Genomic DNA, 55,161 nt, shown 5'->3' with positions numbered 1-55,161 from the left:
CTTCTGCTCTTTGAGCGCGTCCGCGAAGTCCCCTGCGGCGGCCTTGTCGCAACTCGTCTCGACGGCCGCCTTGACCCTGGTGAACGTGGTGCCCGCCGCGCTGACCTTCTTCTTCGGGAACGCCTCCGAGAGCGACAGCTTCTGCGGGTCGGTCTGCTCGGAGTTGAGGATGGACGTGCCGTCGGGGGCGTCGGAGGGCGCCGCGGCGGCGGGCGTCTCGGTGCTGGGCTCGCTTGACGCGGTGGGCCGGGTGGCGGCCGTGGTCGGCGTGGGGGAGGTGACCGCCTGGTAGGCGAAGAATCCGCCGGTCGCGACCCCGGCCAGGGCCAGCGCGCCCAGCGTGACGAGCAGGGCCCGCTTGCTCTTTCCGGGTGGGGCCGGCGGCGGAGGCGGGGTCTGGAACGGTGGCTGTTTGAATGCTCCAGGCGGGAACGCCGGGCTGCCGCCCTGGGGCCGGCTGAGCGGGGCGGCGGGCTTCTGTCCCCAGGTGTCCCTGGGGAACGGGAGATCGGGCAGCTTGGCCTCGGATGGTGGGTTGGGGGGCCAGACGGGCACGTCGCCGGGCTCGGGCGGGTGGGCCGACAGGTTGGCCGGATCGGACAGGGAGAGCGGCGGGGTGCCGTGTTCGGCGGGGTTCGGGGTGAAGGAGGACGGCACCGGTTCGGTGAGGTCCTCCTCCGGCGAGGCGATCGGAGCCGGCAGGAAGCCGTCGGGAGGGGTGTCCTGGTCGGCGATGGACGAGGGCTGGGCCCTGCCCTCCGCCTGCTGGGCGGCCTCCCGGCGGGCCGCGTCCGGGTCGAAGTAGTGGGCCGGGCGGGTGAGCCCCTCCGGTTGGGTGGCGTTGGGGTCGTAGCCCGGCTCGTCGTTGTCGGGCTCGGCCACCAGTTCGCCCGTGGCGGCGGGCCAGGGCGGCTTGGCGTTCGGGTCGCTGGGCGGCGCGGGCCACACCGGCATGCCCGCCGCGGCGGCGGTGAACGCCGGTGGCGGCTCCCACGACGGGCCGCCGGGCGCGGCCTGCTCGGCGGGCCAGGCGCCGGGCTCCGGGTCGTCCCAGGGGCGGATGGCCCGCACCTGTTCGGCTCGTATCTGCTCGCCCAGCGTGGGGCGCGACCGGCCGATGAGCGTCTGGTCGGGGTCCTCCGCCTCGGCGGCGGGGTGCGGCGGGCGCAGGCCGCCCGGGCGGGTGGGCTCGGACTCGTCGTCGTACCAGTCGTACGGCGCCGCGTCGTCGCCCGCCACCTCCCACGGCTGGACGCCGGGCGGCTCGTCGGAGTCGGGCGGCCCCCGGAAGTCGGAAACGGCGGGCCGCGTCTCGGGGTCGGGCGGCGCCCCCCCGAAGACGGGGACCGCGGGTCGCGTCCCGGGGTCGGGCGACTCGTACGGCGCTCCCCTGAAGACGGGAACGTCCGCCGCCCCGCCCGGCGGGGCGGGCGGCGCGTCGTCGTCAGGGCTGTGCGCCGTGTCGTCGGAGGAGCCGCGCAGTTCCTCGTCGGCGGGGGCGAACGCCGGTGGTACGTCTCGCCCGCTGGTCTGGCCGAAGCTCGGCGGTGGCGTCGCTGGTGCGGCCGATCCGTCGGCTTCCCTGCGATCGTGCTCAGACCCGGGTTCCTGGCCACGCATAGGGCGAGCCTAGCGAGAGTAGCGAGATCGTTATGTCGGTATGAGCGTTCCCAGTGGGATCCGGCATCCCGTTTGGGGGCTTATCGAATAAGAAGCCGTTTTCGCTAAAGAGGGCTTCCGGTGAGCGTGCGGTTGTCCAGAGCCTTGAAGACCGTCGCCTTGGTGATGTCGTTGATGGCGCCGAAGATCTGCTTGGAGCCCTTCTTGTCCGGCTTCGTGCCGTCCTTGTTCTGGAACCAGACCATGATCGCGTAGTGGCCGTGCGTCCAGATCCTGGCGCCGCCCGCGCCCGAGCCGAGCTGCTTGGTGACGCTGTCCTTGCCCGCCAGCGGCTTCACGTAGTTGGCCGTGCTGCCGGCCTTGGCCACCTTGGACGCCAGTTTGCTGCTCTTGAGGTTGGCCACGCCGACCGTGCCGATGATCTTGCCGGACTTGTCGCGGAAGCTGGCGCGTACGAGCTGGTTGCACTTGCCGTCCTTGAGCGCCTTCTTCAAGGCGTCGCCCAGGGCGCCGTCAGCGCACTTCTTGTCCTTGCTGGTGACCGTCATCTCGTAAGACCGGCCGGCGACCGTGATCTTCTTCGTCTTGCCGAAGATCTCCTTGACCGTGATCGGCTCGGGGTCCGTGGACCGTTCGGCCGCGAAGCCGTACTTGCCGGGCGGGGCAGACGGGAGCGGCGGCGCGGTCATGCGAGGGGTCGTGGTCTGGGCCGTGACGGGCTTGTCGGCGTTCCACATCATCGCGAGGCCGCCGCCGAGCAGGCCGAGCACCGTTATGCCGCCGATGGCGAACCACAGCGGGGCGCGCGAGCGCGGGCCCTCGTCGTACGGGCTCCAGCCGACCCTGCTCTGCTGTGCCCTGTCGCCGTCCTGCGGCGCGCTGTCGGCCTTGCTCTCCTGCTCGGCGTCGTCGGCGGCGCGTTGCTTGCGGGAACGGCGGGAGCGGCGCGGGGCGTCGTCGCCGTCGCCGGAAGAGTCCGGGCCGTCAGGGCCCCCGGGTCCACCAGGGCCTTCCGGTCCGCCCGGGCCGCCGAAGAAGCCGGGGCCGCCGGGTCCACCAGGGCCAGGGCCGCCAGGGCCAGGACCACCGGGACCAGGACCACCGGGACCGGGGCCGCCGGGACCGGGGCCGCCGGGACCGCGACCGCCGGGGCCGGGACCGCCAGGGCCAGGGCCGCCAGGAGCGCCGGGGCCGTTGGGGGCGCCGAAAAAGCCCGGTCCGCCAGGACCGCCAGGGCCGCCGGGTCCGCCGGGACCATCGGGACCGGCCGGACCGCCGGGACCGTTCGGAGCGCGGCGTCTGCCCGCAGGCTGGAAGACACTCCCCATGCCATAGGGGGCGCTGTTTTCACGTCCTTCGGGAAAAGCCATGCGGCGACATTACCGTGATGCGCGTCATCGGGTTCCGAAGTCCTGGGTCCACCATGGCCCGTCCGGGCCGGACGCGACGCCCACCCCGATGGCCTTCAGGCCGCAGTCGAGGATGTTCTTGCGGTGGTCGGGGCTGTCGAGCCAGCCGCGTACCGCCTCGTCGGGGGTGCTGTACCCGGCGCCGATGTTCTCGGCGGCGCCATAGCGGTATCCCGCGCGCTCCATCCGGTCCCATGGCGACGAGCCGTCTGGGGAGGTGTGCGCGAGCTGCCCGGTCTGGGCCATCTCCAGCGAGTGCGTACGCGCGGAGCTGGAGAGGCCGGAGTCCACCCTGAGCGCCCCGCAGCCGTGGCGGGACCGGGCGGAGTTGGTCAGCGAGACGACCTTGGCCGCCAGCCCGGGCATGATCTGCACGCCGCCGCTGCCGTCGCTGAGCATCGCGGGGTTGTCCTGGGAGTTGAACCCGGCGATCTGGCCGTCGGGCGATCTGGTGGCCTTGGGGGTGGCCCGGCCGCGGGGCACGGCCTTGGTCGTGATCTCCCTGGGGATCATCTCGACCTGCTGCTGCGCCTTCCTGGCCGTCGTCGGAGCGGGGTTTGCGGTGGCAGCGGCGGGCGGGGCGGTCTCGTTGAGATAGACATGGGGGGTCGGCTCGGCGTCGTCGGTGAGCCGGCCGAGCAGCACCCCCGTGAAGAGCACGGTCATGAGGCAGGCCAGCACCCCCAGGTGATTCCGGCGCCGAGCGCCCCGCTGGGTTGGCCGGGAGTGAGAGTTCTGCCGCATACCGCCGCTAACGATAGGGATGTCTGGTCCTGGGAAAGAAGAGGTCCCAGGGAAACGAAACCTAACCGTTCTGCGTTCGGGTAGACTCGCTCCGGGCTACTGGTCGTTTTGACCTGCGCGCCTTTGGGCGAGTAGCTTAGGTTCGTTGTGTGCATAGGTCCCGCGTGACCAATGCGCGGCGCGTCCGGCGTCATCTCCCGCAATGAGGAGACGGAAGGTCCGGGCCGTCGTGTGCCCGCACCGACCGACCAAATGTAGCTGTCGCATCCGACAGCGCCGAAGACGCGAGCATAAAGAAGGCTACGACCGTGCGCACGTACTCACCGAAGCCCGCCGACGTCCAGCGTCAGTGGTACGTCATCGACGCGACCGATGTCGTGCTGGGCCGGCTGGCCAGCCACGTCGCGACCCTGCTCCGCGGCAAGCACAAGCCGATCTTCGCTCCCCACGTCGACACCGGTGACTTCGTCATCATTATCAACGCGGACAAGATCGCGCTCAGTGGTAACAAGCTTGAGCAGAAGAAGGCGTACCGCCACTCGGGCTACCCGGGCGGTCTGCGTTCCGTCAGCTATGGCGAGCTCATGGAGAAGCGGCCGGACAAGGCCGTCGAGAAGGCCGTCAAGGGCATGCTTCCGAAGAACTCCCTCGGCCGGAAGATGGCGAAGAAGCTGAAGGTCTACGCGGGTTCCGACCACCCGCACCAGGCTCAGCAGCCGGTGCCGTTCCAGATCACCCAGATCGCCCAGTAGTAGTTCGAAAGAGTTAGAGGAGAACCGTGGCTGAGCCCACCGGTGTCGAGACGGCCGTCGAGCCCGAGCTGGAGGAAATCTCCAGCGAGGAATTCCCGTCCGAGTACACCACCGAGTCCGCCGCCAGCGCCGACGCGCCCGTGCGCAAGCCCGTCACCACGGGCAACTCGTACGGCACCGGCCGCCGCAAGGAGGCGATCGCCCGCGTGCGCATCGTCCCCGGCACCGGCAAGTGGACGATCAACGGTCGTTCGCTGGACGTCTACTTCCCGAACAAGGTCCACCAGCAGATCGTCAACGAGCCCTTCGTGGTGCTCGGCGCCGAGGAGGCGTTCGACGTCATCGCGCGCATCGACGGCGGCGGCGTGACCGGCCAGGCCGGCGCGCTGCGCATGGGCCTGTCCCGCGCCCTGGCGATCCTGGACGTCGAGATCAACCGGCCGCCGCTGAAGAAGGCCGGCTTCCTCACCCGTGACGCCCGCGCCACGGAGCGGAAGAAGTACGGCCTCAAGAAGGCCCGCAAGGCTCCGCAGTACAGCAAGCGCTAAATTGGCGCGCCTTTTCGGCACCGACGGGGTACGTGGGGTCGCGGGTCGCGACCTCACGGCGCAGCTCGCCATGGACCTTTCGGTCGCGGCGGCTCACGTCCTCGGCGATGCGGGCGCGTTCGCCGCTGCCGGCCGCAAGAGCAGGCCGGTGGCGGTCGTGGGCCGGGACCCTCGCGCCTCGGGAGAGTTTCTCGAGGCCGCGGTGGTCGCCGGCCTCGCGGCGTCCGGTGTGGACGTGCTGCGCCTCGGCGTACTTCCCACCCCGGCCGTCGCCCACCTCACCGCCGCGCTCGGCGCCGATCTCGGCGTCATGCTGTCGGCCTCGCACAATCCGGCGCCGGACAACGGCATCAAGTTCCTGGCCCGCGGCGGCTTCAAGCTGTCGGACGCGGTCGAGGACGAGATCGAACGGCGGCTGGGCGAGGACTGGAGCTTTCCCGTCGGCTCGGCCGTGGGCCGGGTGCGGGAAGCGTACGGTGAGGCCAACCGGTACGTCTCCCACCTGCTGACCACGATGAACGCCGCGCTCGACGGGCTGAACATCGTGGTCGACTGCGCTCACGGCGCCGCCCACATGGTGGCCCCGGAGGCGCTGGTGCGGGCGGGCGCCAGGGTCGAGGCCATCGGCGCCAGGCCCGACGGCCTCAACATCAACGCCGGCCACGGCTCCACCCACCTGGACAAGCTCGCGCAGATCGTCGTGTCGCGCGGGGCGGACCTGGGCGTGGCCTACGACGGCGACGCCGACCGCTGCCTGGCGATCGACCACACGGGCGCGATCGTCGACGGCGACCGCATCATGGCCATCCTCGCCGCCGCCATGCACGGCGAGGGCCTGCTGGCCAAGGACACCGTGGTGGCGACCGTGATGTCCAACCTGGGCTTCAAGCTGGCCATGCGCGACGCGGGCATCACCGTGGTGGAGACCGCGGTCGGCGACCGCTACGTGCTGGAGCGGATGAAGTCCGACGGCTACAACCTGGGCGGGGAGCAGTCGGGCCACGTCATCATGCTCGACCACGCCACCACCGGCGACGGCCTGCTCACCTCGCTCCACCTGCTGGGCGTGGTGGCCAAGTCGGGCCTGTCGCTGAAGGAGCTGGCCGCGGTGATGACGCCGCTGCCGCAGATCCTGATCAACGTCAAGGACGTGGACAAGGGCAAGGCCGCCGCTCCCGAGCTGCTGGCCGCCGTCGCCGAGGCGGAGGGCGAGCTGGGGGAGACGGGCCGGGTCCTGATCAGGCCGAGCGGCACCGAGCCGATGATCCGGGTCATGGTCGAGGCCGCGTCGGAGGAGCACGCCACCCAGGTGGCCGGCCGCCTCGCCGACGTGGTGCGCACGGCCTGCGTCTGAGCGACGCTTCGAACGGCCCGCGGGGGTGACCCCCGCGGGCCGTTCGTTCATTCGTCCCCGGTGAGCGAGAAGACCCGCAGCCGCTGCCCCGCCCAGAAGACGCCGACCACCGTGACGACGATCAGCGCGGGCAGGGCGAAGCTCAGCGCGACGTCCGCCTGGACGAAGGCCGAGTCGGAGATCTGCTTGGCAATCGTCTGGCCCCACTGCTGGATCGAGAACTTGCGGGCGCCCTGGATGAAGTTGCCCACCACGCTCTCCCAGACGAGGGCGTAGATGATGCCGATCGTGACCGCGTGCCGGGTGACGACGCCCAGCAGGAGGAAGACGGCGGCGTACGCGATGCCGGCCACCAGGGCTCCCAGCGCGAATCCCGGGGCGATGCCGTCCTCGTTGCCGGCCAGGATCCAGGCCGCCACGTAGGTGGGCACGGCGCCGAACAGGGCCATCAGCGAAGCCGCCACCAGGAACTTCGTCCGGACGATGACCGGGCGGGAGATCGGCTTGGACATCAGGTGGATGATCGTGCCGTCGTCGATCTCCGGGGCGATGACGCCCGTGCCGGCGATCAGGCCCAGCAGGGGGAGCATGGTGCTGATGGCGAACTTCTGCATCAGCTGCACGGCCGCGCTCTGGTCGTCCCCGCCGAGCACGCGGAAGAGCACGGCCAGCCCGATCAGGGCGAGCGGCAGCAACAGGAGCAGGATGATACGCCGCCTGCCGAGCAGGGCCCGGTACGTGATGCCCGCCACGACTGTGTTCATCAGGTGCTCCTGGTGATGAGGTAGGAGAAGACGCTCTCCAGGTCCTCGTCCGCCGGGGAGACCTGGTGCAGGTGTACGCCTTCCGCCTGGGCCACCCGGGGGAGGAGCCAGGCGAAGCGGCGGAACTCGGCGGCCTGGACCTCCAGGCCGTCGGGACGGAGAGTGATGCCGCCCGTCGAGTGGTCGCGGATGAGGGCGGCGGCGAGCTTCCTGTCGTCGCTCGAACGGATCACGAACAGGTGGGGCCGGTCGGTCATCAGGCGCCGGATCTCGCGGAAGTTGCCCGACGCCGCGTGCCGGCCCGCCACCAGCACCTCGATGTGCTGGGCGACCCGTTCGACCTCCTCCAGGATGTGGGAGCTGAACAGGATCGTCTTGCCCGCCGTGCCCATGGCGCGGATCAGGTCCATGAGGTGGAGGCGCTGGCGGGGGTCCATGCCGTTGAACGGCTCGTCGAGCAGGAGCACGGGCGGGTCGTGGACGAGCGCCGCGGCCACCTTGACGCGCTGGCGCATGCCCTTGGAGTACGTCTCCACGCGCCGGTCCTTGGGCTCCTCCATCTCGACCGTGGCCAGGGCCTTGCGGGCCGCCTCGACCGGGTCGCCCATCCCGTGGAGGCGGGCGGCCGAGAGGACGAACTGCCAGCCGGTGAGGAAGCCATACACGCCCTCCCGTTCCGGGACCAGGCCGATATTTCGGTAAATGTGGTGGTTCTTCCAGACCTGCTGGCCGTCCAGCGTGACCGACCCGTTGGACGGCGACAGGAAGCCCGCCATCATGTGCAGAAGTGTGGACTTGCCCGCCCCGTTGGGGCCGAGCAGGCCCGTGACGCCGGGGCCGATCGTCATGGTGACGTCGTTGACCGCCACCACGTTGCCGTACCAGCGGGAAACCTGAGACAGCTCGATCTTCACCGTGCGGCCGCCTTCCTGTAGCGCAGCGCGAGGGCGCCCACGGCGAGCGCCACCAGCACCACGAGGGCCGCGGCCGAGGCGGGCCCGCTCGGGTAGTCCCCTTCGGGGATGTGCGGCGGGGTGCCGAACAACCAGGCCTGTACGGAGTCCACCAGCCAGAACGGGTTGGCCAGCCAGGCCCAGGAGGCCGCGGCCTCGTTGCCCGAGGCGTACAGGGACCCGTAGATCAACGGGACCGACGCCGACGACAGCAGGTAGACGGCGATCACGGAGGCCACCCCGAGCCCGCGCCGCGGCGTGAACGAGGCCAGCGCCAGCCCGAACGACGACATCAGCACGGCCAGCAGCAGCGCCATGAGGACGGAGCCGAGGTATTCGCCGGTGGCCGGCGGCCCGGGCATGTCCACCACCAGCTCGCCGGCGTAGATCAACGTCAGGGGCACCGCCACCAGCAGGAAGAGCGCCGCGGTCATCGCCGTGACCTTGGCGCCCACGTACTCGGCGATCGAGACGGGACGCGACAGGTAGAGCGGCAGCACGCGGTAGCGCAGGTCGGGCGCGACCACGGTGGGCGCCTGCGCGGCCAGGAAGACCGCGACGACGGCCTGCATGATGACGGCGAAGCCGCTGTAGGGGAGGATGCGCTGCTGGGCCAGGGCCATCGTCGCGACGGCCACGACGGCCGGCAGGAGCATGATGACGAAGAGGGAGAACGGCATGATCTTGCTGCGGGCCGTGCGCCCGAGGCCGAAGATGCCGCGCAGGCTGTGGACGGTCAGCGCCCGGGTCGCGTAGGCGCGGCCGAGCCGGGGCCCGTCGTAGTGGCGGTAGCCGATGTCGTAGATCTCAGACACCCGCCACCTCCTCCCTGAAGACGTCCTCGATGCGGTGACGTCCCTGTTCGAGGCGGATGAGGCAGAGGTCCAGGTCGACGGCGGCGTCCCGGATCGCGTCGAACGTCTCGGGCCCGAGAACCTTGACCACCAGCAGGCGGCCCTGCTGCGAGACCGTCTGGCCGGCCTCGGTCAGCCGGGCGGCCAGCGGCTCCAGCCCCTCCTCGACCTCGACCGTGACGGTCTGCGTGGCCTGGGTGAACTCGCCGATCGCGGACGAGCGCAGCAGCCGCCCGGAGTCGATGACGATCACGTGGTCGCAGATGCGCTCCAGCTCGCCCAGCAGGTGGGAGGTGACCAGCACGCTGATGCCGAACTCGGTGCCGATGCGCCTGATCAGCGTCAGCATCTCGTCGCGGCCGCGCGGGTCGAGGCCGTTGGTGGGCTCGTCCAGGAAGACCAGCTTGGGGTCGTGCACCAGGGCCTGGGCCAGCTTGACGCGCTGCTTCATGCCCGTGGAGTAGCCCCCGACGGCACGGTAGCGCTCTTCGGCCAGGCCCACGTGGCGCAGCACGTCGGCGGCGCGCTCGCGGGCGGCGGTGCGCGGCAGGCCGGACATCTGTGCGAGGTGGACGACCAGTTCGGTGGCGGAGACGTCGGGCGGGAGGCATTCGTGCTCGGGCATGTAACCGACGAGCCGGCGGATCTCGGCGCCCTGCGCGGTCACGTCCAGATCGAGCACCTTGGCCGCGCCGCCGGTGGGCGGCAGCAGGCCGAGCAGGATCTTGAGCAGCGTCGACTTGCCCGCGCCGTTCGCCCCCACCAGACCGGTGACGCCGGGCCCCACGGTGACCGTGAGCTGGTCGACCGCGGTGACGGTGGGGAAGCGTTTGGTCAGCCCCTCGGTGGCGAGGATGTGCATGTGCCCGACCGTACCCGGCGGGCGAGGGCCGCCGCCTCGTTCAGACGGATGAACGCCGTCCTACTTGAGGCCAGAATTTCCGCTGGACCAGCAACGTGCCCGTGCCCGCGATGATCATGCCGAGGATGTTGACGGCGAGTTGCGAGACCGAGCCGTAGACCTCGTTCCAGTCGCCCAGCGCCAGCGCGACGGCCACGTAGCCGGCCGCGGGCACGGTGGTGACCGAGATGAAGACGCCGACCAGGGCCGACGACTTGCCCGCCGTGACCGACAGCACCCCGGCCGCGCCCGCGAGCAGCGCCACGATGAACGACCACCGGTCCGGCTTGACGATGAACTGGACCTCCGCGTTCCGGAGGAGGTGTTCGATGCCGATCCAGCCCAGCCAGTTCGAGACGAGCGCGCAGGCGAAGGTGATCGCGATCGCCACCGTGAACCCGACGACCAGCGTCTTCAGCGCCGCGATGACCAGGTGCCAGCCGCCGCGCAGCAGGCCGAAGCAGATACCCGCGACCGGGCCGAACTCCGGCCCGAGCACCATCGCGCCGACGATCAGGATGGGGGAGTTCTGCAGGATGCCGATGCCCGCGAGCTGCGTGGCGATGGCCAGGAAGGCCAGGTACGCCCACGTCATGCGGGAGTCGGCGTGCACCCGGTGCGCGAGCTCCTCCCACACCACGGCGTCGTCGGGATCGCCGGGCGCCTCCTCGACCGCGTCGGTCGCGACCTTGGACAGCGACAGATCGACCTGCTCGATGGCGATGGAGCCCTCGGTCTCCAGCCATTTGAGCCGGTTCAGCACCTCGTTGGCCGACTCGCGCGCCGCGTCGCAGAGGATCACGTCGCCCGCCGGCTCGCGGGCCGCGCCCGGCAGGACGACGATGTTGGTGACGCCTGGGCAGTCCTCCAACACCGTCGTCGCCTCGTCGGTCCGCGCGGCCGGGCTGATCAGTCGCAGATGTAGCACAGGGGCCATTGTCGTCTATCGGACGTTGATGGCGTTTTGACACATCTGCGTGAGGCTGACGTGCATGATCCGATACCGATGTCACGACCATGGTGAGGAGTGCTGGTTCGCCGCGGTGGACGACCAGGAGTGCGGGGGCAGGTTGGCCCTCTACCTGTTCGAGGAGGTGCTCAGGTCTGGCGGAGCCGTACCCGCCGTACCGAGTGGTCGGCGCCCTTCTTGAGCACGAGGTCGGCCCGGCCCCTTGTGGGGGCGATGTTCTCGACCAGGTTGCGCTCGTTGATGTCGCGCCAGACGTTGACCGCGAAGGCCGTGGCCTCCTCGTACGAGAGCTCCGCGATGTACCGGAAGTACGACTTCGGATCCTCGAAGGCGGTGCGGCGGAGTTTGTGGAAGCGGTCGACGTACCAGGTGCGGATGTCCTCGACCTTGGCGTCCACGTAGATGGAGAAGTCGAAGTAGTCGTTGACCGCGAGGGACGTGGGCGGGGCCGGCTGGAGGACGTTGAGCCCTTCGATGATCAAGATATCCGGACTTTTCACGACTTGGCTTTCCTTGGGCACGATGTCGTACTCCAGGTGGCTGTAGATCGGCGCGCGCACCTCCGCCGCCCCGGCCTTCACCTCCGCCACGAACCTGACCAGCGCCCTGCGGTCATAGCTCTCCGGGAAGCCCTTGCGGTGCATGATCCCCTTGGCCTCCAGCACCGCGTTCGGGTAGAGGAAGCTGTCGGTGGTGATCAGCTCCACGTGCGGGTGCTCGGGCCAGCGGGCCAGCAGGGTGTGCAGGAGCCGCGCCGTCGTCGACTTGCCGACCGCGACGCTGCCCGCGATGCCCAGTATGTACGGCACGCGCTGCTCGGGGTGACCGAGGAACGCGCTCAGCACGCTGCTGCGCTCTTTGGATCCGGTGAAGTGCAGGTTCAGCAGCCGGGTCAGGGGGAGATAGATGTCCGTGACTTCAGTGAGGTCGATGGGGTCGTCGAGGCCGCGAAGCTCTTCCAGCTCGTCTGCGGTGAGAGTCAAGGGCGTGTTCTTGCGGAGCTCGCTCCACTGCTCCCTGCTCAGTTCCACGTAGCCGTTGTTCACCTTGGCAGCGTAGCGATGAGCGGTGAACCGGATCATGGCCGGGTGTGCGCAGCGAGATCCACAGCCTGTGGATAAACACGTGGGATTACCGAGACTCAGTTCGGGGAAGGAAGATCCGTCTTGCCGAATCACGCGTATGAACATGTGTCGGCGGCTACTGTGCAGGGCTGGGAGGTCTGATGGACCGTCGTCGCTTCATCACGAACGTGATCGCCGTCGCCGGCCCCTTCGCCGGAGTCGCGTGCGCGGGAGTGCAAGGGGGCGTCAAGCCGGTGCAGGGGGGGTACGGGCGGCTGAAGCCTGTGCCGGACCTGCGTGACGGGAAGGTGCGGCTGCACCTGCCCGAAGGGTTCAAATATCGCTCGTTCAGCGCCGCCGGCGAGAAGTTCAGCGACGGGTCGGCCGTGCCGGGCAGGCACGACGGCATGGCGGCGTTCTCCGGCCCCAAGGACAGCGCGATCCTGATCCGCAACCACGAGGTCAACGGCCCCGTCGGCGCGTTCGGCGACAAGGCAAGGGCGTACGACCCGATGGCCGGGGGCGGCACCTCCACGCTGCGCGTCACGCGCTACGGAGAGGTGATCCAGGCCGCCCCCTCGCTCAACGGCACCATGATGAACTGCTCGGGCGGCCCCATGGCGTGGCGGGCCTGGGTGAGCTGCGAGGAGACGGTCAACGGGCCCGACGTGGCCGACGACTTCTCCGGCGGCGACAACGCCAAGCTCACCCGCAAGCACGGCTACATCTTCGAGGTGCCGGTCAACCGCGCCGCCACCGCAAGGCCGATCAAGTCGGCCGGCCGGTTCCCGCACGAGTCGGTGGCGTTCGACCCCTCCACGGGCGCGCTCTACATGACCGAGGACAACTTCTCCTACCCCTCCGGCTTCTACCGCTACCTGCCGCCGAAGCACCCCGTCCAGGCCGGGCGGCTGCTCGACGGCGGGCGGCTGCAGATGCTGGCCGTCAAGGGCGCCAAGCGCAAGGACCTGTCCGTGGGGCAGCAGCCCGCGGCCACCTTCCAGACCGTCTGGGTGGACATCGAGGACCCCGACCCGACCTTCACCGGCAGGCCCGCCTACGACCAGGCTGTCCAGGCCGTGGGCAGCCAAGGGCGGGAGCAGGGCGCGGCGATCTTCTCCCGGCTGGAGGGGGCTGTCTTCCACCAGGGGGTCGTGTACTTCGTCTCCACCCAGGGCGGGGCCACGGCGGCCGGCGACACGCCGCCCTCCGGGTTCGGCAAGGGGCGGGGGCAGGTGTGGGCGTACGAGACGTGGAGCGGGCGGCTCCGGCTCGCCTACGAGTCGCCGCGCTCGGCGGTGCTCGACCTGCCCGACAACGTGACGGCCAGCAGGCGCGGCACGCTCGTGCTGTGCGAGGACGGCGACGGCGACAACTACCTGCGCGGGCTCACCAAGGCGGGCCAGATCTTCGACTTCTGCCGCCTGGAGCCGATCCCCGACGACCCGGGGGCGGAGTTCGCGGGCTCGACGTTCGGACCTGGCGGCCACACCCTCTACGTCAACGTCCAGGCGAAACAGGGCAGGTCATTCGCGATCTGGGGTCCGTGGGAGCGCGGGCTGTTCTGAGTACGCTGGGGTCATGATCCTTGGCATCGGCGTTGACGTCGTGGACATCGACCGCTTCGAGGCGGCGCTGGAGCGCACGCCGCAGCTCAAGGAGCGGCTGTTCACCGAGGCCGAGATAGAGCTGCCGGTGCGGTCGCTGGCCGCCAGGTTCGCCGCCAAGGAGGCCGTGGCCAAGGCGCTCGGGGCGCCCAGGGGGATGGCCCACCTGGAGGCCGAGGTGCGCCGCGACGAGCACGGCAAGCCCGAGCTGCGGATCACCGGCAAGGCCGCGGAGGTCGCCTACGAGCTCGGGGTCAAGCGCTGGCACGTCTCGCTCAGCCACGACGCGGGCGTGGCCGTGGCCTACGTGATCGCGGAGGGATAGCTTCGGATCGTGAAGACTGCCTACACCGCCGACCAGATCCGGGGCGCCGAGCACGAGCTGATGGCGCGGCTGCCCGAGGGCACGCTCATGCAGCGGGCCGCCACCGGGCTCGCCGCCGTCTGCGCCGACCTCCTGGGCAGGGTCTACGGCAAACGCGTCGTGCTCCTCGTCGGCAGCGGCGACAACGGCGGTGACGCGCTCTACGCGGGCGAGCGGCTGGCCAGGCGCGGGGCGTGGGTGGGCGCGGTCCTTGCCGGGTCCAAGACGCACGAGGCCGGGCTCGCCGCGCTCAGGCAGGCCGGCGGGCGGGTCGTCGAGCGGGACGCCCTGGAGCGCGCGGACCTGATCATCGACGGGCTCGTCGGGATCGGGGCCTCAGGGGCGCTGCGGGAGCCGTACCGGACACTCGTCGAGGAGGCGAACGCGGCCCGCGGGCCGATCGTCGCGGTGGACGTGCCGAGCGGTGTGGACGCGAGCAGCGGCCGGGTGGAGGGCCTCGCGGTGCGGGCCCGGGTGACCGTGACCATGGGGGCATACAAGACGGGCCTGCTCGTCGATCCCGGCGCCGAGCACGCGGGCACGGTCGAGCTGGTGGACATCGGGCTCGGGGCTTACCTGCCCGATCCCGACGTCGCGGCGCTGACCGGCGGTGACGTGGACGTCCTGCTGCCGCGGCCCGGCAACGAGTCCGACAAGTACCGCAGGGGCGTGCTGGGCGTCGCCGCGGGGAGCGACCTGTTCACCGGCGCGGCGGTGCTGGCCGTGGGCGGCGCGTTGCGGGCGGGGGCCGGCATGGTGCGGTACGCGGGCCCCGGCGCGCCGGTCGCCCAGGTGCGCGCGCACTGGCCGGAGGCCGTGGTCACCGAGCTGGACCGGCCCTCCGTCGAAGACGTGGGCCGGGTGCAGGCGTGGGTGCTCGGGCCGGGGCTGGGCACCGGGGAGTGGGCGCACGAGGTGGCCGCCCAGGTGCTGGCCTCCGACGTGCCCGTGCTGATCGACGCCGACGCACTGACGCTGGTGGCCCGGGACCACGGGCTGCTGCGGCGGTCGGCGCCCGTCCTGATCACGCCGCACGCCGGAGAGCTGGCCCGGCTCATCCGCGCCGACCGGGACGCCATCGAGGCCGCCCGGCTGGAGCACGTCCGCCGGGCCGCGGCCGAGCTGGGCGTGACCGTGCTGCTCAAGGGCTCCACCACGGTGGTGGCCGAGGAGTCGCGGCCGGTCCGGGCGAACGTCACGGGCACGTCCTGGCTGGCCACCGGGGGGACCGGCGACGTGCTGGCGGGGGTGGCCGGGGCGCTGCTCGCCCAGGGGCTGAGCTGCTACGACGCGGCGTCCTGCGGGGCGTTCCTGCACGGGCTCGCCGGGTGGCGGGCCGCCGAGGGCGCGCCGCTGACCGCGGCCGACGTGGCCGCTGCGGTGCCGGCGGCCATCCGCGCGGTGACCGGCGGGGGCCGCTCGTCGTAGGGGTGGCCGGTCGTCGGGGCGGGGGCGGAAATCGCGCTCGACCACCCGCGTGAGCTGCCACACTAGAAGGATGTACTCCTCGATGGCCACACCGGCCCAGGCGCGGGTCGATCTGGCCGCGATCAGGCACAACGTGGCCCTGCTCAAGGAGCGGGCCGGCGGCGCGGAGCTGATGGGCGCCGTCAAGGCCGACGCGTACGGGCACGGGCTGGTGCCGGCGTCCGAGGCCGTCATCGAGGGAGGCGCGAGCCGGCTGGGCACCGCGTTCGTCCGGGAGGCGCTCGAGCTGCGCGCGGGCGGGGTGACCGCGCCGATCCTGTCGTGGCTCATCACCCCCGGCGAACCGCTGGACGAGGCCCTCGACAAGGACATCGAGCTGTCGGCCTCCGACGCGGGGCTGCTCGGCGAGATCGAGGCCGCAGCCCGCCGCACGGGGCGCACGGCCAGGCTCCACCTGGAGGCCGACACCGGCATGAGCAGGGGCGGCTCTCCGCCGGCCGCCTGGCAGGGGCTCCTCGACGGGGCGCTGAAGCTCCAGGCCGAGGGCGTCGTCGAGATCGTCGGCCTCTGGTCCCACTTCGCCTGCGCCGACATCCCCGGCCACCCGTCGATCGAGCAGCAGCAGGAGGCGTTCAGCACGGCGCTGAAGCTGGCCGAGCGGGCCGGGGCGGCGGGCTCCCACGTGATCCGGCACCTCGCCAACTCCGCGGCCACCGTGACGCTTCCAGAGGCCCGCTACGACCTGGTCAGGCCCGGCATCGCGATGTACGGCCTGAGCCCCATCCCCGAGCTGGGCGACTTCGGGCTCAGGCCGGCGATGACGCTCGTGGCGCAGGCCGGGCTGGTCAAGCGGGTTCCGGAGGGCTCGGGCGTGTCATACGCTCACCTGTACGTCACCGACCGCGAGACCACCCTCGGCCTCGTGCCGCTCGGATACGCCGACGGGATCCTCAGGCACGCCACGGGGCGGGTCGAGGTGCTGGCCGGCGGGCGGCGCAGGTTGATCGCGGGCCGGGTGTGCATGGACCAGTTCATGATCGACATGGGCGACGACCCCCTGTCGGCGGGCGACGAGGTCGTGCTGTTCGGGCCCGGTGACGGGGGCGAGCCGACCGCTCAGGAGTGGGCGGATAATCTCGGCACGATCACGCATGAGATCGTGACCAGGATCGGGTCGCGCGTGCCGCGGGTCTACGAGCACAGGCGCTCGGAGTGACGACGGGCACTTCGCGGCGGGCATGAGCGGAGAAGGATCGGGGAGATGACGACGACAACACGGCGCAGGGTAGGCATCGCCGGCGCGCTCGTCGGTGCGGCTTCCGCCGGCGTCGCGGCGGCGGCGCTGGCCAAGCGGTACGCGGTCGGCAGGATCAGGCTGCGCCCCGACACCGAGGCCAGCGAGCCGTTCGGCGAGCTGCGGGGCAGGGAGCGCACGCTCGTCACCTCCGACGGGAAAGCGCTGCACCTTGAGATCGACGGACCTGAGGACGCCGAGCTGACCGTCGTCTTCTGCCACGGCTACTGCCTCAACCTGGAGTCCTGGCACTACCAGCGCAAGGACCTGCGCGAAAACTACCGCATGGTGCTGTGGGACCAGCGCTCGCACGGGCGCTCGCAGCGCGCGGGCGCCGACGGCAGCACGATCGACCGGCTGGGCGCCGACCTGGCCGAGGTGATCGAGAAGTTCGTGCCGGGCCCGTGCGTGCTGGTGGGCCACTCCATGGGTGGCATGACGATCATGGCGCTGGCCGACAGCCACCCCGAGCTGTTCGCGGACAAGATCCGCGGCGTCGCGCTCATCGCGACCTCGGCGGGCAAGCTGGCCGAGCTCACGCTGGGCATGCCGGCGATGGTGTCCAAGGCGGTGCACAAGATCGCCCCGTCCACGATCTCGATCCTGGGCAAGGGCGGCGCCCTGGTCGACCGCACCCGCCACGCGGGCAGCGACATCGCGTTCCTGATGACCCGCTACATGGGCTTCGGCGACTCGAAGAACGTCAGCCCGACCGTGGTCGACTTCGCCGAGTCGATGATCAGGGCCACGCCGACCGAGGTGTTCGCCGACTTCTACCCGGCGCTGATGAACCACGACAAGCTCTCCGCGCTCGACGTCCTCGACCAGGTGCCCACCGCGATCATGGTGGGCGAGCGCGACTGGCTCACCCCGCCCGATCACAGCAAGGCCATCGCCGCGGCGCTGCCCAAGGCGCAGCTCACCGAGGTGCCCGACACGTCCCACCTCATCCAGCTGGAGCGGCCGGGCGCCGTCAACGACGCGCTGCGCGACCTGATCAAGAGGGTGGAGATGCAGTGAGGCTGGCGACCGCCGAGGACATGCGCGCGTACGGCGCTCGCCTGGCCGGGCAGCTGCGCGCCGGAGACCTGCTCGTCCTGTCGGGCGCGCTCGGCGCCGGCAAGACCACGCTCGTGCAGGGCATCGCCGAAGGGCTCAAAGTGCGCGGCCCGATCACCTCGCCCACGTTCGTGATCGCCCGGGTGCATCCTTCGCTGCGCCAGGGGCCGCCGCTCGTGCACGCGGACGCCTACCGGCTCGGCGGCGACCTGGAGGTCGACGACCTCGACCTGGACGCCTCGCTGGAAGAGTCCGTCACCGTCGTGGAGTGGGGCGAAGGGCTGGTCGAGGGGCTGGCCGAAGACCGGCTGGAGATCCACATCGACCGCGAGGCGGGCGAGGAGGCCCGCATTGTCACCCTGCGCGGCGTGGGTCCGCGATGGGCCGACACGCCGTCTGAGCCGCTGGAAGACTAAAACGCCCGTCAATTTTCGGCAATACTGGCACCCTTGACGTACCAGGCCAATGACATAAATCATGATCGTTGGTCAGGGATTGGCCCAGATTTTCTGGGTATCAGGAGGGGCGACATCCATATTTCTGATGGATGCTGGGTGGTACGACGGCGGAGTGGGGTGCGGCCGGTGCTCAGGGTCAGGCGAGTCGCGTATGCGGGAGCCATCGTGATGGTCGGTCTGACCGGCTGCACGGCCTCCGCCGATGCAAATCCAACAGGCACAGCCACGCCCAGCCCCACAGCCAGCGGCACCGCCGCCCCGGCCGCCACCGCCACGGGCAGCCCGCGGCCCTCGACCAACAGGCAGACCATCTCGGTCCAGCTCAACCCCGACCGCGTCACCGCGGGCGAGACCTCCAAGGTGTGGATCCTGGCCAACTGCCCCGTGCCGACCGGCGGCCCGGCGCACACCGGCACCGGGACCTCGCGCGCGTTCGTCAACGGCGTCGTGCTCAACCCGGTCGCCGGGGCCTCGGCGACCCCCACCGCGACCGCCACGTCCGCCAACGGCTCGCCCTGGGTGCGCGGCGAGGCGCAGGTCTCGGGAACGGTCCGGCGCGGCTCCTACCGGGTCGACGTCAAGTGCGACGGCACCAACGACCTGGGCCGGGCCACCCTCAGGGTCGCCGCGGCCGAGGCCGTGCCGTCCACCGTGCCGAGCAAGGCGCCCAAGGCGGGCGGCGGCGGCACGTACGGGATGGACGCGAGCGACGACTCCTCGATCCCGATCGGCCCCGCGGGCGTGCTGGTCGGCCTCGCCCTGGTCGCGGGCATCGGCTTCGCGGTCAAACGCCGCAAGGCGTAGCGATGGCCCGACCTGGACGGGTGGTGCTCGCCGGCGCCGCCACGGGCCTGCTGCTGGTCGCGTTCGGCAAGAGCATGCAGACCGGCACCACGCCCACCGCGTCGATCGTGCCCGAGAGCATCGACATCCCCTCGATCGACGTCGACGCACCGCTGATGAAGCTCGGTTTATCGAAGGACGGCGAGGTCGAGCTGCCCCCGTACGAGAAGCCGAAGGTGGCCGGCTGGTACTCCGGCAGCGCCGTGCCCGGCGAGAAGGGCGCCTCGGTGATCATCGGCCACGTCGACACCAAGACGGCCCCCGCCGTGTTCTACAAGCTCAGGCAATTACGCAAGGGCGAGACCGTCAAGGTCGAGCGCAGTGACGGCAAGGTCGTGAGCTTCAAGGTCGACCACATCGAGCAGGTGCACAAGGACAGCTTCCCCACCAGGCGCGTGTACCTGGAGGACGGCCTCAAGCTGGTCACCTGCGGCGGCAAGTTCGACTACGCCAAGGGTGAATACCTGGACAACATCATCGTGTACGCCTCCCGCGCCTGAAAAACGGTTTGCGGTCCCTTGCCTCTCGTCCGGGATCATGGACGCGTGAGTGTGAACACCAGCCCGCCCGCGTCCGGTGTGCGCCTGCCCTGGAGGTGCGTGCACCCACAGGTGCGCGCGGCGGTCGAGGACTTCCTCGGGGCGCGCGTGGCCGAGGCGGTCACCCAGCCCGGCGGCTTCTCGCCGGCGGCAGCGGTCCGCCTGCGCGCGGAGAACGGCAGGCGCGCCTTCGTCAAGGCCGTCGGCCCCGAGCCGAACGCCGACAGCGTCCGCATCTACCGCGCCGAGCTGGAGATCGCCGCCGCGCTGCCGGACTCCGTGCCCGCGCCCAGGCTGCTGACCGGCTTCGAGCTGGAGGGCTGGGTCGCGCTGGTCTTCGAGGACGTCGAGGGCGCGCCTCCCGAGCTGCCGTGGCGGCGGGACCAGCTCGACCGGGTGCTCGACGCCGTCAGGCGGATGTCGGCCGAGCTCACCCCCGCTCCGATCGCCGCGCCGCCCATCGCCGAGTCCATCGGCTCGTCCTTCCACGGCTGGCGCGACCTGCTGGAGGAGGACACCGGCGGGCTCGACCCGTGGGCGCTGCGCCACCTCGGCGAGCTGGCCGAGCTCGAGTCCGGCTGGGCCGCGGCGGCGGCCGGCGACACCCTGGTCCACCGGGACCTGCGGGCCGACAACATCCTGCTCAGCGGCGAGCGCGTCTACGTCGTCGACTGGCCGTGGGCCTGCGTGGGCGCGCCCTGGATGGATCTGGTGGCCATGCTGCCGTCGATCGGCATGCAGGGCGGGCCGATGCCGCACGAGCTGTTCACCGATCCCGACCCCGCGGTGACCGCGGTGGTCGCCGGGCTCACCGGCTATTTCATCCGTCACTCCCGTCTTCCGGACCCGCCGGGACTGCCCACGGTCAGGGCGTTCCAGCGGGCGCAGGGGGTGGTCGCGCTCGACTGGCTCAAGCGTCGTACGGGCTGGTCTTGACTTTTGGAGGCGGCGGGCCGTACGGCGGGTAGGCTAGACAGCCGTGCTGGTCCTGGCCTTTGATACCGCGACACCCGCCGTCACCGCCGCGCTCCACGACGGTGGACGGGTGCTCTCCGAGCACACGACGATCGACGCCCGGCGTCACGGCGAGCTGCTCGTCCCCACCATCGAACGCGTGCTGAACGAGGCGGGCGCGGCGCTGCGCGACGTGACCGCCATCGTGGCGGGCAGCGGCCCCGGCCCCTACACCGGGCTGCGCGTCGGGCTGATGACCGCGCAGGGGCTCGCCACCACGCTGGGCATCCCCGCGTACGGCATCTGCACGCTCGACGCCGTCGCCTACGGCAGCGGGCTCGCCGAGCCGTTCCTGGTGGCCACCGACGCGCGGCGCAAAGAGGTGTTCTGGGCGCGCTACGCCGACATGCGCACCCGGCTCGACGGGCCCTTCGTCGACCGCCCCGCCGACGTGCCCGTGGACGGGCTGCCGGTCGTGGGCGCCGGTGCCGGGCTCTACGCCGAGATCCTCGGCGAGAGCGACGCGCCCCCCTACCCCTACGCCGGCGCCCTGGCCGCGCTCGCGGCCGAGCGGCTCGCCCAGGGCACGCCGCTCGACCCGCCCCGCCCGATCTACCTGCGCAGACCCGACGCCGTCGTGCCCGGGGCACCCAAGCGGGTGACGGCGTGAACCTCCGGCCGATGACCGCGACCGACCTGCCGGCGGTCATGTCGATCGAGCGGGCCACGTTCCCGCTCGACGCGTGGAGCGAGGGCATGATGCGCGGCGAGCTGGCCGACATGCCGCGCTCGCGCCACTACGTGGTGGCCCTCGTGGACGGCGAGATCATCGGCTACGCCGGGCTCGCCGCCGCGGCCGACCAGGCCGACGTGCAGACCATCGCGGTGCTGGAGAAGCACCAGGGCACCGGCATCGGCGGCGCCCTGCTGACCGAGCTGCTGGCCGAGGCGGGCCGCAGGGGAGCGCGGGAGATCTTCCTGGAAGTACGCGCCGACAACCCGCGCGCGCAGGCCGTCTACCGGCATTACGGGTTCGAGGACATCGGCACCCGTCGCCGCTACTACGACGACGGCACCGACGCGATCATGATGAGAAGGAATCTTGATGACTGACGAACCACTGGTCCTGGGCATCGAGACCTCCTGCGACGAGACCGGCATCGGCATCGTCAGGGGCCACACCCTGCTGGCCAACACGATCGCCTCCAGCATGGAGGAGCACGCCCGCTACGGCGGTGTGGTGCCCGAGGTGGCCTCGCGCGCCCACCTGGAGGCCATGACGCCGACCGTGGAGGCCGCGCTGGCCGAGGCCGGCCTGAAGTTCTCCGACATCGACGCCATCGCCGTCACCGCGGGCCCGGGGCTGGCGGGAGCGCTGCTGGTGGGCGTGGCCGCCGCCAAGTCGTACGCGCTGGGCCTCGGCGTGCCCCTCTACGGCGTCAACCACCTCGCCGCCCACGTGGCCGTCGACCAGCTCGAACACGGGCCGCTGCCCAAGCCGTGCATCGCCCTGCTCGTGTCGGGCGGCCACTCCTCGCTGCTGCTCGTGCCCGACGTGGCTTCAGACGTGATCTCGCTCGGCTCGACGGTCGACGACGCGGCCGGCGAGGCGTTCGACAAGGTCGCGCGCGTGCTGGGGCTGCCGTTCCCCGGCGGGCCGCACATCGACCGGGCCGCGCGCGACGGCTCGGGCGCGGCGATCACGTTCCCGCGCGGCAAGATCGACGACGGGACGCTCGACTTCTCCTTCTCCGGGCTCAAGACGGCCGTGGCGCGCTGGGTCGAGGCCCGCGAGGCGTCCGGGCAGTCGATCCACGTGCCCGACGTGGCCGCCTCGTTCCAGGAGGCCGTGGTCGACGTGCTGACCCGCAAGGCGCTGCAGGCGTGCCGGAAGTACGACGTGCACGACCTGCTGATCGGGGGCGGCGTGGCGGCCAACTCGCGGCTGCGCGCGCTGGCCCAGGAGCGGTGCGACGCGGCCGGCGTACGGCTGCGCGTGCCCCGCCCCGGCCTGTGCACCGACAACGGCGCGATGGTCGCCGCCCTGGGCTCCAACCTGGTCGCGGCCGGGATCACGCCGTCGACGCTGGAGATCCCCGCCGACTCCTCGCTGCCGATCACGACCGTTCACGTGTGAGGGCCGTGCCGTCGATGACGGCACGGCCCCCGAAGTCAGTCCTAGTCCTTGGCCCTGGTGGGGCGCAGGAGGGCCTCGGCCAGGGCCAGCATGGTCTCCTCCAGGGTGCCCAGGCGCTTGGTGAGGTCGTCGGTCGCGGGCTGGACGATGCCGGTGACCGTCTCCGTGAGCTGGTCGCGGTCGGGACGCGCCGTGACGAGCTCGGTGAGCGCGCTCGCTGCGGCGGTCAGGCGCTCGGCCTGGTCTCCGGCGTGCGCCTGGAGCAGCTCGCTCTGGCCCGCCAGGGCCTCGGGGAGGCGGCCCACGCGCTCGCTGACGGTCTCGATGCGGTCGTCGACGGACTCCAGGTGCGCGCTGGCCTGCTCGGCGCGGGTGGCCAGGCCGTTGAGGTGGGTGTCGAGCCCGTTGAAGCGGGTGTCGATGCCGTCGAACCGGCTGCTCAGGTGCTCCTCGGCCTCGACCAGGCGCTCGTCGACGGAGTCGATCTGGGTGTCGAGCTTGTTGAAGCGGCCCTCGTTGCGCGTGGACAGCTCGCCGAGGCGCTGGTCGGAGGTGGCCATGCGCTCGTCGAGGGCGCCGAAGCGGGCGTCGATGCGTACGTCGAGCGCGTCGAACCTGTCGTCGTGGCGCCCGAGGTGGCCGTCCACGGTGCCCAGCCGCTTGTCCACGCCGCCGAGCTGGTTGTCCACGGACAGGAGCCGCTTGTCGACGCCGGCCATCCTGCCGTCGAGGCCGTCAAGCCTGGTGTCGATGTCGGCCAGGCACTCGTCGGCGGACTCCAGACGGCTGTCGAACCCGGTGAGCCGCGAGTCGAGCCCCGTGAGCCTGCCCTCGACCCGGTCGAGCCGGGCGTCCACGCCGCTGAGCCGGGCGCTCAGGCGCTGCTCGCTCTCGCCGAGCTGGATGGCGAGGTGCTGGTCGGTTTCGTCGAGCCTGGTGGCGAGGCGCAGCTCGACGTCGGACAGGCGGCTGCCGAGCTGCTCGTCGGACTCCTTGAGGCGGCTGCCCAGCCGCTCGTCCGCCTCGACGAGGCTGGTGGCCAGGCGCTGGTCGGTCTCGTCCATCCGGGCGCTCAGCCGCAGGCCGGTCTGGTCGATCCGGTCGGACAGCCGCTGGTCGGTCTCGTCGAGCCGGTCGGAGAGCCGCTCTTCGGTCTGGTCGAGCCGGTCGGACAGTCGCTGGTCGCTCTCGCCGAGGCGGACCGTCAGTCGCTGGTCGGTCTCGTCGAGGCGGTCGGAGAGCCGCTGGTCGGTGTCGTCGAGCCGGGTCGTGAGGCGCTGGTCGGCCTCGACGAGCCGCGTGGTCAGCCGCTGGTCCGTCTCGTCCATCCGGACCGCGAGCTGCTTGTCCTGGGCGCTCAGCCGGGCGGTGAGGTGCTCCGACAGGTCGCCGACCGCGACCTCGACCCGGTCGGTGCGGGTGGTCAGGTCGGCCATCGACTTGTCGAGCCTGGTGAAGCGGCTCGCGGCGGCCTCCATGCTGCTGTTGAGCGTGGCCAGCGTGGCGGCGAAGTCGGACATCCCCTTCGTGAGGCCGTCCGTGCTGTCGAGCACCGTCTGCAGGCGGGTGAGCGCCTCGTCCACGCCCTCGCCCATGGTGCCCAGGTCGGCCCGCAGGCCGGGCAGGTCGGCCACCGGGGCGACGCGGGCGTCCACGTCTCCGATCCGCTCCCCGACGGCGTCCACGTGGTCGCGTACCGCCTCGACGTGCTGAGCCAGCCCCTCCGCCCACATCGGCGGCTTGGCGGTGATGTCGTCGAGCCGCCCGCTGACCGCCTGCAGCGTGCCGCTGAGGCCGCCGAGCTCGCGCTCGCGGACCTCGCGCAGCAGCCACTCCATGCCTTCGAGCCGCTGGCGGATCTCGTCCAGCACGGCCCCCTGCGTGCGCTGCTCGTACACATGATCCTGCGAGGCGCGCGCCAGCAGGTCCCGCATCCTCTCGGAGATGCCGGACTGGCCTCCTGCCTGGAGAAGGGTGGTGTGGTTGGAATGGTCCACCGAAAGCTCCTTTGGCTCGCCGACGGTCTGCCGCGCAGCGGTGGGATATAGGTCGATTTTCAGATGAACGAGCGGGAACGCGGAAAACCGCATCAGGGGAGAACTCCCGTCCGCCCACCTTAGCCTCTCGATCAAGGTCCGTCAGGGGCGAAGAGAAAGATCGAGGTTAACGGCAGAATGACCGGTTCAGGCAGGTGGAGAGGTGTCGCAGATGATGACCGATGGCTTATCGATGATTCGGGTAAGGATGATAGTTGCCGATTTTTCGCCATTTAGACGGAGATCTGAGCGGAGGCGCTCGATGTCGACGGCGGAGCCACGCTTCTTGATGGTGACATTTCCGACTTGTCGCTCACGGAGGGCGGCGCGCAGCTTTTTCCCTGAAAAGGGGAGAACGTCCTCTACTTCATATCTGGCCGCCCATGGGGTGTCGATCGGGTCGTCACCGGTGATGTAGGCGATCATCGGGTCGGGCAGGCGTCCGTTCACGATTTCCGACACCTCGCCCACGAGGTGTGCCCGGATGGCCGCGCCGTCCGGCTCGTAGACGTACCTGCCGACCGGGCCGACGGCGGCCTCGGCGCCCGTGGCGGTCAGTGTGTGGCCGCCGGGCAGCAGGGTGGCGCGGCGCCCTGCTCCCTCCTGGCCGGTCCAGAGGGCGGCCTCCTTGACCTCGCCCTTGTACGAGACCCACTCGGCCTCGGCGCCTCCGGGGATGAACTCGTACGGGATGCCCGGGGCGACCTTGACGCACGCCCGGAAGGCTCTGGAGACCAGGTCGAGCACCACCGGCCAGGGCGGGGAGTAGGCCATGGGGTCGAACGTCCTGCCCCGGCCCGTCCGCCTGGCCGGGTCGGCGAAGAGCACGTCGTACTCCTCCGGCCGGACCTCGGCCGCGTCCCCCACCGACACCGTCACCCTGTCGGCCAGGCCGAGCGCGTCGGCGTTGGCCCTGGCCACGGCGACGGTCAGCGGGTCGGTGTCCACGGCGGCCACGGTGCAGCCGGCGCGGGCCAGCGCGAGGAAGTCGCCGCCGACGCCGCAGCAGGCGTCCACGACCCTCAGCCCACGCCTGAGCCCGTGCGGGGGTGCGTCCGGTCCGTGCAGGGGTGCTTCCGCGACGCCGAGCCCGTGCGGGGGCGCGTCCGCTTGTGCCTCGGCGGTCAGGCGGTGGGCGCGGTGCTCGGCGACCTCCGTCCGCGTGGACTGCTCCAGGCCGTGCGGCGTGAAGTACATCCGCCCGGCGTCCTCGCCGAACTTGGCCCTGGCGCGCTCCCGCAGCCCCGCCTGGGTGAGCGCCGCGGAGGTCAGCGCGGCGTCGTACGTCTTGCGCAGCCTCGTGGCGGCGGCCACCGGATCCGTGCCCACCAACTCCACGGCCTCCGCGAGCGCGCGCTGCCCGCGCGGTGTCAGCAGCTCGTCGAAGGCGTCAAGGTCCACATCACCCGACGTTAGTGCCACGTCCGACCCGGTCGGACCATGGGCGTACGGTATCCAGAGGGGGCGGATTCGGTCTGATCGCTCTCAGCAGACGCGTTCGTGTTGACTGTCAAGCCCCTCTTGCATATGTTTCCTGTTGGCACTCTCCCCTTGAGAGTGCCAACGTGCGACGAGGCAGGTCTGACACCCGCGACGGCAGGCCCAGCTGGTCGCCTCTTCTAGATCATTCAAATCTGAAGGGGAGGTCCGATCGTGACGACCGCCACCAAGGTTCCCGTTAAGCCGCTCGGCGACCGCATTGTGGTTCAGCCGCTTGAGGCCGAGCAGACCACCGCTTCCGGCCTGGTCATCCCGGACACCGCCAAGGAGAAGCCGCAAGAGGGCAAGGTCCTCGCGGTGGGCCCCGGCAACTGGGATGAGGACGGCGACAAGCGGATTCCGCTCGACGTCTCTGAGGGCGACATTGTCCTCTACAGCAAGTACGGCGGCACTGAGGTCAAGTACGGCGGCGAGGAGTACCTCGTGCTCTCCGCCCGCGACGTTCTCGCGATCATCGAGAAGTAAGCCGGATGTGTCGAGCCCCGGGCGCTCTTGAGGGCGGCCGGGGCTTTCGACGCTAGGAGAGGACTTTCAAACAATGGCGAAGATCCTGGAGTTCGACGAGGATGCCCGCCGCGCGCTCGAGCGCGGTGTGAACGCCCTCGCCGACGCCGTGAAGGTAACCCTCGGCCCGCGCGGCCGCAACGTCGTCATCGACAAGAAGTTCGGTGCGCCGACGATCACGAACGACGGTGTGACCATCGCTCGTGAGATCGAGCTGGAAGAGCGCTACGAAAACCTCGGCGCCCAGCTCGCCAAGGAAGTTGCCACCAAGACCAACGACATCGCGGGTGACGGCACCACCACCGCCACCGTGCTGGCCCAGGCCATGGTCCGCGAGGGCCTGCGCAACGTGGCCGCCGGCGCCTCGCCGCTGTCGCTCAAGCGCGGCATCGACAAGGCCGCCAAGGCGATCAGCGACAAGCTGCTCGACAGCGCCCGCGAGGTCGCCGACAAGAAGGAGATCGCCAACGTCGCGACGATCTCCGCCCAGGACGCGCAGATCGGCGACCTGATCGCCGAGGCGTTCGACAAGGTGGGCAAGGACGGTGTCCTCACCGTCGAAGAGTCCAACGCCATGGGCATGGAGCTCGAGTTCACCGAGGGCATGCAGTTCGACAAGGGCTACGTGTCGCAGTACATGGTGACCGACCCCGAGCGGATGGAGTCCGTCCTCGAGGACGCCTACATCCTGATCACCCAGGGCAAGATCGCCTCCATCGCGGACTTCCTGCCGCTGCTGGAGCAGATCGCCCAGACGAAGAAGCCGCTGCTCGTGATCGCCGAGGACGTCGAGGGCGAGGCCCTGGCCGTCCTGGTCACCAACAAGATCCGCGGCACCTTCACCTCCGTGGCCGTCAAGGCCCCGGGCTTCGGCGACCGCCGCAAGGCCATGCTGCAGGACATCGCCACCCTCACCGGTGGCCAGGTCGTCAGCGAGGAGGTCGGCCTCAAGCTGGAGCACGTCGGTCTCGAGGTGCTCGGCACGGCCCGCCGCGTCGTCGTCACGAAGGACAACACCACCATCGTCGACGGCGCCGGTGACCCGCAGGCCATCGAGGACCGCGTCAAGGAGATCAAGCTCGCCATCGAGCAGTCCGACTCCGACTGGGACCGCGAGAAGCTGCAGGAGCGCCTGGCCAAGCTCGCCGGCGGTGTGTGCGTGCTGCGCGTCGGCGCCGCCACCGAGGTGGAGCTGAAGGAGAAGAAGCACCGCCTCGAGGACGCGATCTCCGCGACGCGCGCCGCGATCGAGGAGGGCATCGTCTCCGGCGGTGGCTCCGCGCTGATCCACGTCTCCAAGACTCTCGACGACCTCGGCCTGACGGGCGACGAGGCCACGGGTGTCGGCGTCGTGCGCCGCGCCCTGGTCGAGCCGGCCCGCTGGATCGCCGAGAACGCCGGTCTCGAGGGCTACGTGGTGACGCACAAGGTCGCCGAGCTGGAGGCCGGCCACGGCCTCAACGCCGCGACCGGCGAATACGGCGACCTGATCGCGCAGGGCGTCATCGACCCGGTCAAGGTCACGCGTTCGGCCGTCCAGAACGCCGCGTCGATCGCGGGCATGCTCCTCACGACCGAGGCGCTCGTGGTGGACAAGCCCGAGGAGGAGGCCCCCGCCGCCGGCGCGGGCCACGGTCACGGCCACGGCCACTGACCCGGCTCTTCTCTCGCCACGGCCCGCACACCCGAAAGGGTTGCGGGCCGTTCGGCGTTCCGGGGACGGTTCAGCGCAGGCCGATCGCGCTCTCCCAGAACCAGTTCCAGCGGATCTCGTCCCGGAAGCGGTTCACGCCCGCCTCGTACAGGACGCCGATCGCGCCGTTGCCGAGGAGCGCCATGTCGGAATATCCGGCGTGGTCGCCGTCGATCCTCACCCCCGCGTTGTTGGTGGAGTTGTCATAGTTCCGCCAGGTCGCGCCCTCGTCGAAGGACGAGCGCACGTTCATGCCCACCGGGTTGTTGTCGGTCTTCGGCGTGGCGGGCGCGGAGAGCAGGATCCGGGTGTAGGGGGCCTTGTCCCGCTGGCGCAGCAGGGCCGGGTGGGTGGGCGGAGCGGTGACGGCGCCGTCGGCCCGGAAATCGCCGTCGAACGACTCGCCTCCGTCCGTGCTCACGCCCCGGGCCAGGCCGTGGACGGAGGCCTGGTCGTCGGGTACGGCGCCGTTGCGGGCGATCACGAGGATGCCGCCGTCGGTCCGCTCGACGAGGGTCTGCTCGCCCAGCTTCAGCACCGATTTGTCGTAGGTCGCGGTCGCGCCGATCTGCCAGGTCGCGCCGTGGTCGTCGCTGTAGATCAGCCGTACGCTCTGCGTGTCGCCCACACTGAAGTAGACGGGCACCACCAGGCGGCCGTTGTGGGCCGGTTGGGTCAGCTGGATGCCGTGCCCCGGCCCTGTGGCGAACCAGTCCCCGGCGCCCGCGGGCGCCTTGACGACGCCCGACAGGTCCTTCGGGCTCGACCAGGTGACGCCGTCGTCCGTGCTGACCTGGACCTTCGGTGTACGCGGCGTCGTCTGGGACGCGGTCGGCTCCGAGGTCGTGAACAGGAACACCGGCCCGCCGGAGTCGGCGACCACGGTCGCGTTCCCCTGCAGGGCCGCTCCGGCCGTACTGGGCAGGACGACCCTGCTCGCCTCCCAGGTGACGCCGTCGTCGGTCGAGCGCCGCATGACGACGTCGAACGCGCCGTGGTCGGCGCAGTTGTTCTTGTTGCGCCGCTCGGCGAAGGCGAGCAGCACGTCGTTCCTGGTCTTCACGACCGCCGGCAGCCGGTAGCAGGTGGCCCCCTGGGATCCGCTGGCCGGGATCGACTTCCACAGGGTCTGCTTGTGGAAGACGTACGTGGGGGCCTGCGCGGCCGCCGCGGGTGATGCGCTGAGGGCGACGGCCATGAGTGCTCCGGCTGCCGCAGTGAACGTCCGAAATGTACGCATCAATGCCTCCATTTACGCGTTCGCGGCCATGATCGTCTCATCGGTCGGTCCCCTGATCCACTGCCTCCTGAAGATCGGTGCCGCAGCTGTGGCGCGTAGGCGAGCTATTCTGTCAAAGAGCCAGAATATCCTGGCGTTTTGCCAGTAATCTACACAGCGTGATCGACCAATCACGCATGCCTCTGTCAAAGGATCCAGGCATGCAGAAACCACCTCCCGCCGTTTTCCCGATCTTCCGCTCTCGGATCACCTGTGCGGTGCTGACGTTTACCTACATAGGGGACCAGGAGCACGCGGTCGGCGATCTGGCGGCGATCGCCGGGACCGACAGTGGCACGATGGCCCGCGAGGTCGCCAAGCTCGAACAGGCGGGAGTCCTCAGTGCTCGGCACGTAGGGCGTACCAAGCTGGTGAGCGCCAACCGCAGCGCCCCTTTTTACGGCGCGCTCCGCGATCTCGTCACGATCACCCTTGGCCCGGCCCAGGTCCTCGCAGAGGAACTGGCGAGCGTCGGTGGCGTGGAGCAGGCCATTGTCTTCGGCTCGTGGGCGGCCCGGATGCGTGGAGAGCCCGGCCCGTCCCCGGTCGACATCGACCTTCTGGTGATCGGACGTCCCGATCGCGATGATCTTCACGATGCCGCGGAACGCGCGAGATCCAGGCTCGGGCGCCAGGTCAACACGGTGGTCATCAGCCGCGCGCGCTGGGAGGCCGGCGAGGACGGGTTCATTCGTGAGCTTCGTAGTCGTCCGCAGGTGATGGTGCCGATCTCCGGCGGAGGGACGGAATGACGAGCTGGGCACGCGGAAGGGAAGAGTCCCTGGCGGCGCTCTTGCAGATCCAGGGTCTGCGGGCGACGACGACCGGTGGCCACCTGGCGGTCCAGCACGCCGCTCGGGCGCAGCTCGGGGCATCCATGGGAGCGATCCTTCGCCCGATCGATCGCATCCGCACGACGCGGCACGAAAGCGAGTACCCGACCAGCAGCGCCTGGATCGATGAGGACGGCGTCCGCGATGACCTGCCGGCGGCGGCCGCGGTTGTGGATGCGGCGGAACGGGCGCTCCCGTTCGTCCTTTGACGCGCATCGTGAAGGCCTTGTTGGCTGAGGGCTCGGTCGGCTGTGGGGCGAGCGGTTGCGCTTGTGGCGGTGACGGCCCTCTGCCGGAACGGCTCTTGGTGGGCGGGGTCGGGGTTGCCCCGTCAGGGCTGTCTGAGCTCTCCATCGCGCGAAGCGCGTCGCCGGTGTGAGGACCATGCCGTTTGCCCCGGGACCCCTTGGGCGCGGGCGGTTGGGGAGAAGTGGGCGGAAAAGGTGGATTATTGGAGTAAACCGGCAGTGGGTGATAAGCGTCCGGGATCTGACAATTGTCGTGCATTCCAGGTTATGGGATGAAACATTATGTCACTAGTTAAGCCTTAGTGTGGTCATTTGATTACTGCCCGTTATCGTCGCTTCAATGTGACCAATCCGTAGCCGTTCGCCATGACGACAGGCCGGATCAGTGCGGGCATCATGCCTATCGTGAGCGAGGGAAGCGTCGCCGACGCCAAAATTGGGGTAAGGCTCGCGTCGAGACTTCCGGCACGGACGGATGACTCCGACCTAAGGGAACTGACGAGCCTCGCCGTGCAGGGAGATCGCAGTGCGATCGAATCCCTGCTCGGTGAGTTGCGTCCGATGGTGGTGCGGTATTGCCGCGCCCGGCTGGGCAGGGTTTCAGGGCAATATCACATTGCCGATGACGTAGCCCAGGAGGTGTGCATCGCGGTCCTGTCCGCGCTGCCGCGATACCGCGACATGGGGCGGCCGTTCGCCTCCTTCGTGTTCGGGATCGCCTCGCACAAAGTGGCCGACGCGCTACGGAGTTCGGTGCGCTCGGCCGTACCGACTCAGGATCTGCCCGATGGGCCGGACGACGGGCCGGGGCCCGAGGAGACCGTGGTCCGCTACATCGAGGTCGAGCACGCGCGCAGACTCCTGGCCAGATTGCCCGAGAATCAGCGCGAGTTGCTGCTGTTGCGGGTGGTGTCAGGGTTGTCGGCTGAGGAGACCGGTAATGTACTCGGTATGTCACCGGGTGCGGTTCGTGTCGCCCAGCATCGGGCGCTTGCCAGGTTGCGGCAGATGGCCGAGCTGGAGTCGGCTTGACGTCAGAGGAGGAGACCGACGCGCTGCTCGACGCGCTCGGTCGTGGAGAGAGCCCTGACTCAGGCGATCCAGCCGCGCGGTTGCTGGCCGTGCTGCTCGATGATGTCGGTCAGCGGCGTTCCTCCGTGTCGATGACGCCGTCGACGTAGCCTCTGGCGTACTCCCAGCTGACGTAGTCGGCGGGGTCCGGGTGAAAGGCCGGCTCGTGGACCTGCGGCTGGCCTTTCTCGATCATTTGTCGTAGGTTGCCGCGCAGCAGCTCCCAGTCGAAGAAGTGCTGCTCGCCGCATTCAGGGCAGTCGAGTACGAGGCCCAGGACCCCCTGCGGTTCGAGCAGGGAGCGGAAGACCTCGACGTCAGCGAGGTCCGTGATGGCCTCGTCGCGTTCGGCTGCGGTGAGTGGCTCGGCGTCGTCGAGGGCGCCCATCGCCGAGGAAGGGTCGTTCGGGTCGTCCGCGAACGGGTCGCGGGGGACGTCTTCCAGCACCTTCCCACCATATGACCGAAGCGGCCCGAGCGGTGGACATTACCTCAGCCATCCGCGCCTGGCCGCCTCCACGCCTGCGTGGAAACGCGACTGAGCGCCCAGTTCGGACATGGCGTCCGCGAACCTCGCCCGGACTGTTCGCACCGATACGCCCAGTTGGCGGGCTATGGAGTCGTCACACATGCCCTGGGCGGCCAGGCGGAGGACCTGGACCATGCCGTCGCCCCGGCGGCCCCACGGCAGGGGCACGGCCCTGGCCCACAGCTCCCTGAACAGCGTGCGGAGCATGCCCACGACGATCGGCGTGCGGATCAGATAGAAGTTGTACGCGTGGTCCGGCAGGTTGCCGCCCCAGTACGGGGGCAGGCCCGCGACCTCGGGCCCCGCGGTCATGAACCAGCTCGGCACCCGGTCCAGCGTGCGTACCTTGCCGCCCGTCTCCAGCACCCGGGTGAGCTGGTCGCGTACGCCCGGCAGAACCAGAGTCGAAACCGGAATGATCACGTGAACCGTGAGAAGTTTTCGTTCTTGCGCGTCAATCCATAGTTCCGCAAATTTGCGCGCGAAATCGATCATTGTGCGTTCGTCGGGAACCGCGGTCAATAATTCCATCGGCGGAGACTGCACGGCTATACCGACCACGCTCTCGTACAGCACGTCGGCCCCGTTCACCATCTCCACCGTGAAGGTGCCGCTCTGGTAGTCGCGGCCGGCGTCGTAGTCGCGGATCAGCGACCGGATCGAGCCGAGCGCCGAGTCGATCCTGCGGCTCTCCTCCGCCAGCCGGTCGAGCCGATCGGCGATCACCCTGCCGAGGGCCGCGGCCGGGTGCCTGGCCAGGTATTCCCCCGATTGCTCGTCGATCACGCCCAGCTTGACGAGGTCGTCGAGCTGGCGGCCGACCTTCTCGACGGGACCGTCCATGGCCTGCGCGAGATCGGTGCGGGTCGCGCGGTGCAGGCGCAACACCGCGGTGTACAGCGCGGTCTGCGTCGGGTCGAGGCCCAGCGTCTCGAAAGGATCAGGCATCGTGCGGGGCTCGTTGCGCATTATGGGCGGCTCCGTTGGGGGGACACGGGCGTGCCGTGAGGATAACCCCGCATTACGCTCGTGTCCCCCCGTTGCGGTGACTGGTCGGAGCGCGGTGTGCAACTTCGTGCAATTGCACGTTTTCGCATTGCGTTGTTCCGTTCCGTAACGCAGGCTTTACCTAGCGTCGGCATCCTGTGAGGGCTGAAGCGACAGCGGGCCATCAGGACGCGGAGGGGGGTTCGGTGGCGCCAAGCGTCGCCTCGACCCGGATGCCGGTGGCCGAGACACGGGACGGATCACCGACCGTCCCGTGTCTCGGCACTTTTCGATGCCGGGAGTACGACGGACCGTGGGGGTCATCGTGCTCCCGGCATCGCCGTTGTCGCCGCGGCCCGGGTGGTGCGGCCGGCGGGCGGCGGCGGTGGGGAGCGGGGAGTTGGGGGCCGGTGGGGGTGATCGGTTGAAGGGGGTCCTGGGGGTGGGGAAGGCGGTGGGCGTGGCGGGTGTGGGTGCTGCGGCGCAGTTTGGAGGCAGGGCCTAGACTTGGCTCAATCAGAGCAACGGCAAGAGGGGGCCGCAGCATGTCCAAGTTCACCGAGACAGGTTTGACCTTCGATGACGTGCTGCTGGTGCCCGGCTATTCAGACCTGCAACCAGGCGAGGCCGATACCAGGGCCCGGCTGTCCCGGGGCATCACGCTGTCCATCCCGCTGGTCTCCGCGGCCATGGACACCGTCACCGAGGCCCGCATGGCGGTCGCCATGGCCCGCCAGGGCGGCATCGGCATCCTGCACCGCAACCTGTCGGTCGAGGAGCAGGCCCAGCAGGTCGACCTGGTCAAGCGGTCCGAGGCCGGCATGGTCACCAACCCGGTCACCTGCAGCCCCGACAACACGCTGGCCGACGTGGAGAAGCTCTGCGCGACGTACCGGATCTCGGGTGTGCCCGTGACGGACGTGGACGGCACGCTGCTCGGCATCGTGACCAACCGCGACATGCGCTTCGAGACCGACCAGTCGCGTGCCGTGCGCGAGGTCATGACCAAGATGCCGCTGGTCACCGCCCCGGTCGGGGTGTCGCGTGACGAGGCGTTCGCCCTGCTCAGGAAGAACAAGATCGAGAAGCTGCCGCTGGTCGACTCCGACGGCAGGCTGCGCGGCCTGGTCACGGTCAAGGACTTCACCAAGAGCGAGCAGTATCCGCTGTCCACCAAGGACGCCGACGGCCGGCTGGTCGTGGGGGCCGCCGTCGGCGTCGGTGGCGACGCCGAGCTGCGGGCCAAGGCGCTGATCGAGGCCGGCGTCGACGTGGTGGTCGTCGACGTGGCCCACGGTCACTCCAAAGGCCTGGCCGACATGGTCGGCAAGATCAAAGCCAACAGCAAGGTGCAGGTCGTCGCGGGCAACATCGCGACCAGGGCCGGGGCGCAGATGCTGGTCGACGCGGGCGCGGACGCGGTCAAGGTGGGCGTCGGGCCCGGCTCGATCTGCACCACGCGGGTGGTGGCCGGGGTCGGCGCGCCGCAGGTCACGGCCATCTACGAGGCGTCCAAGGCGTGCGCGCCCGCGGGCGTGCCGGTCATCGGCGACGGCGGCCTGCAGTACTCCGGCGACATCGTCAAGGCCATCGCGGCCGGCGCCGACACGGTCATGCTGGGCTCGCTGCTCGCCGGCTGCGAGGAGTCGCCCGGTGAGCTGATCTTCATCAACGGCAAGCAGTTCAAGTCGTACCGGGGCATGGGCTCGCTCGGCGCGGTGCGCAACCGCGAGCGCGGCGGCACCTCCTTCAGCAAGGACCGCTACGCCCAGGCCGACGTCGGCGGCGACGACAAGTACATCCCCGAGGGCATCGAGGGTCAGGTGCCCTACCGCGGCCCGGTCGCGGCCGTCGCGCACCAGCTCGTCGGTGGCCTGCGCCAGGGCATGTGGTACGCCGGCTGCCGCACGATCATGCAGATGCACACCGACTGCGAGCTCATGCCGATCACGGCGGCGGGCCTCAAGGAGAGCCACCCCCACGACATCCAGATGACCGTGGAAGCTCCGAACTATCACAGAAGGTAAGTTCATGACTCAGCAGGTGGAGATCGGCCGGGGCAAGGCCGGACGGCGGGCGTACTCGCTTGACGAGATCGGCCTTGTTCCCTCGCGGCGCACCCGGGACCCGGAGGAGGTCTCGATCGCCTGGCAGATCGACGCCTACCGGTTCGAGCTGCCGGTAGTGGTCGCGCCCATGGACAGCGTGGTGTCCCCGGCGACCGCGATCGAGATCGGCCGCCTCGGCGGCCTCGCGCCGCTGGACCTCGAAGGGCTCTGGACGCGCTACGAGGACCCGTCGTCGCTGCTGGAGGAGTGCGCCGCGCTCGACGCGGAGGCGGCCACCAAGCGGCTCCAGGAGATCTACGCGGCGCCGATCCAGGAGGACCTGATCGGCCGGCGGATCGAGGAGATCCGGGCCTCCGGCGTGACCACCGCCGTGCGGCTGTCGCCGCAGCGTACGGTCCAGTACCACAAGGCCGTGATCGACGCGGGTGTCGACATCTTCGTCATCCGCGGCACCACCGTGTCGGCCGAGCACGTCTCGGGCCGGGCCGAGCCGCTCAACCTCAAGCAGTTCATCTACGAGCTGGACGTGCCGGTCATCGTGGGCGGCTGCGCCACGTACACGGCGGCCCTGCACCTGATGCGCACCGGCGCGGCGGGCGTGCTGGTGGGCTTCGGCGGCGGCGCCTCGCACACGACGCGCAACGTGCTGGGCGTGGCCGTGCCGATGGCCACGGCGATCTCCGACGTGGCGGCGGCGCGGCGCGACTACATGGACGAGTCCGGCGGGCGCTACGTGCACGTGATCGCCGACGGCGGCATGGGCACCTCCGGTGACATCGCCAAGGCCATCGCCTGCGGGGCCGACGCCGTGATGGTGGGCTCGCCGCTGGCCAGGGCCGCCGAGGCGCCGGGCCACGGGTTCCACTGGGGTTCGGAGGCGCACCACCCCGACCTGCCGCGCGGCCGGCGGGTCGAGTTCGGGACGGTCGGCACGCTGGAGCAGATCCTGCACGGGCCGTCGAGTGTGGCCGACGGCTCGATGAACCTGATGGGCGCGCTCAAGCGGACGATGGCCTCCACCGGCTACTCGGACATCAAGGAATTCCAGCGCGTCGAGGTCGTGGTGGCCCCGATCCAGCGCTGACGCCCATGCCGGAGACCGCGGTCGAGCGGGTGTTCCGCGAGGAGTACGGCAGGTCCGTCGCCGTGCTCGTGCGGGTCTTCGGTGACATCGACATCGCCGAGGAGGCGGTGCAGGAGGCGTTCAGCGTGGCGGTGCGGCAGTGGCCGTCCGCCGGGGTGCCGCCGAGCCCGGCCGGGTGGATCATCACGACCGCCCGCAACCGGGCCGTCGACCGGTTGCGCAGGGAGTCGGCGCGGCCTGGCAAGTACGCGCAGGCCGCGCTCCTGCACGCCCAGGACGAGCCCGCGGACGTGGGGCCCGTCCAGGACGACCGGCTGCGGCTGATCTTCACGTGCTGCCATCCCGCGCTGGCCGTCCATGCGCGGGTGGCTCTCACGCTGCGGCTGCTCGGCGGGCTGACGACGGTGGAGATCGCCCGCGCGTTCCTCGTGCCCGAGGCGACGCTGGCGCAGCGGCTGGTGCGGGCGAAGAGCAAGATCCGGACCGCCGGGATCCCGTACCGGATCCCGGCGCAGGCCGATCTGCCCGAACGCCTGCGCGCGGTGCTGGCCGTGGTCTACCTGATCTTCAACGAGGGGTATACGGCCGTCCGCGCGGACCTGTGCGCCGAGGCCGTCCGGCTCGGGCGGTTGCTGGTCGAGCTCATGCCGGACGAGCCCGAGGTCATGGGGCTGCTGGCGCTGATGCTGCTGATCGAGTCGCGCCGCGCCGCCCGTACCTCCGAGGAGGGCGAGCTGGTGCTGCTGGGGGAGCAGGACCGCGGGCTGTGGGACCGCGAGCTCATCGCGGAGGGCCAGGAGCTCGTACGGCGGTGCCTGCGGCGTGACGAGCCCGGCCCGTACCAGATCCAGGCCGCGATCAACGCCGTGCACAGCGACGCGGCGAGCGCGAAGGACACCGACTGGGGGCAGATCGTGCGGCTGTACGACCTGCTGGCGCGGCTCGACCCGGGCCTGGTCGTGGCGGTGCACCGGGCGGTGGCGGTGGCCGAGGTGGAGGGGCCCGAGGTGGCGTTGGGGCTGCTCAAGGGGCCCGACGACTACTACATGTTCCACGCGGTGCGGGCCGACCTGCTGCGGCGGCTCGGGCGCGAGGAGGAGGCCGCGGCGGCGTACGAGGCCGCGGCCGCGCGGGCGGGCAACGACGTGGAGCGGGACTTCCTGCGCAGGCGGCTGATCACTGGCGGGCGTACGTCATGACCACCGCCCCGTTGCTGTAGGTCTTCGAGCCGGTCAGCGTGAACACGGTGGGCCGGAACTCGCCGTCGAACGCCGGGATGCCCGCCCCGGCCACCACCGGGTAGCACTTGATGATCAGCTCGTCGATCTCCGGCAGCAGGGCGCCGGCCAGCTTGCCACCCCCGCAGAGGTAGATGTCCAGGCCCTCCTCCTGCTTGAGCCGGCGCACCAGGCCGAGCGGGTCGCCGGTGACCAGCTCGACGGCCGGGTCCTCGATCTCCATGGTGCTGGACACGACGTACTGCCGCAGGTGGGCGTACGGGCTGGTCACGGCCTTGTCGATCTGGTACGTGGCGCGGCCCATGAGCACCGTGTCGAAGCGCCGGTTGGGCGCGTCGAGGCCGATCATGGCGCGGAGGTGGGTGGGGACGGTCTCGGGGTAACGGGCGTTGACGTCGGCCATCATGTCGTCGGCCCACGGGTAGAAGTCGAACTCGCCGTTCGGCCCCGCGATGTAGCCGTCGATGGAGGTGGCGATGTAGTACACGAGCTTGCGCAAAACGACTCCAGATAAAGTACTATGCTTGAAGTGATTTAACCGTAGTACTACAGATGGAGTGGTGTCAACGTGGTGAGGCAGAACGTCGCCAGGCGGACGGCGCTGGTCGATGCCGCGATCGAGGTGCTGGCCAGGGAAGGGGCCCGCGGGCTGACGTTCAGGGCGGTGGACAAGCAGGCGGAGGTGCCGCCGGGCACCGCGTCCAACTACTTCCCCAGTCGCGACGAGCTGTTCACCCAGGCGGGCGGCCGGATCTACGAGCTCCTGCAGCCGGAGGCCGCCATGACCGCCGCCCACATGAGCGGGCCGCGTGACCGCGACCGGGTGGTCGCGCTGATGCACGAGGTGGTCGATCGCGTGGCGGCGTACAGGTCGGGTTACCTGGCGCTGCTGGAGCTCCGCCTGGAGGCCACCCGGCGGCCGGAGCTGCGGGCCGTGCTGACCGAGCGGATCCGCGCCGACGTGGACGCGAACGTGCGCAACCACCTCGAATCGGGCCTTCCCGGCGACACGACGAGCGTGGTGCTGCTCTACCTCGCCATGAACTGGCTGGTCGTCGAGCGGCTCACGCTGCCCGACGTGTTCGGCGAGGAGGAGATCCACAAGCTCGTGACCAGCGCCGTTGAGCGGTTGGTGCCCTAGCATGCGGGCATGGCCGACCTACGCCACACGCACGAGCTGGCCTTCGCCGGCGACGTCGTCATCAAGCGCTACATGGACAGCAAGCCCGGCGCGGCCGAGCGCGAGTGGCGCGCGCTGAACCTGCTGGCCGAGCACGCCCCCGGCCTGGCCCCCGAGCCGATCGGCTACGAGGACGGCGTGGTGACGATGTCCCGGATCGACGGGGTGTCGCTGCGCGGGCTGCTCGCGACGGCGGTGCACGTCGCGGCCCTGGTCGAGGCGCTCACCGAGCTGCACACCGCGGTGCCGCCGCACGTGCTCCGGGCCGTTCCGCTGCGCCCGTGGCAGCTGGAGGCGCTCGCCGACTGGGCCGGGCGGCGCGGCGAGCACTGGCAGCCCAGGGACCCGCTGGCGGACCGGGCGGTCAAGGAGGGCACGCGGTGGCTGCGGAGCTGGTCGCCGGGCGAGTCGGGGGTCACGCCGGCGTTCGGGGCGGGAGACGGCAACCTGGCGAACTTCCTGTGGGACGGCACCCGCGTCCGCATCGTCGACTACGAGGACTCGGGGCGCAGCGACGTGGCGTTCGAGCTGGCCGAGATGGCCGAGCACGTGTCGATGTGGGTGGACGGCGAGGTGGAGATCGCGCACCGGTTCGAGCTGAACCCGGCGGAGGAGCGGCGGATGCGCGACTGCCGAAGGTTGCACGCGCTCGTCTGGCTGTTCCTGCTCTCGCACGAGCACCCGCGCAATCCGCCGGGCACCTTCGAACGACAGGTCGAACGCGTGCTGGCAACATTGGCGGCATGAGACTGGCGGATCACACCGACAAGGCGGCCGTGGAGCGGCTGGTCCACGACGCGTACTCGCCCTGGATCGAGGTCGTCGGCATGCGGCCGCTGCCGATGGAGGCCGACTACGGCGCGCTCATCGCGGCCGGCCAGGTGCACGTCACCGACGCGCTCGACGGGCTCCTCGACGGGCTCATCGTGCTCGTCCCCGAGGACGGCGTCCTGCTGGTGGAGAACGTCGCCGTGCGGCCCGGCCGCCAGGGTAAGGGCCTCGGGCGGGCGCTGATGGCGTACGCCGAGGAGGAGGCGCGCCGGCTGGGGCTGCCCGCGCTGCGCCTCTACACCAACGTCAAGATGACCACCAACATCGCGCTGTACGAGTCGCTCGGCTACGTCGAGACCGGCCGCATGGGGGTAGAAGGCCGCTCCGCGGTCATGATGCGCAAACAGCTCACCCCGTGAGGACGCCCAGGAGGTGGCTGACCTCCCTGGCCACCGCGTCCCGCCCGGCCTTGAGATATTTGCGGGAGTCGACCACGCGCTCGTCGTGGGCCAGGTAGTCGCGCACCGCGCCGGTGAACGCCTTGTTGAGGTGGGTCGCGATGTTGATCTTTTTCATGCCGGTCCGCACGGCCTCGCGCAGCACGTCGTCCGGCACCCCCGACGAGCCGTGCAGCACCAGCGGCACCGGCACCGCGGCCCGCAGCTCGGCGATGAGCGCCAGGTCCAGCACCGCGTCCTTGGTCGTCATGGCATGCGAGGTGCCCACGGCCACGGCCAGGGCGTCGACCCCGGTCTTGGCGACGTAGTCGACCGCCTCGTGCGGCTTGGTGCGCGCGCCGGGCGCGTGCACGCCGTCCTTGCCCCCGACCTCGCCCAGCTCGGCCTCCACCCACACGCCGCGCTCGTGGCACCACGCCACCACCTCGGCGGTCGTGCGGACGTTGTCGTCGTCGGGCAGGGCCGAGGCGTCGTACATCACCGAGCCCAGCCCCAGCTTCACCGCCTCCTCCACGAGCGCGCGGTCGGTGGCGTGGTCGAGGTGGACCGCGACCGGCACCTCGGCCCGCCTGGCCACCGCCAGCGAGGCCAGCGCGACGGGCTCCAGCGCGCCGTGGTAGCGCACGCAGTTTTCGCTGATCTGCAGCACGACCGGCAGGCCCAGGGCCTCGGCGCCGGCCACGATGGCGGTGGCGTGCTCGAGCTGGATCACGTTGAAGGCGCCCACCCCGGCGGGCGACTGGCGGACGATGTCGCCGATGGCAACAAGGGGCATGACGTGCTCCTTACGTGATGATGATCTGGGGGTGTATGTCGGCGTAGACGTCGGGGTCGAAGTCGCCGGCCACGGGCGCGGCCACGGCGGCCGCGCCGAGCGCCGCGGCCCGCCTGAGGCTGTCGGGCCACGACGCCGACTCCACCAGGCCCAGCGCGAGCCCGGCGACCAGCGAGTCGCCCGCCCCCGTCGGATTACCCCGCACGGTGTACGGCATGCGCGCGGTGAAGGTGCCCTCCCCGGTGACCGCCAGCAGCCCGTCGGCGCCCATGGACACCACCACGGCCCCGGCGCCCTGGCTGCGCAGCGCCTGCGCGCCCTCGGCCGGGCTGCCGCCGGGGACGGCCCTGGCCAGCTCCTCCCGGTTGGGCTTGACCACGGAGGGACGGCCCTTGGGAGCGTGGCGGAGGGGATCGCCGTCGGCGTCCACGATGGCCGGGACCCCCTTGCCGGCGGCGACGGCCGCCAGCGTGGCGTAGGTGTCGGCGGGGACGCCACGCGGGAGGCTGCCCGAGATGACGACCGCGCCGGCGGCGTCGAGGAGCGATTCGAAACGCCGGACGAAGCCCGCCAGCTCGGCGGGGGTGATCTCCGGGCCGGGCTCGTTGAACAGCGCCGTACGCGTGCCCGCCTGCTCCGAGACGACCAGCGTCGTGCGGGAGTCGGCGGCCACGGGGTGCAGGGCGGCGGGCAGGCCGGCCGCCCGCAGGTCGTCCTCGATCGCCCGCCCGGTGGGGCCGCCCGCGAGCCCCGTGACCAGCACGTCCTGGCCCAGCGCGGCCAGGACGCGGGCGACGTTGACGCCCTTGCCGCCGGCGCGCCGGTGCACCGCGCTGACCCGGTTGACCCCGTCCCAGTCGACGTCGGGGACCTGGTAGGTCACGTCGAGGGCGGCGTTGAGCGTCACGGTGAGGATCATCAGGGCTCCGTGATCCAGACGCCGTCCTTCATCACCCCGGCCACCTCCAGCGAGTCGGACAGGATCACCAGGTCGGCCGCCTTGCCCACGGCGATCGAGCCGATCCGGTCGGCCAGGCCCAGCACCCGCGCGGGCGTCAGGGAGGCCACCTGGACCGCGTCGGGCAGCGACATCCCGACCTCCTGGACGCTGCGCCGGAACGCGACGTCCATGGTCAGCGTGGATCCCGCGATCGAGCCGCCCTCGACCAGCCTGGCCACGCCGTCCTCCACCCGCACCCGCATGGGGCCGAGCACGTAGTCGCCGTCGCCGAGCCCGGTGGCCGACATCGCGTCGGTGATCAGCGCCGTCCGGCCGGGACCCGCCACCTCGTACGCCAGGCGCAGCATGGCCGGATGCACGTGCACGCCGTCGTTGATCAGCTCGACCGTCACCCGCTCGTCGTCGAGCAGCGCGGCCACCGGGCCGGGCGCGCGGTGGCCCAGTGGCGGCATCGCGTTGTAGAGGTGGGTCGCCACGCTCGCGCCCGCCTCGATGCCCTCGATCGTCGTCTCGTAGTCGGCGTCGCTGTGCCCCACGGCCGCGATCACGCCCTCGGCGGCGGCCATGCGGATGAAGTCGAGCGCGCCGGGCAGCTCGGCCGCGACGGTCACCATGCGGACGTGCCCGCGCCCGGCCTTCAGCAGCTCCGAGAGCTCCTGCCGGGACGGCTCCCGCAGCAGCGTCGGGTCGTGCGCGCCGCAGCGGGCCTTGGCGATGTAGGGGCCTTCGAGGTGGATGCCGGTCAGCAGCCCTTCCTCGCACAGCTCGGCCAGCGCCGCCACGGCCCTGGTCAGCCCGTCGATCGAGTCGGTGACCAGGCTGGCCATCGTCGTGGTGGTGCCGTGGCGGCGGTGCAGCTCGACGGCCTCACGCGCCTTGTCCTGCTCGCCGGTCGGGAACGAGCCGCCCGCGCCCCCGTGGTTGTGGATGTCCACGAACCCGGGGATGACGTGCCGCCCACCCACGCTCAGACCCTGACCTGGGGCGGATCCGCGGCCGACATGCGTGATGCGGCCGTCTTCGATGGTCAGCCACCCCTCGTGGACCCCCTCGGGGGTCACGATCCTGGCGTCGGCAAGAGTAAGGCTCATGAAGAAAGGATCACAGATCGCGTGAGGTGCATGGGCTCGTCCGGGTTCAGCCCTTGGGCGAAGGCCCGGGCGACGGCCACCCGCTGCGCGCGGATCAGCTCGGCCATGGGGTCGAGCGCGGTCTCGAAGAACGTCCCGCCGGTCTCCTCGACCTGCGCGCGCAGGCCCTCGGGGGCGGCGCCGAGCATCCACGTCACGCGTCCGGGAGCGGCGATGCTGATCGGGCCGTGCCGGTACTCCATCGCCGGGTACGCCTCCGTCCACGAGCGGGACGCCTCGCGCATCTTCAGCGCCGCCTCCTGCGCCAGGCCGACCGACCAGCCGGCGCCGAGGAAGCTGAACTGCTCGGCCCGCACCAGCTCGTCGGGCAGCGGAGCGGCCACGGCGGCCTCGGCGTCCTCGACGGCCTTGGCGAGGTCCTCGCCGAGGCTGGCGCGCAGCAGGGCCAGCTGCGTGGTCGCGAACCTGGTCTGCACGACCGACTGCTCGTCGGCGTAGTCGAGCACGACGACCTCGTCGGCGGCCGTCATGATCGGCGTGCCGGGGTCGGCGGTGATGGCCGTGGTCTTCGTGGTCGTCCTGGCCAGCAGCTCCAGCACCTCGGTCGTGGTGCCGGACCGGGTCAGCGCGAGCACGCGGTCGTACGAGCGCCCGATCGGGGCCTCGGAGGCGGCGAAGGCGTCGGTCTCGCCGTGCCCGGCCCGCTCGCGCAGGGCGGCGTACGCCATCGCGATGAACCACGACGTGCCGCACCCGACCACGGCGACCCGCTCGCCGTGGCGCGGCAGCGCGTCGGCGGGAACGCTCGCGATGGCGCGGCGCCAGCACGACGGCTGGGACGCGATCTCGGCCTCGGTGTGGGTGGTCACCACTTGCCTCCCCGGCGATTGATTGTTTCTGCTGGTTTTATACCAGGAAAGTGCATTAATGGACACTGTTGGCCCTGCCCTGGCTGGTTGTGCCACGCTTGCCCTTGTCCCCATCGCCTAGGAGGCCTTGTGTCCCGGTACGACCGCTGGAACGCCATCCTCGAGCTGGTGGCCCAGGAGGGCAGACTGTCGGTGGAGGAGGCCAGCCAGGCGCTCGGCGTCTCCACGGCGACGATCCGGCGGGACTTCGACCAGCTGGCCCAGCAGCAGATGCTCATGCGCACGCGGGGCGGGGCGGTCGCGCAGAGCGTGAGCTACGACCTGCCGCTGCGCTACAAGACGGCCAGGCACGCCGACGAGAAGCACCGCATCGCGACGGCGGCGGCCGAGCTGGTGACGCCCGGCGCCGTGGTGGGGCTCAACGGCGGCACGACCACCTCGGAGCTGGCGCGCACGCTCGCCACGCTGTCCACGCTGGAGAGCGGGTTCACGATCGTCACGAACGCGCTGAACATCGCGGCCGAGCTGACCGTCCGCCAGCACGTCAAGATCGTGGTGACCGGCGGGGTGGCCAGGCAGCAGTCGTACGAGCTCATCGGGCCGCTGGCCACCGGGGTGCTGGAGCAGGTGACGCTGGACGTGGCGTTCCTCGGGGTGGACGCGCTGGACGTCGAGCTCGGCGCGTCGGCCCACCACGAGGGGGAGGCGAGCGTCAACCACCTGCTGATCAGCCGGGCCGCGCACGTGGTCGTGGTGGCCGACTCCTCCAAGATCGGGAAGCGGGCCTTCTCCCGGATCTGCCCGATCGGGCAGATCGACACGCTGGTCACCGACGCCCAGCTCTCCGACGCGCTGGCCGCGGAGCTGACGGAGGCGGGCGTGAAGGTCATCCGCGCCTGACCCCCCCGCGCCGTCGCCCGCCGCGTTACAGCCTGACCGCCCTGAGGGTAGGTATCGAGGCGCAGGCGACAAAGCCGTATCAGGGGGGGATATGACGCCGGGAAGGTTCGTGGCTCAGCTCGGGCCGGCGGAGCGGACCGCGGCCTTGGAGCGCATGGCCGGGGAGAACTTCGACGTGGTCGTGGTCGGCGGCGGCATCGTGGGCGCCGGGATCGCGCTCGACGCCGCGACCAGGGGGCTCGACGTGGCCCTGGTGGAGGCCAGGGACTTCGCCTCCGGCACCTCCTCGCGCTCCTCGAAGCTCATCCATGGGGGTCTGCGATACCTGGAGCAGCTCAACTTCGAGCTGGTGCGCGAGGCCCTGCGGGAGCGGGCGCTGCTGCTGCAGCGGATCGCCCCGCACCTGGTCAAGCCGGTGCCGTTCCTCTTCCCGCTGACCCACTACGTGTGGGAGCGGGTCTACGTCGGCGCGGGCGTGGCGCTCTACGACACGCTCGGCGCCGCGGCCGGGACCACCCGCGGCGTGCCGGGCCACCGGCATCTGTCCAGGTCGCGGGCGCTGCGGCTGGCCCCGGCGCTCAAGAAGTCCGCCCTCACGGGCGCCGTCCAGTACTGGGACGCGCAGATGGACGACGCCCGCTACGTGGTGAGCCTGCTGCGCACCGCCGCCACCTACGGCGCGCAGATCGCGCCGCGGGCGCAGGTGCTGGGGTTCCTGCGGGAGGGCGAGCGGGTCACCGGCGTACGCGTGCGCGACCTGGAGCTGGGCGACGAGCTGGACGTACGCGCCCAGCAGGTGGTGAACGCCACCGGCGTCTGGACCGACGACATCCAGGAGCTGGTCGGAGGCCGGGGCCAGATCCACGTACGCGCGTCCAAGGGCATCCACCTCGTGGTCCCGCGGGACCGGATCCACTCGCTGACCGGGATCATCCTGCGCACGGAGAAGTCCGTGCTCTTCGTGATCCCCTGGGGCCGCCACTGGATCATCGGCACCACCGACACCGAGTGGACGCTCGACAAGAGCCACCCCGCCGCCTCCCGCGCGGACATCGACTATCTGCTCGACCACGTCAACTCCGTCCTGTCCGTGCCCCTGAACCACGACGACGTCGAAGGCGTCTACGCGGGGCTGCGCCCGCTGCTGTCGGGCGAGTCGGAGGAGACCTCCAAGCTGTCCAGGGAGCACGTGGTGGCGCACCCGGTGCCGGGCCTGGTCATGATCGCGGGCGGGAAGTACACGACCTACCGGGTCATGGCCAAGGACGCGGTGGACGCCGTGGCGCACGGGCTCGACCAGCGGGTGCCGCGCTCGTGCACCGACCGCATCCCGCTCGCGGGCGCCGAGGGCTTCCAGGCGCTGTGGAACTCCAGGCACCGCATCGCCCTCACCTCAGGGCTGCACGTGGCCAGGATCGAGCACCTGCTGCAGCGCTACGGCTCGATGATCGACGAGGTGCTGGAGCTGATCGAGCACGAGCCGTCGCTGGGCAGGCCGCTGTCGGGGGCCGACGACTATCTGCGCGCCGAGATCGTCTACGCCGCCACCCACGAGGGGGCCAGGCATCTCAACGACGTGCTGACCCGGCGTACGCGCATCTCGATCGAGACCTTCCACCGCGGCCTGGCCGTGGCGCAGGAGGCCGCCGAGCTGATGGCGGGGCCGCTCGGCTGGGACAGCGAGCAGGTGAAAAGGGAGGTGGAATACTACACAAAGCGTGTCGAGGCGGAGCGCCGCTCGCAGGAGCAGGTCTCCGACCAGGAGGCCGACGCGATCAGGCTCGGCGCGCCGGAGATCGTCCCCGTCGTCGCCCCGGAGCAGCCCTCATGAGCGAGCGTAGCGAGCGAACAATTGGACACGCGAGCGACTCGCTCGTGCGACCGACGAAGGAGGGCGCATGAGCGAGCCGTCCAACCAGCTTTCCGACCCCCGCGCGCTGCTGGAGGGCTACCTCGACCACTATCGCGAGGAGATCCTGCGCAAGCTGGACGGGTTCCCCGAACCCGAGGTGAGCCGGGTGCCGTCGGGGTGGACGCCCGTGTCGATGCTCAAGCACCTGGCGTACATGGAGCGGCGCTGGTTCGTCTGGGATTTCGCGGGCGAGCAGGTCGAGGACCCGTGGAGCGACCGCGACGAGGACGACAGGTTCGTCGCGGCCGAGTCGTTCGAGGAGATCAAGGACTTCTACCTGGCGCAGTGCGAGCGGTCCAGGCAGGCGGTGGCGGGGGCGGGACTGTCCGACGTGGCCTCGCGGATCGGCCGGTTCCAGCCGCCCAAGGAGCCGCCGACGCTGGCGTGGATCATGTTCCACGTCCTGGAGGAGTACATGCGCCACGCCGGCCACCTGGACATCGCCCGCGAGCTGGCCGAGTCGTAAGGGGGAGGGGCGGCACGCGGCGCTGCGGGATCCGCGCACCGCCCCTATCCAGGATGGTCTGTCAGTACTGCGTGGCGTCGTGCACGTCGAGCAGGGGCTCCTTGACGCCGTCGCCGGAGTCGTCGGTCCAGTTGGAGTTACCGGTGGAGATCAGCTTGGTCCGTACGGCCAGCGAGCCCGCCCTGGTCGTCGGCTTGCGGGCGCCCGCGGTGAGGATGCCGGCTGCGCCCGCCACGTGGGGGCTGGCCATCGAGGTGCCGCTGATCGTGTTGTAGCCGCCGTTCATCCACGTCGAGTAGATGCAGGTGCCGGGTGCGGTGATCTCGACGGTGGCGCCGAAGTTGGAGTAGAACGCCGAGGTGTCGTCCTGGTCGGTCTCGCTGCGGCACGAGAGCGTGCTGCCGCCCGCGCCGCCGGCCAGGCCGTCGTTGTCGGTCAGCGCCGAGACGGTGACCACGTCGGGGTGGTTGGCGGGGAAGAACGAGGACGTGTTCGCGTGGTTGTTGCCCGCGGCCACCACGACCACGATGCCGGCGTTGACGGCCCTGGTGATCGCGTTGGTGATCGCGCTGCTCGTGCAGCCGTTGCAGCCCAGGCTCAGGTTGATGACCTCGATGGTGGAGGCGCGGGCCACCACCCAGTCGATTCCGGCGGCGATCCCGGCCAGGGTGCCGGAGCCGGCGGAGTTGAGCACCTTCACGGCGTGGATGCGGGCGCCGGGGGCGACGCCGACCGAGCCGATGGAGTTGTCGATCGCGCCGACGATGCCCGCGACGTGCGAGCCGTGGCCGTTGTCGTCGACGCCGGCGTTGTTCGTGCAGACGCCGGACACGCAGTTGGCGCGGGCGACCACGTTCAGGTCGGGGTGGGTGTAGTCGACGCCGGTGTCGATGACGGCGACGTCCGTGTCGATGCGCACGTCATCGGTGCCGTCGATGTCGAGGTTCGGGTTGCTGGGGCCGAAGATGCGCCGTACGCCGGTGGGCGTGGTCTGCGCGAAGGCGGTTACCTCGGCGTCGGGCTCGACGCTGAGGACGTTCGGGTTCCGCTTGAGCTGCTCGGCCGCGCTCGCGCTCAGGCGGGCGGTGTAGCCCTTGAACGCGTGCTCGTAGACGCCGACGAGCTGGCCGCCGGCCTGGGACACCTGGTCCTGGGCCGCGCTGCGGGGCGCCGCCCGCATGGTCGGCTTGAGTTCGACGATGTACGTCCCTTCCGCGGCCTGCGCGTCCTGCGTGGCGGCGGAGGCAGGCGGCGGCGCCATGGCTAAAGCCACGGCGCTGACGAGCAATGCGAGCAGGGGGGTGCGTGTTCGCATCGGCGTGAGCCCTTCCTGTGTCGCGGACCCAGGAGACCCATGTCATGACAAATCCACTGAGTCCGACATTACATGGTTAGTAAAGTTTTCATCAGTTGTCGGGTCCTGTCCATCGAAAAAGGTGCCAATTTCATACGAAATCAGCACCTTTTCTTGGGTGGATTTTTGTGCTCAGCGGAGCGGGATCCAGGCCTGTTGTGCCAGCGTGGCGGCGTCGTTGACCTGCATGCCGTCGTACGAGAGCGTCCAGATCGAATCGCCGATGACCAGCGCCCGCTCGATCCCGGCCTGGTACTCGTCCTTGGCCGGGTGCTTGATCATGCCGAGCTTCGTCACGCCCGAGTCGTCGATCTTCAGGACGAGCCCGCCCGACTCGTTCTGCTGGGTCAGCGGGATCACCGCCAGGCCGGTCTTGGGCCAGTACAGGAACGCGTGCGGGTCCCACTCGGCCGCCGAGCCCGAGTCCTTCTGGAACAGCTGCGACAGCCTGCGCGGGCCGGCCGGATCGCTCACGTCGAACAGCGACACCTGCGTGCCCAGCGTCCTGCCCTTCTCGCTGGCCTCCTGGCCGATGCCGATCAGCCGGCCCTCGGCGCCGGGGTGCAGGTACGCGGAGTAGCCCGTGATCTTCAGCTCGCCCGTCACCTTGGGCGCCGCCGCGTCGCGCAGGTCGAGCGTGTAGAGCGGGTCGACCTGCTTGAACGTGACGCAGTAGCCGACCGGGCCGATGAACCTGACCGAGTAGATCCGCTCGCCCTCGCCGAGGCCGCCGACCTCGCCGGTCTTGGCCATGGTGTCGGCCTTGAGCACGTACACGGCGCTGGAGCTGGTCTTGCCGTCCGGGGAGGTGAGGGTGGTGGCGACGCGCAGGTGGCCGTCGTACTCCGACAGCGAGTACTGGTTCAGCAGCCGGCCCGGGACCTTGCCCGAGGCCACGTAGGAGGGCGCGCCGGGCGAGCCGATGTCGAACCGGTGGACCTCGGTCTCCTCAGGCGGGATCGTCGGCTCCGGGCTGGGCGACGGGGTGTCCGGCACCGGAGGGCTCGTGGGCGTGGGCTCCACGGCCGGGGCGGCGTCCCCGGAGGACGGTGCGGTCGTCGGGGTCTCCACCGCCGGTTCGCTGATCACCACCGGCATCCACCAGCGCGGGTTGCTGGCCACGTAGAGGCTGCTGCCGGTGCCGTACACGATGTCGCCGTCGGCCGCCAGGCTGATCGGGTCGGTGCCCGCGGCGGTCACGCCCTGCGCCAGGTCGATGGTGTGCACGGTCAGCAGCGAGGTGCCGGTGTAGTCGGCCGGGTGGCTGATCCGCTCGCACTTCACCGAGTCCTTCTTGACGGTGCCGGACGCGTCGGTGATCTCGATCTTGGGGAGCCAGGCGTCCGCCGGGGCCTGCCGGACCGCGGCCTGGTTGCGCTTGACGCGCTCGGCCTCGGAGACGTCGTCCTTGAACTCGTGGAAGGCGATGTCCGGCTGGCTGCGGGTGACCAGCCTGACCGTGGAGCCGACCATCCTGGCGTCCACGTACGAGCCCTGCGGCTTGATCGTGCTCAGCACCTTGGGCTTGCCCGACAGGTCGACCAGCACGTACCTGGTGTCGCCCGGCGGGGCGAAGCCGGCCATCCGCTTGTACATGATGTCGCCGCCGCGCATCAGCACCAGCGCGCGGTCGCCCGAGACGAGCAGGTCGGCGGGCACGCCGGGCCCGTTCTCGCCCTCCGTCAGCTTGAGCGAGCCGGTGACCTTCCTGGTGGCTGTGTCGATGATCCGCAGGACGCCGTCCTTGACGGTGATGACCCGGTCGCCGTCCGTCTTGACCACGTCGGGCTCGTCCACGCCGGTCTCGTGCACGTTCGTCGTGGAGTGCTCGGGGGTGCTCGTCTTGGCGTTCGCGGTGACCGAGCGGGCGGAGTCCTCCATGGCGGCGAAGGGCAGCACGTTGTCGAACCCCCACGGGGTGACGCGCTGGGCGGCGTGCTCGCGCAGCCCGGACAGCAGGTCGTCGCAGCCGGTGTAGGCCACCAGGCGGATCGCGCCGAGCGAGCTCATCCTGGGCTTCGGCGGCGCGCCCGCGGTCGTGGAGGTGCAGGCGACCGCGGCGGTCGCCAGCGCCGCGACGGTCGCGGCCGTGCGGATCAGCGTCTTCATGCCCTCATGACGGCTGCCCCGGGCGGATGGTTCAGGAGCCCTTTTTCGGGTTGGCGGTGAAGACCGGGCTGAAGTCGATGTCGTCCGGCACCTCGAGCAGCTTGCGCACCAGTTTCCCGGTGAAGTCGACCACCTGGACCTCGTCGTCGGCGCCGTTGTCCTGCTCCCAGCAGTAGAGATGGCTCTCGTCGTAGAAGCCGAGGACCTTGTCGCACTGGGAGGAGAACTTACGCAGGCGCTCGCCCGACCTGGTGTCCCAGATGCAGTGGTCGCCGTCTCCGCCGTTGGGGCAGTTCGTGACGAACGTCTTGCCCGAGGGCGAGAAGAGGTCCTGCGTGCCGGCGGACAGCGTGCCGATCTCGCTCGCCGAGTTCGTGGCCTTGCCCAGGGCGTTGAAGAAGCGCAGGTTGCGGTTCTTCTCGTCGCCGTAGACGTTCACCGCGCCGTCCTCGGTGCCGTCGAAGCCGAAGGCCGTCTGGCGCACGGAGGTGTCGCTGACGTCGACCTGGGTGGCCTTCTTGGCGGCCACGTCCACGATGACGAAGCCCAGGTAGAGCCACTTGCTCCCGACCTTGCGCTCGGTGTTGAGCAGGATCTTCGAGCCGTCCCTCGACCACGCCCTGATGCTGCTGATCAGCGGCTCCTTGACGGTCTTGATCGTCGAACGGTCGCCCGTCTGCCGGTCGGTGAGGACGATGAAGTCGAAGTCGTCGGAGCTGTAGCTCCTGCCCCTTTCCGCGAGGTAGCGGCCGTCGGGGGAGGTCCTCGACTCCCAGTTGGCGGCGTACTTCGTGAACGAGCCGCGCAGCGACCCCCTGGCGTAGTCGATCCAGTCGTCCTTCTTCTTGTCGTAGATCTCGTAGGAGGTCAGCACGATCGCGTCGCCCGGGTCCTCGTAGAGGGAGATGTTCGCGCCGGGGAGCGTCTTCTTGATGCCCGGCCTCGGCACGGCCTGCTCGGTGGGGGCCGGGCTGGTGGTCGTCCTGCTCCTCGTCGAGGTCGTCGCCGGGGTTTTGGCCGGGCCGGCCAGCGTCGACGACTTGTCGACCTGGATGTAGACGACCACGCCGGCGAGGATCAGCAGCGCGACCGCCACCGTGATGCCGGCGACCAGCGGCGCCCTGCTCTTCCTCGGCCGCTGCTCGCCCCAGCTCGGGTGCGTGGGCTGGCCGTAGCCTCCGGGAGGCTGCCACGGCGGCTGGGGGGACGGGGCGACGGAGCCGGTGTGCGGGATCGGGCCGGAGTGCCCGCCGGGCCCGTACGGGATGGGGCCCGACGGCGGGACCGGGTGCGGGACCGAGTGTGGACCCGACGCGGGCCTTGGCGGCGAACCTGGCAGGGGACCGGACATGGGCCCCGACGGCGGCCCGGAGTATGGGCCGGAGTGCGGGCCCAGCGGCCCTGACGGCGGCGCGAAGGGCGACGGCGGCGCGGGGGCTGCCTCGGCGGCGGCCTGCGCGAGGAAGCCGGAGCCGGGCGCGGGCTGCGGCCCGGAGACGGGCGTGGCACCCGGCGCCGGGTGCCGCAGCAGCTGCATGATGACCTGCTCGGCCGTCGGCCGCTGCGCCGGGTCCTTGGACAGGCACGCGGCCACCACGTCACGCAGCTGCCCGTCGAGCATGCCCAGGTCGGGATGCTGGTTGAGGACGCGGTTGATCACCGCGGGCATCGTGTCGCTGCCGAACGGCGCCTGCCCGGAGGCGGCGAAGACCATCGCGCTCGCCCACGAGAACATGTCGGCCGCCGGGCCGACCGTGTGCCCCATGATCTGCTCGGGCGACATGTACGCCGGCGTGCCCACGACCATGCTGCTGATCGTGGAGGTGGCGTTCAGCGCCCTGGCGATGCCGAAGTCGATCACCCGGGGCCCGTCGGCGCCGATGATCACGTTGGCCGGCTTGAAGTCGCGGTGGACGATGCCGGCCTGGTGGATGGCGGCCAGCGCGGTGGCGGTGCCGATGGCCAGGCGGTGCAGGACGGTGCCCGTGCGCGGCCCGTCCTCCTGCACGACCCGGTGCAACGAGGGCCCCTCGATGAACTCGCTGACGATGTACGGCCGATCCTCCTCCATCCCGGTGCCGAGGACGGCGGCGGTGCAGAACGGCGCCACCTGCTGGGCCACCTGGACCTCGCGCATGAACCTCTCGGCGCTCACCTGGTCGCCCGACAGGTCGGGGCGCAGCCATTTGACGGCCACGCGGGAGTCATTGTGGCCTTGGGCGAGATAGACGACGCCCTGACCGCCCTCACCGAGCCGGCCGAGGAGATCCAGGCCCCCCAGCCGCTGTGGATCTCCGGGGCGTAGCGGAGCGAAGGTTGCCATGTAGGGATTCTGTCGCTACGGCGCGAATCCGCAAAAACTACCCGTGGGTAGCCGGGCGGAATATCCTTCTGGCATGCACGTGACGTCCAGCGGTAGGACACGGCACATCATCGCCCCCTTCACCGGCGAAACCCTCGCTGAGCTGCCCGTCTCGGACGTCGACGACGTCCGCAGGGCGTACGAGAAGGCCAGGGCCGCCCAGGAGGAGTGGGCGCGCAGGCCCGTGGCGGAGCGGGCGAGACCGTTCCTGCGGCTGCACGACGCGATCCTCGACCGGCGCGCCGAGATCCTCGACATCGTCCAGGACGAGACGGGAAAGGCCCGCAAGCACGCCTTCGAGGAGGTGCTCGACGTCGCGGGCTGCGCTCTCCACTACGCTCGCCGGGCGCCCGGCCTGCTCGCGCCGCGCGCCCGCAAGGGCGTCTTCCCCGGCGCCACCCGCGTCGTGGAGCTGCGCCGGCCCAAGGGCGTGGTCGCGCTGATCTCCCCGTGGAACTACCCGCTCGCGCTGGGCGTCACCGACGCGGTGCCCGCGCTGCTGGCCGGCAACGCGATCGTGCACAAGCCGGACACGCAGACCGCCCAGTCCACGCTGTGGACCATCGACCTGCTGGCCGAGCTGGGCATGCCGCGCGAGATCTGGCAGGTCGTGCTCGGCGAGCCGGCCGAGATCGGCGACGCGCTGCTGGACGACGCCGACTACGTGGCGTTCACGGGATCGACGCGCGGTGGCAGGAAGATCGCCGAGGAGGCGGCCAAGCGGCTCATCGGCTGCTCGCTGGAGCTCGGCGGCAAGAACCCCATGGTGGTGCTCGACGACGCCGACCTCGACGTGGCCGTCCAGGGGGCCATCCGGGCCTGCTTCACGAACGCCGGGCAGCTCTGCCTGTCGATCGAGCGCCTGTACGTGCACGCGTCCGTGTTCGACGCCTTCGCCGAGCGCTTCGTCGAGCAGGTCCGGGGCATGAAGCTGGGCGCGGGCCACGACTGGTCGGTGCAGATGGGCTCGCTCACCTCGCGGCGCCAGCTCGACACGGTCAGCGCGCACGTGGACGACGCCCTGGCCAAGGGCGCGAGGCTGCTGACCGGCGGCAGGGCCAGGCCCGACCTGGGCCCGCTGTTCTACGAGCCGACCGTGCTCACCGGCGTCGCCGAGGACATGGAGCTGTGCCGCAACGAGACCTTCGGGCCGGTGGTCGCGCTCTACCCGTTCACCTCCGAGGACGAGGTGGTCGAGCTGGCCAACGACACCATCTACGGCCTGAACGCCTCCATCTGGACCTCCAGCCTCCCGCGCGGCCGCGCGCTCGCAGCCCGCGTCAAGGCCGGCACGGTCAACATCAACGAGGGGTACGCCTCGGCCTACGCCTCCTACGACGCCCCCATGGGCGGTATGAAGGCGTCCGGGCTGGGCCGCCGGCACGGTTCCGAGGGCCTGCTGCGCTACACCGAGTCCAAGACCGTGGCCTCGCAGGCGGGCTGGCTGGGGTTCGAGCCGCCGTTCGGGCTGCCGTACGAGAAGTGGGCCGCCACCCTGGCCACCACGCTCAAGACGATGCGGCGGCTGCGCTTGAAGTGACGTCTACGCTGTAAACGTGAACGATCAGGGCACGGCCGGGCGCATCGTGGCCGTCGCGCGGCGGATCCTCCTGGAGGACGGCGCCGACGCGGTCAGCATGCGGCGCGTGGGCGACGCCGTGGGCATCACCGCCATGGCCATCTACCGCCACTACCCCAACCGGGACGCCCTGCTGCGCGCGGTCGCCGACCGCAGCGCCCGCGAGCTGGCCGAGTCATGGCGGCAGCGCTCTCCTTCGGGGACGTGGGACGAGCGGTGCATGGCCGCGCTGGACGACTTCCTCGACTTCGCGCTCGGGAGTCGGCATTTGTACCGGTTCCTGATCCTGGACGCCTGGGCGGGGGCGCGGCGCTTCCCGGAGGACTTCCGCGACGGGCAGGGGCCGCCGTTCAGCGTCGTCGCCGAGCTCGTGGAGGAGGGCATGCGTACCGGGCGGCTGCGCGAGGACGATCCCCTGGAGACGGCGATGACGATCACGTCGAGCGCGCAGGGGCTGGTCCAGCAGTACCTGAGCGGGCGGATCGGGATGGCCGAGGCCGACTTCCGCGCGCTCTGCCACCGGTCGACCGGACGGATCATCAACGGGCTCGTCGTGGAATAAGCCGTCCTGAGCCGGTGTCGTTGACGTCCATGGAGATTCGTTACCTCGGAGGGCCGACGGCGGTCCTGGAGATCGGCGGGGTGCGCCTGCTGACCGACCCCACGTTCGACGCGCCCGGCGACTAC

General features: G+C 70.7%; 54 protein-coding genes (2 of these 54 only partly in view). 32 read left to right on the top strand and 22 right to left on the bottom strand.

Annotated elements, in window-relative coordinates:
• From ACWDRB_RS16695 to ACWDRB_RS16685, 3 genes are all read right to left on the bottom strand, one after another.
• Positions 1–1,620 carry the 5' portion of a hypothetical protein gene (locus ACWDRB_RS16695; protein WP_449894626.1) on the bottom strand. The gene continues 357 nt to the left of window position 1, outside the view, so 1,620 of the gene's 1,977 nt are visible here — the first part of the coding sequence; its start codon is at positions 1,618–1,620; its stop codon lies beyond the left edge, outside the window.
• A gap of 104 nt (positions 1,621–1,724) precedes the next feature.
• Positions 1,725–2,990, bottom strand: a complete 1,266-nt coding sequence (locus tag ACWDRB_RS16690; RefSeq protein WP_449894624.1) for a hypothetical protein — start codon at positions 2,988–2,990, stop codon at positions 1,725–1,727.
• Between the two features lie 24 nt (positions 2,991–3,014).
• Entirely contained in the window at positions 3,015–3,695 is a 681-nt protein-coding gene (locus tag ACWDRB_RS16685) for a CAP domain-containing protein (protein WP_449894622.1), read from the bottom strand.
• A gap of 386 nt (positions 3,696–4,081) precedes the next feature.
• Between ACWDRB_RS16685 and rplM the strand changes: the two genes are divergently transcribed.
• The 3 genes from rplM to glmM are packed head-to-tail and all read left to right on the top strand — an operon-like array spanning position 4,082 to position 6,427.
• The gene (gene rplM, locus ACWDRB_RS16680) at positions 4,082–4,525 is read left to right on the top strand and encodes a 50S ribosomal protein L13 (protein ID WP_449894620.1); all 444 of its coding nucleotides are present in this window, start codon (positions 4,082–4,084) and stop codon (positions 4,523–4,525) included.
• A gap of 26 nt (positions 4,526–4,551) precedes the next feature.
• A complete protein-coding gene (rpsI, locus tag ACWDRB_RS16675) occupies positions 4,552–5,073 on the top strand; it encodes a 30S ribosomal protein S9 (protein WP_350731016.1) in 522 nt (173 codons plus the stop codon).
• Position 5,074: 1 nt separating this feature from the next.
• Positions 5,075–6,427 carry a phosphoglucosamine mutase gene (gene glmM / locus ACWDRB_RS16670; RefSeq protein ID WP_350731018.1) on the top strand — a complete coding sequence of 451 codons (1,353 nt, stop codon included), beginning with the start codon at positions 5,075–5,077 and terminating at the stop codon, positions 6,425–6,427.
• Positions 6,428–6,474: 47 nt separating this feature from the next.
• Here glmM and ACWDRB_RS16665 read toward each other — a convergent pair whose 3' ends face one another.
• The 6 genes from ACWDRB_RS16665 to coaA all read right to left on the bottom strand — a co-directional run bounded on the left by ACWDRB_RS16665 (position 6,475) and on the right by coaA (position 11,900).
• Positions 6,475–7,191: an ABC transporter permease gene (locus ACWDRB_RS16665; protein ID WP_449894617.1), complete on the bottom strand. Its 717-nt coding sequence runs from the start codon at positions 7,189–7,191 to the stop codon at positions 6,475–6,477.
• Positions 7,191–8,105, bottom strand: a complete 915-nt coding sequence (locus tag ACWDRB_RS16660) for an ABC transporter ATP-binding protein (RefSeq protein WP_449894615.1) — start codon at positions 8,103–8,105, stop codon at positions 7,191–7,193. Before ACWDRB_RS16660 ends, ACWDRB_RS16665 begins: the two co-directional genes overlap by 1 nt.
• Positions 8,102–8,959 (bottom strand): ABC transporter permease, encoded by an 858-nt coding sequence (locus ACWDRB_RS16655; RefSeq protein ID WP_449894613.1) that lies wholly within the window; start codon positions 8,957–8,959, stop codon positions 8,102–8,104. The genes ACWDRB_RS16660 and ACWDRB_RS16655 overlap by 4 nt, the downstream gene beginning before the upstream one ends.
• Positions 8,952–9,860 (bottom strand): ABC transporter ATP-binding protein, encoded by a 909-nt coding sequence (locus ACWDRB_RS16650; RefSeq protein WP_350731025.1) that lies wholly within the window; start codon positions 9,858–9,860, stop codon positions 8,952–8,954. The genes ACWDRB_RS16655 and ACWDRB_RS16650 overlap by 8 nt, the downstream gene beginning before the upstream one ends.
• Before the next feature lie 40 nt (positions 9,861–9,900).
• On the bottom strand, positions 9,901–10,836 hold the full coding sequence (locus ACWDRB_RS16645; RefSeq protein ID WP_449894611.1) for a DUF389 domain-containing protein: 936 nt from the start codon (positions 10,834–10,836) through the stop codon (positions 9,901–9,903).
• A gap of 161 nt (positions 10,837–10,997) precedes the next feature.
• Positions 10,998–11,900, bottom strand: a complete 903-nt coding sequence (gene coaA / locus ACWDRB_RS16640; RefSeq protein ID WP_363963083.1) for a type I pantothenate kinase — start codon at positions 11,898–11,900, stop codon at positions 10,998–11,000.
• 194 nt (positions 11,901–12,094) lie between these two features.
• Between coaA and ACWDRB_RS16635 the strand changes: the two genes are divergently transcribed.
• From ACWDRB_RS16635 to tsaD, 12 genes are all read left to right on the top strand, one after another.
• Positions 12,095–13,501: an alkaline phosphatase PhoX gene (locus ACWDRB_RS16635; protein WP_449894609.1), complete on the top strand. Its 1,407-nt coding sequence runs from the start codon at positions 12,095–12,097 to the stop codon at positions 13,499–13,501.
• Between the two features lie 13 nt (positions 13,502–13,514).
• Positions 13,515–13,865: a holo-ACP synthase gene (locus ACWDRB_RS16630; protein WP_449894607.1), complete on the top strand. Its 351-nt coding sequence runs from the start codon at positions 13,515–13,517 to the stop codon at positions 13,863–13,865.
• 9 nt (positions 13,866–13,874) lie between these two features.
• Positions 13,875–15,332: an NAD(P)H-hydrate dehydratase gene (locus ACWDRB_RS16625; RefSeq protein WP_449894605.1), complete on the top strand. Its 1,458-nt coding sequence runs from the start codon at positions 13,875–13,877 to the stop codon at positions 15,330–15,332.
• Between the two features lie 82 nt (positions 15,333–15,414).
• The gene (alr, locus tag ACWDRB_RS16620; protein WP_449894603.1) at positions 15,415–16,548 is read left to right on the top strand and encodes an alanine racemase; all 1,134 of its coding nucleotides are present in this window, start codon (positions 15,415–15,417) and stop codon (positions 16,546–16,548) included.
• Positions 16,549–16,593: 45 nt separating this feature from the next.
• The gene (locus ACWDRB_RS16615) at positions 16,594–17,646 is read left to right on the top strand and encodes an alpha/beta fold hydrolase (RefSeq protein WP_350731032.1); all 1,053 of its coding nucleotides are present in this window, start codon (positions 16,594–16,596) and stop codon (positions 17,644–17,646) included.
• Positions 17,643–18,101, top strand: a complete 459-nt coding sequence (tsaE, locus tag ACWDRB_RS16610; RefSeq protein WP_355190272.1) for a tRNA (adenosine(37)-N6)-threonylcarbamoyltransferase complex ATPase subunit type 1 TsaE — start codon at positions 17,643–17,645, stop codon at positions 18,099–18,101. The genes ACWDRB_RS16615 and tsaE overlap by 4 nt, the downstream gene beginning before the upstream one ends.
• Positions 18,102–18,308: 207 nt before the next feature.
• Positions 18,309–18,947: a hypothetical protein gene (locus ACWDRB_RS16605; protein WP_364243724.1), complete on the top strand. Its 639-nt coding sequence runs from the start codon at positions 18,309–18,311 to the stop codon at positions 18,945–18,947.
• Between the two features lie 2 nt (positions 18,948–18,949).
• On the top strand, positions 18,950–19,486 hold the full coding sequence (locus tag ACWDRB_RS16600; RefSeq protein ID WP_350731036.1) for a class F sortase: 537 nt from the start codon (positions 18,950–18,952) through the stop codon (positions 19,484–19,486).
• 45 nt (positions 19,487–19,531) lie between these two features.
• A complete protein-coding gene (locus ACWDRB_RS16595) occupies positions 19,532–20,461 on the top strand; it encodes an aminoglycoside phosphotransferase family protein (RefSeq protein WP_449894599.1) in 930 nt (309 codons plus the stop codon).
• A 43-nt stretch (positions 20,462–20,504) separates the two neighbouring features.
• Positions 20,505–21,149: a tRNA (adenosine(37)-N6)-threonylcarbamoyltransferase complex dimerization subunit type 1 TsaB gene (tsaB, locus tag ACWDRB_RS16590; RefSeq protein ID WP_449894597.1), complete on the top strand. Its 645-nt coding sequence runs from the start codon at positions 20,505–20,507 to the stop codon at positions 21,147–21,149.
• Positions 21,150–21,160: 11 nt separating this feature from the next.
• A complete protein-coding gene (gene rimI, locus ACWDRB_RS16585) occupies positions 21,161–21,592 on the top strand; it encodes a ribosomal protein S18-alanine N-acetyltransferase (protein ID WP_449894594.1) in 432 nt (143 codons plus the stop codon).
• Positions 21,585–22,616: a tRNA (adenosine(37)-N6)-threonylcarbamoyltransferase complex transferase subunit TsaD gene (gene tsaD / locus ACWDRB_RS16580; RefSeq protein WP_350731043.1), complete on the top strand. Its 1,032-nt coding sequence runs from the start codon at positions 21,585–21,587 to the stop codon at positions 22,614–22,616. Before rimI ends, tsaD begins: the two co-directional genes overlap by 8 nt.
• Positions 22,617–22,657: 41 nt before the next feature.
• On the opposite strand, the gene ACWDRB_RS16575 is transcribed toward tsaD, so the two are convergent.
• Together ACWDRB_RS16575 and ACWDRB_RS16570 are read right to left on the bottom strand one after the other, a co-directional pair.
• Entirely contained in the window at positions 22,658–24,613 is a 1,956-nt protein-coding gene (locus ACWDRB_RS16575; RefSeq protein WP_449894592.1) for a hypothetical protein, read from the bottom strand.
• A gap of 186 nt (positions 24,614–24,799) precedes the next feature.
• Entirely contained in the window at positions 24,800–26,053 is a 1,254-nt protein-coding gene (locus tag ACWDRB_RS16570; RefSeq protein ID WP_449894590.1) for a class I SAM-dependent methyltransferase, read from the bottom strand.
• Positions 26,054–26,305: 252 nt separating this feature from the next.
• Here ACWDRB_RS16570 and groES point away from each other — a divergent pair, with 252 nt between their 5' ends.
• Positions 26,306–26,617: a co-chaperone GroES gene (gene groES / locus ACWDRB_RS16565; protein ID WP_043623565.1), complete on the top strand. Its 312-nt coding sequence runs from the start codon at positions 26,306–26,308 to the stop codon at positions 26,615–26,617.
• A gap of 73 nt (positions 26,618–26,690) precedes the next feature.
• Positions 26,691–28,310, top strand: a complete 1,620-nt coding sequence (gene groL / locus ACWDRB_RS16560; protein WP_449894588.1) for a chaperonin GroEL — start codon at positions 26,691–26,693, stop codon at positions 28,308–28,310.
• A 70-nt stretch (positions 28,311–28,380) separates the two neighbouring features.
• Here the strand turns inward: groL and ACWDRB_RS16555 are convergent, their stop codons facing one another.
• Positions 28,381–29,589 carry a sialidase family protein gene (locus ACWDRB_RS16555; RefSeq protein WP_449894586.1) on the bottom strand — a complete coding sequence of 403 codons (1,209 nt, stop codon included), beginning with the start codon at positions 29,587–29,589 and terminating at the stop codon, positions 28,381–28,383.
• A gap of 200 nt (positions 29,590–29,789) precedes the next feature.
• Here ACWDRB_RS16555 and ACWDRB_RS16550 point away from each other — a divergent pair, with 200 nt between their 5' ends.
• The 3 genes from ACWDRB_RS16550 (at position 29,790) to ACWDRB_RS16540 (ending at position 31,741) form a co-directional block, all read left to right on the top strand.
• Positions 29,790–30,380 (top strand): hypothetical protein, encoded by a 591-nt coding sequence (locus tag ACWDRB_RS16550; RefSeq protein ID WP_449894583.1) that lies wholly within the window; start codon positions 29,790–29,792, stop codon positions 30,378–30,380.
• Positions 30,377–30,670 (top strand): hypothetical protein, encoded by a 294-nt coding sequence (locus tag ACWDRB_RS16545; RefSeq protein ID WP_449894581.1) that lies wholly within the window; start codon positions 30,377–30,379, stop codon positions 30,668–30,670. Before ACWDRB_RS16550 ends, ACWDRB_RS16545 begins: the two co-directional genes overlap by 4 nt.
• A 435-nt stretch (positions 30,671–31,105) precedes the next feature.
• Positions 31,106–31,741, top strand: coding sequence for a sigma-70 family RNA polymerase sigma factor (locus ACWDRB_RS16540; RefSeq protein ID WP_132334441.1), 636 nt, complete (start codon positions 31,106–31,108; stop codon positions 31,739–31,741).
• A gap of 109 nt (positions 31,742–31,850) precedes the next feature.
• Here the strand turns inward: ACWDRB_RS16540 and ACWDRB_RS16535 are convergent, their stop codons facing one another.
• Together ACWDRB_RS16535 and ACWDRB_RS16530 are read right to left on the bottom strand one after the other, a co-directional pair.
• Positions 31,851–32,228, bottom strand: a complete 378-nt coding sequence (locus ACWDRB_RS16535; protein WP_090930411.1) for a DUF5319 domain-containing protein — start codon at positions 32,226–32,228, stop codon at positions 31,851–31,853.
• Positions 32,229–32,267: 39 nt separating this feature from the next.
• Complete coding sequence (locus tag ACWDRB_RS16530) at positions 32,268–33,257, bottom strand: helix-turn-helix transcriptional regulator (protein ID WP_363962222.1); 990 nt, start codon at positions 33,255–33,257, stop codon at positions 32,268–32,270.
• Between the two features lie 584 nt (positions 33,258–33,841).
• Between ACWDRB_RS16530 and guaB the strand changes: the two genes are divergently transcribed.
• The 3 genes from guaB to ACWDRB_RS16515 are packed head-to-tail and all read left to right on the top strand — an operon-like array spanning position 33,842 to position 37,648.
• Entirely contained in the window at positions 33,842–35,323 is a 1,482-nt protein-coding gene (gene guaB, locus ACWDRB_RS16525; RefSeq protein ID WP_449894579.1) for an IMP dehydrogenase, read from the top strand.
• Between the two features lie 4 nt (positions 35,324–35,327).
• A complete protein-coding gene (locus ACWDRB_RS16520) occupies positions 35,328–36,449 on the top strand; it encodes a GuaB3 family IMP dehydrogenase-related protein (protein WP_355190294.1) in 1,122 nt (373 codons plus the stop codon).
• A gap of 5 nt (positions 36,450–36,454) precedes the next feature.
• Positions 36,455–37,648, top strand: coding sequence for an RNA polymerase sigma factor (locus ACWDRB_RS16515; protein WP_449894576.1), 1,194 nt, complete (start codon positions 36,455–36,457; stop codon positions 37,646–37,648).
• On the opposite strand, the gene ACWDRB_RS16510 is transcribed toward ACWDRB_RS16515, so the two are convergent.
• Positions 37,626–38,186 (bottom strand): dihydrofolate reductase family protein, encoded by a 561-nt coding sequence (locus tag ACWDRB_RS16510; protein ID WP_449894573.1) that lies wholly within the window; start codon positions 38,184–38,186, stop codon positions 37,626–37,628. The two genes, ACWDRB_RS16515 and ACWDRB_RS16510, sit on opposite strands and share 23 nt — an antisense overlap.
• 72 nt (positions 38,187–38,258) lie before the next feature.
• On the opposite strand from ACWDRB_RS16510, the gene ACWDRB_RS16505 reads away from it, so the two are divergent.
• The 3 genes from ACWDRB_RS16505 to ACWDRB_RS16495 are packed head-to-tail and all read left to right on the top strand — an operon-like array spanning position 38,259 to position 40,057.
• Positions 38,259–38,828 carry a TetR/AcrR family transcriptional regulator gene (locus ACWDRB_RS16505; RefSeq protein WP_350731455.1) on the top strand — a complete coding sequence of 190 codons (570 nt, stop codon included), beginning with the start codon at positions 38,259–38,261 and terminating at the stop codon, positions 38,826–38,828.
• Positions 38,829–38,837: 9 nt separating this feature from the next.
• Complete coding sequence (locus ACWDRB_RS16500; RefSeq protein ID WP_449894570.1) at positions 38,838–39,614, top strand: phosphotransferase family protein; 777 nt, start codon at positions 38,838–38,840, stop codon at positions 39,612–39,614.
• The gene (locus tag ACWDRB_RS16495) at positions 39,611–40,057 is read left to right on the top strand and encodes a GNAT family N-acetyltransferase (protein ID WP_449894568.1); all 447 of its coding nucleotides are present in this window, start codon (positions 39,611–39,613) and stop codon (positions 40,055–40,057) included. Before ACWDRB_RS16500 ends, ACWDRB_RS16495 begins: the two co-directional genes overlap by 4 nt.
• Here ACWDRB_RS16495 and ACWDRB_RS16490 read toward each other — a convergent pair.
• Genes ACWDRB_RS16490 through ACWDRB_RS16475 form a run of 4 tightly spaced genes read right to left on the bottom strand, consistent with a single transcriptional unit; the run spans position 40,047 to position 43,792 of the window.
• Positions 40,047–40,871 carry a class II fructose-bisphosphate aldolase gene (locus ACWDRB_RS16490; protein ID WP_449894566.1) on the bottom strand — a complete coding sequence of 275 codons (825 nt, stop codon included), beginning with the start codon at positions 40,869–40,871 and terminating at the stop codon, positions 40,047–40,049. The genes ACWDRB_RS16495 and ACWDRB_RS16490 overlap by 11 nt on opposite strands.
• A 10-nt stretch (positions 40,872–40,881) precedes the next feature.
• Positions 40,882–41,790, bottom strand: a complete 909-nt coding sequence (locus ACWDRB_RS16485; RefSeq protein ID WP_449894563.1) for a 1-phosphofructokinase family hexose kinase — start codon at positions 41,788–41,790, stop codon at positions 40,882–40,884.
• Positions 41,790–42,923 carry an N-acetylglucosamine-6-phosphate deacetylase gene (gene nagA / locus ACWDRB_RS16480; RefSeq protein ID WP_449894561.1) on the bottom strand — a complete coding sequence of 378 codons (1,134 nt, stop codon included), beginning with the start codon at positions 42,921–42,923 and terminating at the stop codon, positions 41,790–41,792. Before nagA ends, ACWDRB_RS16485 begins: the two co-directional genes overlap by 1 nt.
• Positions 42,920–43,792, bottom strand: coding sequence for an SIS domain-containing protein (locus ACWDRB_RS16475; RefSeq protein ID WP_350731071.1), 873 nt, complete (start codon positions 43,790–43,792; stop codon positions 42,920–42,922). The genes nagA and ACWDRB_RS16475 overlap by 4 nt, the downstream gene beginning before the upstream one ends.
• Positions 43,793–43,921: 129 nt before the next feature.
• On the opposite strand from ACWDRB_RS16475, the gene ACWDRB_RS16470 reads away from it, so the two are divergent.
• The 3 genes from ACWDRB_RS16470 (at position 43,922) to ACWDRB_RS16460 (ending at position 47,070) form a co-directional block, all read left to right on the top strand.
• Positions 43,922–44,692 (top strand): DeoR/GlpR family DNA-binding transcription regulator, encoded by a 771-nt coding sequence (locus ACWDRB_RS16470; protein WP_350731073.1) that lies wholly within the window; start codon positions 43,922–43,924, stop codon positions 44,690–44,692.
• A gap of 154 nt (positions 44,693–44,846) precedes the next feature.
• A complete protein-coding gene (locus ACWDRB_RS16465) occupies positions 44,847–46,523 on the top strand; it encodes a glycerol-3-phosphate dehydrogenase/oxidase (protein WP_355191439.1) in 1,677 nt (558 codons plus the stop codon).
• Positions 46,524–46,590: 67 nt separating this feature from the next.
• Entirely contained in the window at positions 46,591–47,070 is a 480-nt protein-coding gene (locus tag ACWDRB_RS16460) for a DinB family protein (RefSeq protein WP_397371279.1), read from the top strand.
• Between the two features lie 61 nt (positions 47,071–47,131).
• Here the strand turns inward: ACWDRB_RS16460 and ACWDRB_RS16455 are convergent, their stop codons facing one another.
• The 3 genes from ACWDRB_RS16455 to ACWDRB_RS16445 all read right to left on the bottom strand — a co-directional run bounded on the left by ACWDRB_RS16455 (position 47,132) and on the right by ACWDRB_RS16445 (position 52,856).
• On the bottom strand, positions 47,132–48,385 hold the full coding sequence (locus ACWDRB_RS16455) for a S8 family serine peptidase (protein ID WP_397371280.1): 1,254 nt from the start codon (positions 48,383–48,385) through the stop codon (positions 47,132–47,134).
• A gap of 171 nt (positions 48,386–48,556) precedes the next feature.
• Complete coding sequence (locus ACWDRB_RS16450) at positions 48,557–50,533, bottom strand: beta-propeller domain-containing protein (RefSeq protein ID WP_449894557.1); 1,977 nt, start codon at positions 50,531–50,533, stop codon at positions 48,557–48,559.
• A gap of 31 nt (positions 50,534–50,564) precedes the next feature.
• Positions 50,565–52,856, bottom strand: a complete 2,292-nt coding sequence (locus tag ACWDRB_RS16445; RefSeq protein WP_449894555.1) for a protein kinase domain-containing protein — start codon at positions 52,854–52,856, stop codon at positions 50,565–50,567.
• Positions 52,857–52,929: 73 nt separating this feature from the next.
• On the opposite strand from ACWDRB_RS16445, the gene ACWDRB_RS16440 reads away from it, so the two are divergent.
• The 3 genes in view from ACWDRB_RS16440 to ACWDRB_RS16430 are tightly spaced (at most 29 nt apart) and all read left to right on the top strand, a layout consistent with a single transcriptional unit that may run on beyond the window.
• A complete protein-coding gene (locus ACWDRB_RS16440) occupies positions 52,930–54,435 on the top strand; it encodes a succinic semialdehyde dehydrogenase (RefSeq protein ID WP_350731081.1) in 1,506 nt (501 codons plus the stop codon).
• A gap of 16 nt (positions 54,436–54,451) precedes the next feature.
• Positions 54,452–55,036 carry a TetR/AcrR family transcriptional regulator gene (locus ACWDRB_RS16435; protein WP_449894552.1) on the top strand — a complete coding sequence of 195 codons (585 nt, stop codon included), beginning with the start codon at positions 54,452–54,454 and terminating at the stop codon, positions 55,034–55,036.
• A 29-nt stretch (positions 55,037–55,065) separates the two neighbouring features.
• Positions 55,066–55,161, top strand: partial view of an MBL fold metallo-hydrolase gene (locus tag ACWDRB_RS16430; RefSeq protein ID WP_449894549.1) — the 5' end (the start) only. The gene runs 648 nt beyond the window's last position; the window shows 96 of its 744 coding nt (coding positions 1–96); the start codon lies at positions 55,066–55,068; the stop codon falls past the right edge of the window.

It is taken from the genome of Nonomuraea sp. NPDC003707, assembly GCF_053587055.1.
Note: the sequence above shows the minus strand (reverse complement) of the source record. Positions and strands in the feature narration are given on the sequence as shown.

Excerpts from the sequence above, each read along its gene's own strand:
- ACWDRB_RS16690 (WP_449894624.1), bottom strand. The coding sequence starts at position 2,990 with ATGGCTTTTCCCGAAGGACGTGAAAACAGCGCCCCCTATGGCATGGGG.
- ACWDRB_RS16685 (WP_449894622.1), bottom strand. The coding sequence starts at position 3,695 with ATGACCGTGCTCTTCACGGGGGTGCTGCTCGGCCGGCTCACCGACGAC.
- ACWDRB_RS16665 (WP_449894617.1), bottom strand. The coding sequence starts at position 7,191 with ATGAACACAGTCGTGGCGGGCATCACGTACCGGGCCCTGCTCGGCAGG.
- ACWDRB_RS16650 (WP_350731025.1), bottom strand. The coding sequence starts at position 9,860 with ATGCACATCCTCGCCACCGAGGGGCTGACCAAACGCTTCCCCACCGTC.
- ACWDRB_RS16645 (WP_449894611.1), bottom strand. The coding sequence starts at position 10,836 with ATGGCCCCTGTGCTACATCTGCGACTGATCAGCCCGGCCGCGCGGACC.
- ACWDRB_RS16635 (WP_449894609.1), top strand. The coding sequence starts at position 12,095 with ATGGACCGTCGTCGCTTCATCACGAACGTGATCGCCGTCGCCGGCCCC.
- ACWDRB_RS16630 (WP_449894607.1), top strand. The coding sequence starts at position 13,515 with ATGATCCTTGGCATCGGCGTTGACGTCGTGGACATCGACCGCTTCGAG.
- alr (WP_449894603.1), top strand. The coding sequence starts at position 15,415 with ATGGCCACACCGGCCCAGGCGCGGGTCGATCTGGCCGCGATCAGGCAC.
- ACWDRB_RS16615 (WP_350731032.1), top strand. The coding sequence starts at position 16,594 with ATGACGACGACAACACGGCGCAGGGTAGGCATCGCCGGCGCGCTCGTC.
- ACWDRB_RS16600 (WP_350731036.1), top strand. The coding sequence starts at position 18,950 with ATGGCCCGACCTGGACGGGTGGTGCTCGCCGGCGCCGCCACGGGCCTG.
- rimI (WP_449894594.1), top strand. The coding sequence starts at position 21,161 with ATGACCGCGACCGACCTGCCGGCGGTCATGTCGATCGAGCGGGCCACG.
- tsaD (WP_350731043.1), top strand. The coding sequence starts at position 21,585 with ATGACTGACGAACCACTGGTCCTGGGCATCGAGACCTCCTGCGACGAG.
- groL (WP_449894588.1), top strand. The coding sequence starts at position 26,691 with ATGGCGAAGATCCTGGAGTTCGACGAGGATGCCCGCCGCGCGCTCGAG.
- ACWDRB_RS16555 (WP_449894586.1), bottom strand. The coding sequence starts at position 29,589 with ATGCGTACATTTCGGACGTTCACTGCGGCAGCCGGAGCACTCATGGCC.
- ACWDRB_RS16550 (WP_449894583.1), top strand. The coding sequence starts at position 29,790 with ATGCAGAAACCACCTCCCGCCGTTTTCCCGATCTTCCGCTCTCGGATC.
- ACWDRB_RS16545 (WP_449894581.1), top strand. The coding sequence starts at position 30,377 with ATGACGAGCTGGGCACGCGGAAGGGAAGAGTCCCTGGCGGCGCTCTTG.
- ACWDRB_RS16540 (WP_132334441.1), top strand. The coding sequence starts at position 31,106 with ATGCCTATCGTGAGCGAGGGAAGCGTCGCCGACGCCAAAATTGGGGTA.
- ACWDRB_RS16530 (WP_363962222.1), bottom strand. The coding sequence starts at position 33,257 with ATGCCTGATCCTTTCGAGACGCTGGGCCTCGACCCGACGCAGACCGCG.
- guaB (WP_449894579.1), top strand. The coding sequence starts at position 33,842 with ATGTCCAAGTTCACCGAGACAGGTTTGACCTTCGATGACGTGCTGCTG.
- ACWDRB_RS16520 (WP_355190294.1), top strand. The coding sequence starts at position 35,328 with ATGACTCAGCAGGTGGAGATCGGCCGGGGCAAGGCCGGACGGCGGGCG.
- ACWDRB_RS16515 (WP_449894576.1), top strand. The coding sequence starts at position 36,455 with ATGCCGGAGACCGCGGTCGAGCGGGTGTTCCGCGAGGAGTACGGCAGG.
- ACWDRB_RS16500 (WP_449894570.1), top strand. The coding sequence starts at position 38,838 with ATGGCCGACCTACGCCACACGCACGAGCTGGCCTTCGCCGGCGACGTC.
- ACWDRB_RS16495 (WP_449894568.1), top strand. The coding sequence starts at position 39,611 with ATGAGACTGGCGGATCACACCGACAAGGCGGCCGTGGAGCGGCTGGTC.
- ACWDRB_RS16490 (WP_449894566.1), bottom strand. The coding sequence starts at position 40,871 with ATGCCCCTTGTTGCCATCGGCGACATCGTCCGCCAGTCGCCCGCCGGG.
- ACWDRB_RS16485 (WP_449894563.1), bottom strand. The coding sequence starts at position 41,790 with ATGATCCTCACCGTGACGCTCAACGCCGCCCTCGACGTGACCTACCAG.
- nagA (WP_449894561.1), bottom strand. The coding sequence starts at position 42,923 with ATGAGCCTTACTCTTGCCGACGCCAGGATCGTGACCCCCGAGGGGGTC.
- ACWDRB_RS16465 (WP_355191439.1), top strand. The coding sequence starts at position 44,847 with ATGGCCGGGGAGAACTTCGACGTGGTCGTGGTCGGCGGCGGCATCGTG.
- ACWDRB_RS16460 (WP_397371279.1), top strand. The coding sequence starts at position 46,591 with ATGAGCGAGCCGTCCAACCAGCTTTCCGACCCCCGCGCGCTGCTGGAG.
- ACWDRB_RS16455 (WP_397371280.1), bottom strand. The coding sequence starts at position 48,385 with ATGCGAACACGCACCCCCCTGCTCGCATTGCTCGTCAGCGCCGTGGCT.
- ACWDRB_RS16450 (WP_449894557.1), bottom strand. The coding sequence starts at position 50,533 with ATGAAGACGCTGATCCGCACGGCCGCGACCGTCGCGGCGCTGGCGACC.
- ACWDRB_RS16445 (WP_449894555.1), bottom strand. The coding sequence starts at position 52,856 with ATGGCAACCTTCGCTCCGCTACGCCCCGGAGATCCACAGCGGCTGGGG.
- ACWDRB_RS16440 (WP_350731081.1), top strand. The coding sequence starts at position 52,930 with ATGCACGTGACGTCCAGCGGTAGGACACGGCACATCATCGCCCCCTTC.